This is a genomic window from Sphingobium sp., from assembly GCF_033795625.1.
Lineage (GTDB): Bacteria > Pseudomonadota > Alphaproteobacteria > Sphingomonadales > Sphingomonadaceae > Sphingobium.
Map to the genome: position 1 here is coordinate 1 of NZ_JARYGI010000020.1, position 56,533 is coordinate 56,533.

Sequence of the window (56,533 nt, forward strand, 5' to 3'; positions counted from 1 at the left end):
GGAGGCAAGACACGTCATGGCCGCGTCTCCAAGGCTGGGCAAAGCGACATTCGCCAGCTGCTTATCATGGGCGCAATGTCGCGATTGAACTGGATGGGCCGAAAATCGATCCCAGAAACATCGTGGCTAGCCCGCATGCTGGCGCGCAAGCCACGGCTGCTGGTGGCAATCGCGTTGGCCAACAAGATGGCCCGGATGATCTGGGCGATGTTGACGAAACAGGAAGATTATCGAACCCCGGCAACGGCAATCGCCGCCTGATAGAAAGGCTGCGCAAGGCCCAAGCTGGCAAGGGGGAGTGAGAAGGCGACGACCCGAATGGGCAAAATGATCGAACAGATCTGGATCAGGAAAACCAGTTAAGAGTCCCGAGCTTCGAGCTCGTGAATCAGATTTGGACCTGATCCGCGGATCACCATACCGGCCGGCGGCTTCTGGAAAACGCTGCAATCAAAGGCCTGACAGAAGACCGCGCTCGATCACCTGTTCAACGGTTCAGAAACTTCTTGCCTCACGGGCGGCAACCACAGAGGACTTTTAGGTTGGCCGTCTTGCGATTGTAGTGGGCGACCGGCTTTATGATCGATCGGAGTTCTTCGTCATCGAGCGCGAGAAGCTCCTGGAACGTCGAAACGCGCTTATACAACGGAACTGCCGCACTGACGACTCGCTTGGTGACTGTGACGGTCGACAGGCAGCCCGAAACCAGATGCCGGAACGGCGTTGCGGACAAACCATTGGACATCCAGGGATCATCCATTTCCTCGTAGGTCGGATAGGTGCGTGACAGGATGTCGTAGATCGCGGCGAGGCGGGACGGCGAAACGTGCTCGGTCATACTGCGGCAATCCTCTTCTGGTCGAGCATGGCAGTGAGCGTGTCCAGGCGGTCGGCTTCTATCGACGGCTTGTCCCAGCGTATCCGCGAGATGCGGGGAAAACGCATCGCCACACCCGACTTGTGGCGCTTCGATCGATTCAGGCCTTCGAAGGCGATCTCCAGAACGAGCCCCTGCTCCGCATTGGCGACAACCTCGCGTACCGGACCGAACTTCGATGCAGTGTTCTCACGAACGTATCGATCGAGCTGCCCCAGTTCCTCGTCGGTGAAACCGAAATAGGACTTGCCGACCGGGATCAGCGCGTCGCCGTCCGGACCAGTGTGCCAAACGCCGAAGGTGAAGTCGGAATAGAGCGACGATCGTTTCCCCGAACCGCGCTGCGCATACATCATCACGGCGTCCACGTTGAAGGGATCCCGCTTCCACTTGAACCACGGGCCGCGCGGTCGCCCCGACACATAGGCGGCATCGCGTCGTTTGAGCATCAAACCCTCGATCGCGGGTGCGTCGGTACCAGCTCCAGCAGCCTCGGGATCGGCACGAATGCGGGCGAGGTCGTCCCAGTCAGAAAATGGCACGAGGGGCGACAGCGAGATACGAGGGTCAGCCAGACGGGCAACGAAGGCTTCTAATCGCGCGCGCCGCGCCGTGAAGGGCAGCGGTCGCAGATCCTCGCCAGCCTCAGCAAGGAGATCGTAGGCGCGCAGGTGAATCGGATATTCCGCTACCATCTTCGACGAGACCGTCTTCCGGTTGAGACGCTGTTGGAGGACACCAAAGCTTTCCACCACACCGTCACGGACCACGAGCAACTCCCCGTCCACCGTTGCCGCTCCGAACCGGTCTGTCGCCATGCTGGCCATCAGATCGGGGAACGCCGCCGAGATGTCTTCCCCGGTCCGCGAGTAGAGCCGGGAAAGGCAGGGTTCGTTCCCGCATTGGCCTGATACCGCGTGAACGCGAATGCCATCCCACTTCCATTCCGCGGAAAACTCGGTCGGGTCCAGTGCCGCCGCATCGCGATCAAGGAACGGGTGAGCGAGCATCGGTGGCCGGAAGGGGGCCGGGTTCACCGATGTCAGCGCCGGGCCGACGTTTTCCAGCCACGCGAAAAGGGCGGTGAACGGTGGCGTGAGGCCATGCCATATCTCCTCGATATCGTTGACATCGCGATTGCCGACCTGCGCCAGCGCAGTCTTGGCGAGCCTGGCCGAGACGCCGATCCGCAACGATCCCGTGATGAGCTTGAGCAATGCCCAGCGGCCGATACGGTCGAGTGCGTCGAGCCATTGCGCCAACTGCGCCGGGAAGGCCGCGCGGCTGATCGTCTCCAGCGTCGTCACCACTTCCGAGAGGGACGGTGGACTGCCGCGCTCGGCGGGTTCGGGCCATAGCAAGGCGACGGTCTCGGAGAGGTCGCCGACAAATTCATGGCTGAGATTGAACAGCACCGGATCGACGCGTTCGCGCAGCAGCACCCGGACCAGCTTCGGAGTGGCATGTCGAAATCTTAGCGAACCGGTGAGGGCGGCAAGGGCGTACCCGCGATCCGGATCGGGCTCGGTCGCCAGATAGGTTGCAATGAGCCGGAGCTTCGCGTTGCGGGCCGGCTCGAACGAAAGGCGGTCTAGAAGAGTGGCGAAGGTCTTCATGCTGGACCTTCCACTTCAGGGCCGCCGTCTTCGTCGCCATAGCCGATGATGTCGAGCGGCCGCGCATCCAGCCCTTGCAGGGCCGCCCAGTGAACCAGCGCCTCCGTTTCGCCATGTGTGACCCATAACTCGCTCGCGCCAACGTCCAAAGCGGTGGCGCAGAGCGCTGGCCAGTCGGCATGGTCGGAGATGACGAGCGGAAGTTGTACCCCGACCTGACGCGCTCGCGCACGCACATTCATCCAGCCGGACGCCGTGGCGATCAAGGGATCAGGAAATTGCTCGGCCCATCCATTCTTTAAAGCGCCCGGCGTGCAGATCACGATTTCGCCTGCGAGCGCCTTCGGGCTGGCGTCCGCTATCGGGCGGATGTCGCCCAGGTCGATGCCGCGACGCCCGTAATAGGCCGCAAGCGGCGCAATCGACTCGTGATACCAGACTGGCCGATCGTACCCGGCAACCGCCAGCATGCGCATCACGCGCTGCGCCTTGCCAAGCGCATAGGCCCCCACGACATGCGTGCGTTCAGGAAACATCGCGCGTGATTCCAGCAGTCGAGCCAACTCATCGTCGGGATCGGGGAACGCGAAAACCGGCAGCCCGAAGGTGGCTTCGGTCACATAGGCATCGCAGGTGACCACCTCGAACGGAGTGCAGGTCGGATCGGCCGCGCGCTTGAAGTCCCCGGATACGATGGCTCGAAACCCGTCACGCTCGATCGCGATCTGCGCGGAACCCAGGATGTGCCCGGCCGGATGGAAGCTGACCCGGACATCGCCAACTATGATACGCGCCCCGTAGCGGATCGTCTGGCGATTCCGGCAGAAGGCGGGCCCGAGCCTCAGCTCCATGATATCCAGGGTTTCTTCGGTCGCCATGACTGTTTGATGTCTGCCGCGCGCGTGGTCGCTGTGCGCGTGGGTGACCAGGTTGCGTGGCACGCCTCTGGTCGCGTCAATGTGAAAGTCACCTGGCGGGCAGTAGAGACCGGCCGGGGTCAGGGTGAGGAGATCACTGGTTCGGGTCATGACAGGCGACCTCGGGAGACGCTGCGCGGGCGAGCGGCGCGCTTCGTGGGAATGGAGGCCGGCAACATCGCCGTCATGGCAATCCGTTCCGCAGCTTCGATCAGCATCTCATCTTCGTCCTGCTCGCCTTGCACCTGCTCCGGATTGATCGCGATCATGGCCGGCACGGAGAAGGGTGAGAGACGGTCGAGCGCACGGTGGATGATCCGGCTGTTGATGCGCGCCAGCATATCCATCAGCCGATTGCGGTCGATAAGCGTTCCGGCGACATCATCGTAAGCGCACCGAAGCAGAAGATGATCCGGCTGATACCGACGCAGGACGTCGTAGATCAGGTCCGTGGAGAACGTGACCTGACGCCCGGTCTTCACCAATCCCGGAAGCCGGCGATCGATCAGACCGGCAATCTCGGCACAATCCCGAAAGCTGCGCTTCACCATGAACGTGTCGGCCAGCCAATTCTCCAGGTCGTCGTCGAGGATGTCCGACTTGAGCAACTGGTCGAAATCGACATGGTCCAGCGACCGGCTCGCGGAGATGCAGATGGCATAGTCGCTGATCGTATAGCCGATCGGCGCGATGTTGAGCCGCGCCAGACGCCGCGTCAGCAGGACCGCCAGCGCGCCGTGCGCGAGCACGCCTTCGAAGGGATAGCATATGAGGAAGTGCCGATCCTCGTGCGCGAAAGTTTCGATCAGAAGTTCGTGTGGCGCGGGGATCGCCGATCGCTCCCGCTGCATTTCCAGCCATTCGCGGATGTAGGGGGGGAGCGGCGCGCTATCGGGCTTCTCGATCAGCTGTCGTACGCGTCGTGCGAGCGATGGAGAAATCGGCAGCCGCGTTCCACCCCAGGATGGGCGCTTTGGATTCGGGTCGGAAGCCAGCGTCACCATGGCATCCACCCCCTTGATGCCATTGAACTGCCAGACCCGGCCCGCAAACGAGAACGTATCGCCGACACTCAACTGCTCGAAATAGCTTTCATCCGCCTCACCGATCTTGCGACCGGTGCCGAGCGTCTTCTGTCCGGCGATCCTAACGCTTAATGTGCCGTCGGTGACGATTGCGCCGCTGTTCATCCGGTGCCGCTTTACCACGGCAGGGCCGGTCGCTGCCCAGCGGCCATCGGGTCCGGGCGCAATGCGCCGATATTGTTCGTAGGTGCGCAGCGCATATCCGCCCGTTGCCACGAAATCGACGACGGCTTCCCAGTCTTCCCAAGCCAAATTCCGGAACGGGGCCGCGCCCGTCACCTCATCGTACAGAGCCACCAGGTCGAACGGCTCTGAACAGGCAACACCCATGACGTGCTGCGCAAGAGCATCGAGTGCACCGCTGCGCATCGGTTCGTGATCCAGTTCGCCTTCAGCCACGGCGCCTTGTGCGGCGAAGCACTCCAGTACCTCGAATCTGTTCGCCGGTACGAGCAGTGCCTTGGATGGCTCGTCCATTCGGTGGTTCGAGCGACCGATCCGCTGGATCAGGCGGGAGGCACCCTTGGGCGCAGACAACTGGATGACGAGATCCACGTCACCCCAGTCGATTCCCATGTCCAGTGTCGATGTACAGATGACGGCGCGAAGTTCGCCGCGAACCATCGCTTCCTCGACCTTGCGGCGCTGTTCGACAGATAAGGAGCCGTGGTGGAGCGCGATCGGCAGGGATGCCTCATTCAGCTTCCACAGCTGCTCGAACGCGAATTCCGCCTGCCAGCGACTGTTGACGAAGATGAGTGCGGTTCTGGCCGTCTGGATCGCCGCGTAGACGTCGGGCAGGGCATAGCGCGCGTGATGGCCCGTCCAGGGCGCTTCCGTTTCAGGAACGAGGACGTCGACCTGCGGAGGGACTCCTCCATCCCCCAGGATCAGATCGACGGTGGCCCCATCCGCGCCAGGCGCCAGCCAATCGCGGAGGCGGTCGACATCCTTGATCGTTGCCGACAGCCCCACCCGGCGCGCAGCGGGGGCGAACGACTGGAGGCGTTGAAGGGCCAGGCACAGGAGATCTCCGCGCTTGGACGGGGCAAGCGCATGAATTTCGTCGAGCACGATGCAGCGGAGCGATGCAAACCAATTTCTTGCTCCATCCCAAGCACAGAACAGGGCAAGCTGCTCAGGAGTCGTCAGGAGAATGTCGGGAGGATGGGTCCGCTGTCGGTCCCGGCGCGCGGAACTGGTGTCGCCGGAGCGGCTAGCGATGGTAATGTCGAGACCTATATCGGCAACCGGCGTCTCGAGATTGCGCGCCACATCGACCGCCAGCGCCTTGAGCGGCGAAATGTAGAGGGTGTGAATGCCCCGAACTCGCCGTTCGGCTGGCCGATGGGCGAGGTCGATAAGGCTGGGAAGGAAGCCGGCTAGTGTCTTGCCACCGCCGGTCGGTGCGACGAGCAGGGCATGCCGGTTTTGACGTGCCGACGCGATCATGTCGAGTTGATGCCGACGGGGCGTCCAACCGCGGTCAGCGAACCAGCGTTCGAACTGCTCAGGCAGGCCGCTGCTGTCGAGCTGCACCATCGTCGTGACCTTTGTTCTGCTGGTTCAGTCCGCCGGCCCCGTGCTAGCAGAACAATAAATGTAGGATATCGTCCATTAATTGCAAGGATGATATCGTGCTTTGTTGCAAAGCCATTGGATTGGATTTAGTTGCGCGCCGATGGCTGAGCCTCCCTTCACCGATCGCCCCCGGAGAGGCCGGCCCCGGTCGGAAGATCGCGGCCTGGTGGATGAGCGTGTGCTCGACGCCGCAACGGCGCTGTTCCTGGAACAGGGTTTCGGGCGAACGACGCTGGACCAGGTTTCGGAACGATCGCGGACGGGAAAATCGACGCTTTACGGGCGCTATGCTAACAAGGAAGAGTTGTTCGCGGCTGTCGTGAAGCGGTCAATCGATGCAATGTTCGACGACCTGAAGGCGGCCCCAGTCCAAGGCAGCGTCGAAAGCAGACTGCGTCACATCGGTCACGAACTGGCCCGCGTGATGCTGGACGCGAGGTGCGTCGCGCTCATGCGGATCACTGCGGCAGAAGCCGGCAAGTTTCCGGCGTTGGCAACTCTCGGATATCAGATGAGCTTCGATGGTACAGCGCGCTTCGTCGCAGACGCGATCATCGGTCCGAACCGAACCACTTCGATTGCGAGCGTCTTGCCGACCGCCTGCCGCTTTGTCGAACTTGCACTCCAGCCGATCAGCTTTCAAGCAACCTTCGGCGTTGATCCTCAATTGCTGAAAGACCAAGTCAGCCGCCATATCGAAGAAGCGATTGTCCTCTTGACGGCGACCGGCCTGCTTAAAGGCTGAGGCTACGGGCTCGCGACGACAGCGCGACGCCTGCTTTTTGGCATTTGTCTCAGCCTGTGGAACAATGATCGCCCCGATGCGTCTTTAATGGACGATATCCTCCTTTATGGATGGAGGCGATCGCTCTACATCAATCAACTTCTCGTTAGCTACGCTACCGCTTCTCTCTGCTTGCACGTTGTGCAGGTTTCTTCGGTCTGCGCAGCTGTCGATGACAAACCGAGGACAGCTAATGTCAAAAGCAGCTTACATGGACTGGTACAAGGCAGGTTCCCACGCCGTTCGATCGGCTTGCGAGCAGGGCGTCGCGGCTGCATCGAAGGCGGAACGGTCCTTCAGCGACACTGACGCGAAGGCGCTGGCGGCTGATGGCAAAGCGCTGCTGGAGCAGCACGAGGCCGCGTTCGTCGGCTTCCTTAACGACATTGGCGAGCAACCGAACGGTTTTGTCGATCAGATCATGAAGGGCATCGGGGAGGGCGTCGCCTTGTCACTGGAGGCAGCCGAAGAGCCCCAGATCGTCGACGTTGCGCTGTTGACCGGCGAGCAGACGGGACTCCATTACTTCATTGCTGCCTATGGCGCACAAGGCGCGGCGGCCGAAGCGCTTGGGATGCCGGCTCACGCCGAACGGCTCAGGCAGATGATCGGCGAGTGCTACGCGCTCGACCGTCGCTACACCGAAGTCGCCAAGGCCAGCGTCAATCGAGCCGCTGCTGCCTGAACGCCTTCGTACAGGAGTTTGCCAGCTGAAGCTGTCGGTCCCGACGCTCGTCGGGCCGGCAGCTTGCTGCATCCAACGCCAGTTCGCGTGGTCAAGCCGAATTGAGGAAGTTGCCGACTATGCCACCCTTCCCGCCTGGAAAAAGACTACTCCTTTTGGCGGAAGATCTGCGCCTGGAAGACAATCTCGCATTTGCCATGGCGTCCAAATGCGCCGACGATGGTCTGGCTGTCGTTCGGATCGCGCCGGAAGCGCGCGGCCGGCCACGCCGGACGCCGCTAAGGCTGGAGCTGGAAGACGCTGCCGAGCGTCGCATAGGCAAGCAACTGGGCGCTCTAGGCATTGCGTTCGAGCTGGTGGGTCCCGAGAACATCATGTCGCTTGCGGCGACCTGTCGTCGATTGCAATGCACTTCCGTCATCCGAAATGCCGCCGACGGCATGGCGATCGAGAACGGCTATCGGATCGCGTGGGAGCAGGAACTGCAATCCGCGAACATTCCGTTTTTGACGGTCAATGGCGAGATGATCCGCCGCTTAGGTCCGGGTGGCGCAAAACCGGATCGCCCGTTCCTATCGGACGACCGGCTCGTCGAGTCCGACAAGTTGCCCGAAGATCATCCCATCCTGCTGCTCAGGGCTTTCTTGCAGGAGCTTCCGGAACGCAATTACCTTGCCGACATGTGGACACCGGGCCGGGACCGCGCCAGTTCCAGTCTGCTTTCTACTCATTTTGCCGCCGGAACGCTTTCGAGTGACCGTGCGATATGGGAAACGGTCAAGGCTGAACGGCTCTGGAAAGCCGCTAACCCTGATCGCTCACGTTCGACGGAGGGCGCATCCTTCCGGCATTTCCGCAGCAGGATCGGAATGAGAACGGGATTCATGACCTTATTCTCTCGGTACCAGGACAAGACGCCCCATATTGCCTTCAATGACGCGCAAGAGGGCCGGGTACGCGCGTGGCGAGAAGGGCGCACCGGCATTCCGATGCCGGACGCTGCAATGCGCGAACTTGCTACCACCGGATGGATCAATTTTCGCTTGCGTCAACTGGTCACCTCATATGGGGTCCAACTGCTTCAGCTTCCCGCCGCTGAGGTGGGCGGCGCGCTTGCGGAGATGTTCAACGACTATGAGCCTGGCATCACCTGGCTGCAAGTTGGCTTGAACGATGGCACTATCATGCAGGATCGCGGACCGAGAATTCTCAATCCAGTAAAGCAAGGGCACGACCTCGACCCATCCGAGACTTACATCAGGCATTGGCTGCCCGAACTGGAAACGGTTCCGGCCGGCTTTGGACATGAGCCGTGGCTGTGGCTCAAGAATCCGTTGCCTGCTCCGATGGTCGACCACAAGGCGGCCTACCGGGAGGCACGTCGCAGATGGGGCGGCAAAGACCAAGCTCTCGTGCCCCGCGGAGAGGTAACGCGCACTCACGGTCTTCCTAGCTCGGCAGGGGCCACGACGCCTATTGGTTAAGCGGACATCGGCCCATCGCCATCGGGACCGATTTTCGCGGCGCTTAGGACGAGCACGGCAGCGGCGCCCGCCGCGATCCACAGACCGCCGAGGCCTAGATACGGATGGACCAAGGCGCCTGCCACGCTGCCAGCAACCAGACCGAGCCAGAGCAGCAGGTAGGGCGCCCACGCCATCCGTTCCCCTCCGAGCAGCGCCGCCGTGATCCGCTGGCCGAGCTTGACTAGCGTGCCGGTCATATAGGTCAGGCCGATATGGACCTCGCCATCACTTTCGAAAATGGCATTCTCCGCACCCATCGCCAGACCGGCCGCAACGATAGCGGCGTGAGGAAATCCGGCAGAAGCGCAAGCGGCCGCCACCGTTAGGAGCATCGTGACCAGCGCGAGCACCGCCGGACGGCGATGAGGTCCAGCGATATGCCCAGTAAACGATCCGGCAATTACGCCTACCAGGAACGTGCCTATCAGCCCGATAGCTATGACCGCGACAGTCGAGCCTTGTGCGAGCCCGACGCCGAGCCGGGTAGAATTACCGCTCATGAAGGAGACGAAGAAGCCGCCCAGCGAGAGGAAGCCGATTGCATCGACATATCCCGCCAGGGCAGAAAGGCAGGTGGCCAGCGCACGGCTGCGTTTGTCATAGCGGTTCATTGTCGAACCATAGCGCGGCTGGACGACGGCGGCGAAAGAAACAAGGCGAGCCGGCAGTTCGTCTGGAAAACGCGGGCAAATTTTTGCAGCACAAGGATGGAGGCTTGGCGGCGCCATTCCACCACCGTGAGTCCTCCAAAGCTGTACCGCACCGGTGTTTAGGCGTGCATTGATTTGCGTCCAAAAAGCTGGGGCGGGCCGATTACCCGCCCCTAGCAATCTTACAAGCCGTCAAGGCCTTTGCTGACTAGGACGTTCACCGCCACGCGGCGGTTCTGCGCCTTGCCTTCTTCCGTATTGTTGTCCGCCAGCGGGTCCGCCTGGGACATGCCGGTTGGAGTCAGCATGCGATAAGGCTTCCAGCCACAGGCCTGCTGGAGGTAATTGACCACGCCACCCGCACGCTTCTCGCTAAGCGTCTGGTTGAATTCAGGGGTTCCCGTGGAATCGGTGTAGCCCACCACGAGCAGAAGGGCATTGTCCATGCTCTGTGCCGCGGTGGCTGTCGCACAGAGCTCGTTCTTGGCCTGCAACGACAGGGCTGCCTTGCCTGTGTCGAAGTTCACGTTGGTCGTGCTCTTGATGTTGTACTGGTCGATGTCGCCCATGCGACCACGCAGCGCCTCGGTGGCCGCGGTCTGTTCAGCAAAGCGCTGGTCAGTACCGTTGTGGATCATCGTGGCAGTCTTGAGATCCTTGCCGGTCAGCTTGAGGTGACTTGCCAGAAGGGTATCCCCCGACCGCAACGTCCTTACGGTCACCGGCAGGCCGTTGAGCAGCGAGGTCGCCGCAAGCTTGTCGCTGTTGAGACCGAAAAGCCCCTTGCTGGCGGTGATGCGCGTGGAATCATCGATAGTGATAATCGATTTCGTACCGTCGGCGGCGGTGACTTGCAGCCTGTTACCGCTGCGCGCGGAGATGATGCCCTCTATGTCGGGCCCTTTGGACATTTCGGACCGTTCCGGGGGGCTCGTGTCAGACACGTCGACCGAGAGCGGTGCCTCGGCTGGCTCCTGCGTTTGGGCTGACGCGCTGGCGAAGCTTCCGCCGGCCAGCGTGGCAACCAGGAAAAGAAGTTTGGGACTGTTAGAAATGAAACTCATTGGCTACTCCTTAAAAAGTCGATCAGTCAGGCGTGCGGATCGCAGCGTCGCGTGCGGCCGTCGGCGCCGATGGTGTCTTCGGTTGTCAGCACCCCTCCGTTTCCTCGCGTAAGCTGTGCAGCCTGATGCTGCTTTGACGCTTTGGATGTTCTGCGTGTTTCGATTTACCTGTCCGGCACATGAACGACAGATAATTAAGGTGGTATTGTCGGTAACTCGGGCACGAAGTGCTACAAACCGATGCAAAGCTCTGCAACCAAGCGAACCGCCACCCGAACGGCTCGATCTGGTCGGCAGCGTCTGAGGCACAAAAATGCTCACCAGCGGTGGCAATCTTACCTTCAACTTCCGGAACCCTTCAGCCTGCAACTGCAAAAAATCGGCCACATGCTTTAGACTTCCTTGAACGTCACAAGGGGCATGCTGAACCGTGCCAGCAGCGGACGGACATCATCATGTCAGCTATTTGACGCATGCGCCAGCGGACGCTACCGCCGCGGCGATGATCGCTCTGCTGTCCCCTGCAAAAACGCTCGATTTCGAACGCCCGCTGCCGCCGCTTGATGCTTCGAGACCGCATTTCGCAACAGAAGCGTGCAGCCTCGCACGATCGGCGGCGAACCTCACGCAGAAGCGGCTGTCGGAGCTGATGCACATTTCTCCGCGCCTCGCCAAGCTCAACGCCGATCGCTTTCGCGACTTCGCCTCTCTGCCTGAACGGCCGGCGCTATTCGCTTTTGCAGGTGACGTTTACACCGGCTTTGAGGTGGATACGTTGGACGCGGCGGGCGTGACGTTCGCGCAAGACCACGTGCGGATACTCTCTGGCCTTTACGGTCTGCTCAGACCGCTCGACGCCATTCGGCCCTACCGACTTGAGATGGGCACGCGCTGGGCGCCACGCCGCAAGTCTCTGACCGACTGGTGGGAAGACCGAATCGCGCAACTGCTACTTGGGCAGCTTGCGGAAGAGGGATCGGGCATCATTCTCAACCTCGCCAGCCAGGAATATTTCGCTGCCGTCAAAGGAAAGCTCGCGGGCGCGCGGGTGATCGACGTGGAGTTTCGCGAGCCTGGCCCGAACGGCCCGCGGTTCGTGAGCTTCAACGCCAAACGCGCACGTGGTATGATGGCGCGCTGGCTGTGCGAACATCACATCACTGATGTGGAGGCGATGCGTGGCTTCGACAGCGATGGATACCTTTTCGACCGGAAAGAAAGCGAGCCCGACCGCTGGCGGTTCACTCGCCAATGAACGCCGCAGGCAGAGCTTCCGCAGTTATCATCGGTGCTTCCGGTGGCATTGGCAGAGCTTTGGAAGCTGCTTTGGTCGAAGAGGGCGCATTCGAGGTCGTTCATGGCTTCGCGCGGTCACGGACCGGCGCGCTGCATATCGACTTGCTGGACGAGATGAGCATCGCCGCTGCCGCGGCGCATGTTGCGAAAGGTCCGGCGCCAACCTTGGTGATGGTCGCCACCGGCCTGCTACATTCCGGAGAATACGGCCCTGAAAAGGCGCTATGCGATCTGGACGCAGATTGGCTGGCCCAGCTTTACGCTGTTAATGCGATCGGACCCGCTCTCGTCGCCAAGCATTTCCTGCCGATCATGCCAAAGACGGGGCGCGTGGTGTTTGCTGCGCTGTCGGCACGCGTCGGATCGATCAGTGACAATCGATCAGGCGGCTGGCATGGCTATCGTGCGTCGAAGGCAGCGCTCAATATGCTGGTCCGCACCCTTGCCATTGAGGAACGCCGTCGTAATGACCGCGCCATTGTGGTGACACTTCATCCCGGCACGGTCGACACGGCCCTGTCTCGCCCGTTCCAAGGCAATGTTCAGGCGGGACGGCTGTTCAATGCAGATCGCGCTGCCTTACAGTTACTGGACGTTGTCGAGGGGTTGAAGGCCATCGATAGCGGTAAGCTGTTCGACTTCCAAGGCGAGGAAGTTCCCTTCTGAAGCCAGACGAGGATGCTGATGCCATATCGGACAACCTGCTCCTGGGACGCACAGGCCGACTGCTGAATGGCTGCAAGGATCGACACTCGCCGGTCCGTGTACGGACTCGGCGGGCGTCTTTCCATTCCCACATCAATGAACATTGGCCAGCAATACTTACTCAGGGTCAGCTATTGGCTCCTGGCCCTTCGCTTCCTTCTTCACTTCGCCCTTCGTCATGGTGGACGTAAGGACGTTGCCGGACGCCGTGAAGTTGGAAGCGGGCAGGGAAGCAACGCGGTCCCCCGTCCGCACCAGCACTCGATCAATCACTCCATCGGCACGCGTGCGGGTGGACTGGACGGTGCCGATCGCGTGACCGCTTGCGTCCTCGACGATCATGCCTGGGCTAATGGCGAACATGCCAGCACCATTGGCCGCGCCTGTTCCTGACGCCGTGCCCGAACCGCTTGCGTTCCCAGCGCCCGTTACAGAGGACGCAGTTGCGCCCAGTGCCGCACCGCGGGCCATCCCGGCTGCGTCGGCTGCGTCGGCTGCGCGATCGCGCGCGTTTGACGAAACGCCGCCAGCGCGGTCCCGTGCCGTACCGGCAGCGCCGGCTACAGCGTTACGCGTCGTGCCAACGGCACTTCGAACGTCGTCGGTGCCGAGGGTGTCGGCCGTGACGCTCCCGCTGCCTGACCCTGTTGCGTTGCCGCCCAGCGCGCCATCAACATTGCGGCCAAGCGCACTGCCGGAGCCGGTTGCTGATCCTGCGGCGCTGCCCGAGCCCGATCCGCCGGCCGACACGCGGCCCGAGCGCCTATCGACGCTGCGATCCAGCGATCCAGAACCCGAAAGATCGCCTCCAAGAGACCCGCTTCCCGTGCTCCGGCCGAGTCCGCCCAGCGTACCGCCAAGGCCGCCGCCCCCCATCAGCCCACCGCTTCCGCCGAGCAGTTGCGCGGACGCAGGAACAGTTGAGAGCATCAGTCCGAGCCCAAGCGCCGAAATCATATTGGCTTTCATGTCACATCTCCTTTGTCGAGGTCTGACAAGGAAACGGAGCGCGAGGTGGATTTAATCCCGTCGGGCGAAAGAGGCGTCGTAAGTACCTATAAATTATAATCTATTTCTGCACTTCCCGCAAATGAGGCCGCGTCCAAAGACGGTGTCGGGTCCTTTTGCGCCAAGATCAATCGCCTCGGCGTCGAGCGCGCTCAGCGGCTTGGGAACATTACGCAACTGATAGAGCCTTCCAGCGACTAGCGGCGCGGCAAAGGATGTGCCCCTTACGCGCATGACGCCCCCGGTTGCGCGGGCTGCGCGCATGTCCGCGCCGGGCGCCGCATAATCGAGATGCTTGGGTCGACCCGCCTCGATCAACACGCGATTGCGTCCATCTACGCCCGTCACGGCGATCACACCCAGGTAAGAGGCGGGGTAAGGGGGTGGTGCTGCGGGGCCATCGTTGCCCACTGCCGCAACGATGCGCATGCCGCGCGAGAGTGCCTGATCGACCGCTCGACCGAGCAACGGGTTGGCAGGACCTACCAGACTGACGGTCACGATAGACACCCGCCGGCTGGCCATCCAGCCGAGCGCCCGTGCAATCGCAAGTGCGCCGCCACCGGCTTTATCGTTGCCGTAGATGTCGGCGACCAGCAACGGCGCGCCCGGCGCCGAGCCTGTAGTTTCGCCCTTCCCGACGATCAGTGACGCGACCGCAGTACCGTGGCTGCTCGGCATGGGCGCACCCTTTGCAAAGCCGCGCTGCTCGATCCTTCCCGAAAGCACGGGATGCGCCGCCACGCCGCCGTCGATCAGGCCGATAGCCCCGATTCCTGCGGGGCCCGCACCAGCAAGTTTGCCATTATTTGCCGGAGTGAGGCCACTCGCGAAGTAGACCGTGTCTGCACTGACTTCCGCACCGGGCGCGAGCTTGCGGATGTGCTGCATCGCTTTGCTCAAGTCAGTGCCTGCTGGTAAGGTCACTCGCGCAAAGGCGATATCAAGTCCCTCGATGCTGTCCTGCTCGACTCCATAGCCCGCACTCCGGATAGCAGAAATCGCTTCATCGGGTGCGCCAGCGACGAGCACGATACCCCGCACGGACGGGTTGCCACGATCGTCGAACGCTATCGCTTCCCGATTCTGGCGCACAAAGGCGCTGAGGCGGTCGATCCGCGCCGCAGCCAAGTCCCGCGCCGCCTGCACTGGCGAGATCCGCTCCAGCGGAACGAGATCGGTGAGGCCATCGATGACGCCGCCGACACCCTGACGCAAGGCACTGCCAAGCCCCTGCTGTGCAGCGGCCCAGCCCGGCACAAGCAAGGCCAGCAGCAGGATCGGGAAATGGTGGCGGTGCATCGAATATCCTTAGGCTAGGCGAAAAAGCGGCGCTACACCGGCGATGCAGAAATAATTCTCCACATTGGGATGAAACGGCTGACGGCACACGTTTCATCCCTGACAATGATATTGGACGCATGCCGCAATGGCCTTTGAAGGCGAACTGCTTGCACTGGTGCCCCGCCTGCGCCGCTTTGCCGCGAGCCTGTCGCGCAATTCGGCCGATGGTGATGACCTGTGCCAGGCAGCGCTCGAGCGCGCTTTGAAATCGCGTGAGCAATGGCAGGAAGGCACGCGCCTGGATAGTTGGATGTACCGGATCATGCGCAACCTGTGGATTGATGAAGCCCGCGCGCGGCGACGCGCCGCCCAGACTTTTGCGCCGGAAGAAGCGGGAACAGGCATCGGCCATGCGGGCGACCGCGATATCGAGGACGCGATCGGCGTTTCCGACGTCGGGCGTGCGATGGCGAGGCTTCCCGCAGAACAACGGGAGGTCATCGCGCTGGTGCTGGTGGAGGGCCTTGCCTACAAGGAAGCGGCGGCCGTGCTCGACATTCCAATGGGAACGCTGACATCACGACTGGTGCGTGGTCGCACCGCCCTGCTTGAATTGATGGGAGAAGCGGCATGACCGCGATCAGCGAAGAAATGCTGCTGGCCTATGCCGACGGAGAACTGGATGAAGTGAGCAGGCGCCGGGTGGAAGCCTCCCTAGCGCGGGATCAAGCTCTCGCTGCCCGACTGGCAGCACATCGCAGTCTCACGGCCAAGCTGGTCGAGAGCTATGCGCCACTGGCAGAAGCGCCCGTGCCCGACCGGTTTGCAGCACTGCTGACCCAGCCTCAAAAAATCGCATCGAAACCATTCGCCCGCCGCCCGTTCGCGTGGTCTGGCCTTGCGATCGCCGCCAGTCTGGCGTTCGGCGTGTTTGTCGGTCAGGAACTGGGGAACAAGGCCGCACCTTTGAGCGTGCAGCGCGGTCAGCTCGTGGCGCAGGGGGCACTCAAGGAGGCGCTCGACACACAGCTCGCTTCAAACCAGCCCACGGATGCGGCGACACGGATCGGCCTGACTTTCCGTGCCAAGGATGGTCGTTGGTGTCGCAGTTTCGATGGGCGAGATGTCGCGGGCGTGGCATGCCGTGCGGGTACTGACTGGCGTCTGGAGCAAGTGCTTCCTGGCCGCGTCTCACAGGCTGAATTCCGTCAGGCATCGTCGGAAGACGAACGGATATCGGCGACAGTGGAAGCACTGATGGCCGATCAACCGGCTGATGCAAGGGCAGAAAAAATGGGACTGGACGACGACTGGAAGTAAATGCCTCCGGCGACCCAGAGCAAGCGATCGGCCGGCATCACGACGCCCCTTTCGCGGCTCGGGAAGCGGACGGTCCCATGGTGGAGGTCCAAAATTCACCGGCGGACGGTCACCCGGTTCATTTGGCCGCCCTTTCACGGGCCGCCAGCTGGCGGGCCGCGGTTGCCGCGGCATCGACCGGGGTTACTGTGCCGTCCCTGTCATCGTCCTGCTCGGCAAAGGCGCGAGCGCCTGAGGCGTCGTATTCGGCCTGCACTATCTTGGCGTTCTTGTCCTTGTCGAGAACACCAAAGCGGACATGGGCTTGACGGATCTGGCGCTGGCGCTCTTCGACCTTCTTTTCCTCGGTCAGTTCAGAGACAGCGAGTTGCTGTTCCAGCCTTCCGCTGTATTCCCCAACATACTCATCCTCCGAAAGCCAGCCGTCGTGGTTGGCGTCGGTGGTTTTGAAGCGGTCTGCGCGGACTGCGTCGAATTCGGCGCGCGCAACCTTGCCGTCATGATCGGTGTCATAATCGTGGATGAACGCGCTACCTTCATGCGGTGCAGCCAGTGCGGAGCCAGCGACGGTCAGCAGGACGAAAGTCAAAGCGTATTTCATGTTCTTCTCCAAGTGAGGCGCGCGCTGCGTCATGCTGCGTCGAAAGTGAGTGTGTAAGTGTAACTGCGATAGGGCGTCTCGGAGCCCGCGGGGGCGGCGCCGCGATGGCGCACAAGTATCAGGTAAGTGCCTGCATCTTGTGGTCTCACGCTGAACTTGCCGCTGCCGTCGCTTTTGACTTGGGCGGCAACTTTTCGTCCATCATACAGGCCCGCGCTGCGGAATAAGGTGATGTCGGTATCGGCGAGCGGCTTACCATCGAACAGCAGTAGGAAGGCGGCATCGGACCCCGCCGAAATGCCGTTGGGATGCGTGAGCGCCTGGATTTCCAGCGCCCGGCCGATGGGCCTTAAGGCTCCTGCCGTAGCCCGGCCGCGAGTCACATAAGCGTCTGCCAGCGTCATGCTCTGGACATCGACCTGCTGCGCGTTGGCCGGCGGCGCACCGTCTTCGCCGCGGATCTCCCACTTGTCGCCCAACTTGAACATCTTGCCCTTCCGCCCGGCGCGCTGGCCGGATGTGAGGCGATAGGTGCCATCGGCAGGGAGGCTCGCTTCGAACACCGTCAAGTCGCGCAGATGCGTGACTGGTCCGGTAGGCAGGTCATTCCCATCCGGACCGACGAGATGGAACGGTGCGTCGCGCATCGCGACCTCTGGCAGGAAGGCATCTTCGGCAAAGGCTGACTGGACAGTGATGTGATCGCTTTTACCAACATCGAAAACGGTCGGCAGCACATAGGGCATGTGCGCTTGAACAGCGGGTGCGCTGAACATCGCGAGCAGAACGGCGGCTGTATGAATCGGATGAAGTTTCACGAACGATCCCCTTGTTGTTACGCTCCCGTATAAAGCTATTGAGAATCACTTGCAATCTAATTTTTCGACGTTAGGTGCAGAGGCCTTCCGGGACAGTACGACCCATTTCTTTGCCAGGGGGCCACCGCGCTATGATCAAGACCAAGACTTTGATGCTGATTGGAACGGCATTGGTAGCATTGCCGACGTCGGCGCTGGCGCAGAACGATACCGGAAATAGCGAAGCCACGACGCGCATGGCGCTCGACCGGCTGATCATCTCTGCGGGCACAGAAAAGGTCGCAATCGACACGCCGCAAGCTGTGACTGCGATGGATCAGGAGGATATCGATCAAACCCAGGCGACGACGATCGGCGATCTGCTGGAGGGGATGCCGGGCGTCAATGTCCAGGGCGGCGTCGGCCAACTCGGTCAGGGCTTCAACATCCGCGGCATGGGCACGGCTATCGGCGATTCCGACAATCGTATCCTGATGACGGTCGACGGCGTCACCAAGTTCTATGAACAATATCGCATGGGCGCCTTCTTCAGCGAGCCTGAACTCTACAAGCGGGTCGAGGTGCTGCGCGGCCCGGCATCTTCGACGCTGTACGGTGCTGGAGCGCTCGCGGGAGTCATCAACTTCACCACCAAGGATGCGTCGGACTTCCTGAAAGACGGTGATCCTGTCGCGGTCCGCCTGAAGGCTGCGACGGAGACCAACGCGGAGGCGCGCACGCTGTCCGGCATCGTTGCGGTTCAGCCCATCGAAGGTGTCGAATTGCTCGGCAGCTATAATTATCGTCGCACCGACGATTACAAGAACGGCGATGGCGACACGGTGCCGGCATCGGCGACGGAGTCCGATAGCTGGCTGGTCAAGGGCCGGGTTGCGATCGGTGGCGACAAGAAGCATGCTATCTGGGCATCCTACCAAGACTGGATCAGCGACGCCCCCCAAGTTTATGATCAGGTTTCAGCGGCGACCGGCAGTTCGCTGATGCGCCGCCGCGTCCACGACAAGACAGCCGTGCTCGGTTACGTGAACGACTTCAACGGCAGCAAGCTGTTGAATGTCGAGGCGCAGGCCGCCTATTCGCTGTCGAAAGTCCACCAGACCGAGACGGCCTTCCTGGGGGCGCTTGCCTATTCCGACTTTTCCTATGAAAGCTGGCAAAGCAAGGTTCAGAACACCAGCGAATTTGACCTGGGCGGCGACTGGAAGACTTTCCTGATCGTCGGCGGCCAGTGGAGCAAGCAGCAGCGTCGCAATCCACGCGTCTCGCTGGCTGGGGTGGTTACGCCGGGCGCTGGCACCCATCCCGAAGGCGACATGACGAGATATGGCCTGTATGGCCAGCTCGAGATCGTCTGGTCCGACAAGCTGACCATCATGCCCGGCGCACGCGTCGACTGGACCAATTTGAAGCCCGGCGCAACGGTGGTCGGCGGCACGGTGCTGCGTGATCGCGTCAAGGACAGCGGCGTATCGCCCAAGCTGGCGGCCCTCTACAACCTTACCGACAATCTGGGCATCTTCGGATCTGTCGCGCGCACGGTTCGCATGCCCAATGTCGACGAAATCTTCACGCGCAGCGCGACACGGCCGAACAACTCCGATCTGCGCCCTGAAAAATCGGACAATTACGAAGTCGGCTTCACCCTGTCCTTCGACGATGCACTGGGCAAGGGTGATCGTTTCCGCGCCAAGACGACGCTGTTCCAGAATGACGTGAAGGACCTGATCGTCAATGTGGCGGCACCGACCGGCACGCCCTATTTCCAGAACATCAACCGTTCGCGCTTCAAAGGCGTGGAGGTGGAGGCTGAATATGGCACCGGCGGCTTCTTCGCGCGCGGCAATGCCTCCTTCATTGACGGCAGGAATAGGCTGACCGACGAATATCTGAATACCATTCCAGCCAATGACTATCGTCTGACCCTGGGCTATTCCGACGCCGCGACCGGCCTGTCGGGCGGCTGGACCGGCGAGTTCGCAGAACGGCAGGACAAGGTGACGACGGGCCCCTTCGCCTCAGTGGGGTCGGGTCTGCCGACGCCATGCTATACCGTCCATAATGTGTTCCTGGCTTTCAAACCGCAAAGCGGTCCCGCCGAGGGCTTTGAATTCCGGATCGCGATCGACAACATGTTCGACAAGCAATATCGCCGCCATCTTTCGTCGCTCGACGCCGAAGGGCAGAGCTTCAAATTCACTGTGGCCAACAGCTTCTAGAAGACATGGGCCGCGTCGCGCCTCGCTTTGGTGTCGGAGGACCGGCGGCAGCATCGCTGCTGATCAATGCGCTTCTCATCGCGGCCCTGTTCAATCTCGGGCTGGGCCGCGATGGTCGCCGAACGATCACGCCCTCGCTGACTGTCATGTCGCTGGCCTTGGCTAAGGGCGTGCAGGATGGTGACGAGGAAGCAGAGGCTGCGGCGCCAAGTGCGCCGACAACCACGGCGGCGTCTTCGGCTGAGTCCGTGCCCGATCAGCCCCGGCTACCAGCAGTAGAGCCAACAACGCCGCCAATGCTTACAGTCCCGTCCATCCTGCCGATGCCGGTTCAGGCGATGGCCGCCGTCACGCCCGGTTCCGCCACGACCCGATCTATGGCCTCCGCGCAGCAAACCGCGCCTGTTACAGCACCTGCTGTCTCAACCGTGCGGCGCGGCGCTGTCGACGGATTGGATGCAAAAGCGCCGCCCGGCGCAAGTCGCAGCTATGCGGCAAAGGTCCGCTCCTGGCTTTACGCGCACAAGATTTATCCCCGCCGTGCCCGCATGCGGCGCGAGGAGGGTGTGGTGCGGGTGCGCTTCGTCATCGACCGCACAGGCGTATTGATCGAAGGCGCGATAATTCACGGGTCGGGCCATGGAACGTTGGACGAAGAGGCGACTGCCATGATGTACCGGGCATCGCCTTTTCCCAGTGTGCCAAACGATGTGCCTGGTGAGAGGATCGAATTCACCGCGCCGATCGAGTTTGTGCTTCCGGCCTGATGCAGCAGTCGGGCGTATGCAGGCGTCAGAAGCTTCGGACGCATACCAAAGCCGGAGATATTCTGGCGAATTTCCAAGGCCTTGGCCGTCTAATGCTGCTGCTCCGATCCGACGACCGATTGATCGCCATCTTTACTCAAGAGCACAATTGCAATTGCGAGTCGTTCGCGTTATCCGACTACTCTCTTTTATTATGGGATTCACCGCATTCCGATGGCCACTTCCCCAACTCCACCTGGCCAACGCAAGAAGAGTCCCAAGGCTTTTTGGTTGAAGCAACTTCATACGTGGCACTGGGTGAGTTCGGCTATCAGCTTGATCGGTCTGCTTCTGTTCGCCTTGACCGGCATCACGCTCAACCACGCCGCCGATGTGGAGGGCACGCCCGTCAGCATCGAAAAGTCAGCTATGCTGCCTCGTCCCTTGCGCGCGCACGTCGCGCCGGACGACAAAGGCGACGTGAAGATGCCGCTGCCGCCACAGATCGCGGCTTGGGTGGAAAAGGAAATCGGGCAACGCGGACAGGGCGAAGCCGAATGGTCGGCGGGGGAAATCTACCTTGCCCTGCCACGCCCCGGCGGTGACGGGTGGATATCCATCGATCGGGCCAGCGGCAAAGTGACCAGCGAGGCTACCTCGCGCGGTTGGGTCAGCTATCTCAATGACCTGCACAAAGGCCGTAACGCAGGCACGGTGTGGAAATGGTTCATCGATATCTTCGCTGTCGCCTGCTTCCTGTTCGCAGTCACCGGCCTTCTCCTGCTGCAACTTCACGCGAAAAAGCGACCGTCCACATGGCCGCTCGTGGGGCTGGGCCTCGCGCTTCCGGCCTTTCTCGCCATCATCTTCATTCATTGAGAGGAAAGACATTCGATGCAGATCACCCATGGCCTTGTCATGACCGGCGTGGCGCTCGGCGCGACCTTCGCTCTGGCGGCTCCGGCTTCGGCGCAGACGATGAATGTCAGCGTGACGATCCCGCGCCTCACGGTTGCCGAATATCACCGCCCTTACGTCGCCATATGGCTGGAGAAGGAAGGGGCAGCCGCCCGGACCCTGTCGGTCTGGTATGATTATGACATGCGTAATGGCGAAGGCACGAAATGGCTGCGCGACGTTCGCCAGTGGTGGCGCGTGTCGGGCCGCTCGATGAGTTTTCCCGCCGATGGCGTCAGCGGCGCAACGCGCGCGCCAGGCGAGCAGAAGATCGCCCTCACTCCCGGCAAGGGACCCTTGGGCGCGATGTCGCCCGGCACCTACACGCTGGTCGTGGAAGCGGCACGCGAGGTTGGGGGACGCGAACTGGTTCGCCTGCCTTTCGCCTGGCCACCCAAGCCGGGCTCGATGGTGAAAGCGAAGGGCAGCACAGAACTGGGGGCGATTACCCTCGGCTTCGGCAAGTAAGGGACCAATTCATGAAAAAGACATATCTGATCGCAACCGCACTCGCGGCGCTCCTTCTCTCAGGCACGGCGCAGGCGCATCGGCAGTGGCTCCTGCCGTCGGCAACCACCTTATCGGGCAAGGATAGCTGGGTCACAGTCGATGCTGCCGTCTCCAACGATCTCTTCTACTTCGAACATTTTCCGATGCGGACGGACGGCATCTCCGTCACGCAGCCCGACGGGAGCGAAGGCAGGCTGGAAAACGCATCGACCGGCAAATATCGCTCCACCTTCGACGTCCATCTGACTCAGCCGGGCACCTATCGCATCGCATCGGCTTCGACAGGCGTGATGGGAAGCTATACGTTGAACGGCAAGCAGGAACGTCTGCCGCGCGGCACGACGAAGGCCAATCTGGCAGCTGCAGTTCCAGCCGGGGCTACCAATATTCAGACGACAGAAGCGTCCAACCGTAACGAGATCTTCGTGACGCTCGGTGCGCCTACCACAAGCATTTTCAAGCCTGTTGGCGCTGGAATTGAACTCGTTCCGATCACGCATCCTAACGACCTGGTGTCCGGTGAAGCCGCAACCTTCCAGTTCCTGCTGGATGGCAAGCCCGCCGCCGGGCTCAAGGTGACGGTCATCCCCGGGGGCATCCGGTATCGGGATGCGCTGGGGCAGATCGACCTGACCACGGACAAGGAAGGTAAGCTCGCCGTCACCTGGCCGCAGCCGGGAATGTACTGGCTGAACGCCAGCGTCGGGGGAGGGCGCGAAGGTGGGCCCGGTGATCCGGGCGCACAGGGTAGTCAGGCCGCCGGAGGCAACGGACCGCTGCAGCGCCGCGCATCCTACATCACTACGCTCGAAGTACTCGCGCCCTGAACGGCATTCGCATCGCCATTCCGCCCGGCCTGTCGCCCCAGGACATTGCCGGGCGGGATCGGCGGGCTGCAACTGTCCGATTGGGTGGACAGACCATGGGCACAAGCTGGTCCGCCAGCATCGTCGCGCCTCCTGAAGGCAGTGATCGTGCAATCCGCGTCGTGCTGGATAGCGTCATCGCCAGCATGAGCAATTGGGAAGCGGAGTCAGCCATCAGCCGCTTCAACCAGATGCCCGTGGGTCAGTGGATGGATCTGCCGGACGATCTTCTCTTCGTCCTCTCGGCCGGGCTGGATATTGCTGCGCGCTCCCGTGGTGCGTTCGATCCTGCCATCGGCCGCCTCGTCGACCATTGGGGTTTCGGCCCGCCTCCGTGGGGTCCTTCCTCCTCGCCCCGCCATGATGGTCAGTCCTGGCGCGCGATCGAAGTTGCTGAGAGGCGGGCCAGGCGCATGGCAGATGTCGCGCTCGATTTGTCCGGAATAGCGAAGGGCTATGCCGTCGATGCGGTGGCGGATCGGCTACGCGCCATGGGCTGCCGTCATTTCCTGATCGAGATAGGTGGTGAATTGCGCGGCGAAGGTGTTCGTCCCGACGGCCAGCCGTTCTGGGTGGATCTGGAAAGCCCTCCAGGCCTCGCGGCTCTGCCCGTCATGCGCATAGCGCTATGCGGACTCTCGGTTGCAACATCGGGTGATTATCGCCGCTTCCGCGAGGAGGACGGACGCCGACTGTCCCATAGCATAGACCCCGCCATCAACTCCCCGATCGACAACGGCGTGGCATCGGTATCGGTGCTGCATTCCAGTGCGATGCTGGCCGATGCCTGGGCCACTGCATTCGGTGTCCTGGGGCCGCTGGCTGGAATGCAGCTGGCTGCGCGCGAAGGATTGGCGGTATTGATGATCGTCCGCGAAGGCGATGGCGCACGGGAGTATATGACACCGGCATTGTCCGCCATGCTCGGCTGATGCGCCGCTGACAAGCGAACCACCGGGCGGATTCGGTTCGGTGAATACTGATCTCCAAGCACATCGATCATGCACAGCGAACTGGTCACGCTGCAGGGAAAATTCGTAGCACCAGGACTACGGGCAGAGGAGCCGGGGATGCTGTTCCCCGGCTCAGATATTTCAAACAGTCGCTGCTCGCGCTCTTGAGGTGTTGTGTCCGCCGTTACGGTACAGGACTTCGCGCACGCGTTCTGCGTCCAGTCCGGTATCGGCCACCGTCACCAGCACGCCGCCGTCCTTGAGTCGCCCGCCGTAATAGTCTGCGTCTTCCTTGCTGACGCCGTGCTTGGTCAGCACTTCGTTCAAGCTGCCGCCGATTGCCCCCAGGGCAGCGCCAATTCCCACGGCTTCTGGAACGGCGGAGGCAGCAATGGCGCCCGCGGCGGCGAGAGGACCTACGCCAGGGATCGCCAGAGCCGCGACGCCCAACCCGGCACCCAGCGCACCGCCGCCAAGGATTCCGCGGATCACGTTGCGGTGGTGCTCGTCCGTTATCTCCCCGTCGCCGGAGCGTGTGGTGGTGGTGCCGCCATGGTGAGCGATTATCGAGAGATCATTGTCAGTTAACCCTAGTGTCCGCAGCTCCGATACCGCCCGTTCAGCTTCGGAGTGCGTGTCGAAAAGTGCTGATGCCTGCGTCATGATTATGTCCTTCTCCATTGAGGCCGTGCTTTCGCAGCCGCCTTGAGAACCACGCAGGCACCCGTCCGTTCCCGAGAAAGCGCACTACCTTTCTAGGAGTGCCGCATAAACGCACGTCCTACTTTCACGCGCTTGAGCGGTTTGCCTGGGTCAGTCGCAAAAAAAGGCCGATGCTTTCGCACCGGCCCAGTGTTGTTCGCAGGAGGAACATCGTGTGGCGGGCGAGCCGTCCGTCGCGGCCCGCCCTGCCGAAGTCGTCAGTAGTTGTAGGCGCGTTCGCCGTGGCTGGAGAGGTCGAGACCTTCCTGCTCTGCGTCCGCCACCGGACGAAGACCGATGGTCTTGTCGATGATGAAGAAGAGAACCGCACTGCCTACGCCAGACCAGACCAGCGTCAGCAGCACTGCCTTGATCTGAGTCAGGACTTGCGCACCCATGTCATAGGTGCCGACGACTGCCGGGAACACCGTGTAGTCGAAGAAGCCCTGACCGCCCAAAGCCGGATCGGCGACGATGCCGGTGGCGATGGCGCCGACGATCCCGCCGATGCAGTGAACGCCGAACACGTCGAGGCTGTCGTCATAGCCGAGCTTCTGCTTCACCGAAGCGACGAAGAGATAGCAGATCGGCGACACGACGAAGCCGAGGACGATGGAGGTCATCGGCGCTGCGAAGCCTGAAGCCGGCGTGATGGCGACCAGACCCGCGACGGCACCCGTTACTGCACCGAGCAGCGAAGGCTTGCCGTGGTGGAACTGTTCGATCAGCGCCCACGATACTGCCGCGGCGGCAGTGGCGACGAAGGTGTTGATGAAGGCTACGGCCGTTACGCCGTTGGCTTCCAGGTTGGAACCGGCGTTGAAACCGAACCAGCCGACCCACAGCAGGCTTGCGCCGATCATGGTCATCGTCAGCGAGTGCGGAGCCATCGGTTCCTTCGGGTATCCGATGCGCTTGCCGATCATGATGCAGCCGACGAGCCCAGCGATACCGGCGTTGATGTGAACGACGGTGCCGCCCGCGAAGTCAAGCGCGCCCATGCCCCAGAGGAACCCGTAATCGGTTGGCGCATCAGCCAGGAAGTCCGGGCCAGCCCAGTACCAGACCATATGTGCGATCGGGAAATACACGACCGTCAGCCATGCGACCACGAACACCATCAGCGCCGAGAACTTCACGCGTTCGGCAAAGGCGCCGACGATGAGAGCCGGGGTGATGCATGCGAACGTCATCTGGAAGACGACGAAGACAAACTCGGGCAGGTACACGTTGTTGCTGAACGTCGCGGCATAGGTGCTGCCGGAAACGCCGATCAGGAACGCCTTGGAGAAGTTGCCAACGAACTCGTTATTGCTGGTGAAGGCAAGGCTGTAGCCCCAGCAGCACCAGACGAGCGCGGCCACGGAAACGATCATGAAAACCTGCATCAGTACTGACAGCATGTTCTTGGTGCGGACAAGGCCGCCATAGAACAGAGCCAGGGCGGGTATCGACATCATCAGCACGAGAACAGCGGAAACCAGCATCCAGGCAACGTCGCCTTTGTTTACCATGGTTGCCATCTGCTCGACCGTAGGAGCCTTGATCGGCCCCGCGGCAGCCTGCGCAAAGGCAGGCGCGGCAGCGAACAGGGAAGCGCCAATCGCACCCATCGCACCGCAAAGTTTCTTGGAAACAGTCATCATTCCCCCTTCCTTACAGCGCGGTGTCGCCGGTTTCGCCTGTGCGAATCCGGACGGCCTGCCCCACGTCGAGCACGAAAATCTTGCCATCGCCGATAGCGCCGCTGTTGGCGGCCTGTTGTGCGGCCTCCACCACGCGTGGCGCGAGGTCGTCGTCGCAAACGACCTCGATCTTGATCTTCGGAACCATGTTGGTCGAATATTCCGCGCCGCGGTAGATTTCGGTCTGGCCCTTTTGACGGCCAAAGCCCTTAACTTCGCTGACCGTCATGCCCGCAACGCCCAAGGCCGATAGAGCCTCCCTCACGTCGTCGAGCTTGAACGGCTTGATGATAGCCATGACAAGTTTCATGTCGCCCCCTTATTCTGGTGTGCGACATGAAGGTCAGCAAAAGCCGTGCCAGTTTCTTAAACAAGCATTAACGCGCGGTTTTGCCGTACTGTGCCAATCCACCACGCCATAAAATTGTGCAGAGTACGGCGGGTGCCCAAAATTTGGGCATAAACGGCGACGTTTGAAACCGTGAGGAGAGGGCCGCGCTAAGCGGCCGTTCCGCCGACGGTGAGCCCTTCCATCAGTAGCGTCGGCTGGCCAACCCCTGCGGGGACGCTCTGCCCCCCCTTGCCACACATGCCGATGCCTTCGTCCAGCGCCATGTCTGTGCCGATGCCCGTCACCTTCGTCAGCGCCGTAGGGCCGTCGCCGATCAGGGTCGCGCCTTTGATTGGGTCGCCCAGCTTGCCGTTAACGATGCGATAGGCCTCGGTGCAGGAGAAGACGAACTTGCCCGATACGATATCGACCTGGCCGCCGCCGAAGCTCTTGGCGAAGATGCCGTTCTTGACCCGGCTCAGCAACTCAGCCGGATCGTCGTTGCCACCACGCATGAAGGTGTTGGTCATGCGGGGCATCGGCGCATGGGCGTAGCTTTCGCGGCGGCCATTGCCGGTAGGTGCAACGCCCATCAGGCGAGCGTTGAGGCGATCCTGCATGTACCCACGCAGGATGCCATCCTCGATCAGGATGTTTTCCTGAGTGGGCGTGCCTTCGTCGTCGATGCTGAGCGACCCGCGACGATCGGCAAGACTGCCGTCGTCCACCACGGTCACACCGGGGGCCGCGACGCGCTGGCCGATGCGGCCGCTGAACGCCGAGGTGCCCTTGCGATTGAAATCGCCCTCCAAGCCGTGGCCGATGGCTTCGTGCAGGACGATGCCGGGCCAGCCGGGGCCGAGCAGCACCGTCATCTCGCCTGCGGGGGCGGCGACGGAGGCAAGGTTCACGCGGGCCTGCGCCAGCGCTTCGTCGATGGCGCGGTTCCAGATTTCGGGTGCCATTACCTTGTCGTAGAGATAGCGGCCACCCATGCCGTAAACGCCGGATTCGCGACGGCCGTTCTCTTCGAGAATGACGGAGACGTTGAGGCGCACCAGCGGGCGGATGTCGGTGGCGACAAAGCCATCGGCACGCACGACCTCGATTACGGACCAGCTTCCCGCGAGGCTGACGGACACCTGAGCAACGCGCGGATCGCGGGCACGGGCAGCGGCGTCGATCTCGGCGCAGAGTGCGACTTTCTCGGCGAAAGGCACGATCTCCATCGGGTTTACGTCGGTGTAGAGATGGCGATTAGTGCGCTGTGGCGGGGCAGCGGCCGGAGCGGTAGCGGGATCGAGGAGCGTCAGCGTCTCGGCAGCGCGGCGGATCGCAGCTTCGCTGATGTCGTTGGCGTGGGCAAAGCCGGTCATCTCGCCCGACACCCCGCGCAGGCCGAAACCGGCATCGGTGGAATAGTCGGCAGTCTTCAGCCGGCCATCATCGAAGCCGAAGCTCTCCGACGCACGATATTGCAAGTAAAGTTCGCCATCGTCGCACTTGCCGAGCGCCTGAGCGGTAAGGCGGCGGGCGCCCTCGGGATCGAGCAGGCCGTCGCGATAGAGGAAGCCGCGAGCGTCAGTGAATTGGGAGGTGATATCAGTCATGAAGGGGATATAGTGTCGCCCTTCGCCGGAAACCAACCTTATAATAGCGCTTGGATTATTTGCCTAAAGTACGCTCGCGCCCGATGGCACGTCCGGCAGCTTGCTCTGGTCCGCTCCGTCCGCAGGTCCGCCGATCAGCACGAAGCGCCGGTCGCAATAGCCGCAGTCGACATAGCCCTTTTCGTCGATCTCCAGATAGACGCGCGGATGGCCCAGCGCGGCGGGAATGTCGCCTGACCCGTCGCATGTTACGCGAGTCTTGGAAGTGCGGAGGGTTTCTGGCGGTGGGATCATGGACGAGCCTCTATCATCGCGCGTGGTGCGCCGCAATATAGCGCTTGCTCGACCTTCCGGTTCCTGCACGCTATGAGGCGCGGATGACCAACGCCTCCAAACCCGCCATCGTCATCGACAACCTCACCAAGGTCTACAAGGCCAGTTCGGGGGCAGGCAAGCTGGCGCTCGACCATGTATCGTTCGACGTGCCGCGCGGGCAGATATTCGGACTGCTGGGGCCGAACGGTGCAGGCAAGTCTACGCTGATCAACATCCTGTCGGGTATGGTGAACAAATCGGGCGGTCAGGCGCGCATTTGGGGATTCGACATCGACGCCAATCCCCGCAACGCGAAAAACTCCATCGGCATCGTGCCGCAGGAGATCGTATTCGATCCGTTCTTCACGCCGTTCGAGACTTTGGAGAACCAGGCCGGCTTCTATGGCGTGGCGAAGGATCAGCGCAAGACGATGGAGCTCCTGCGCGCTGTGCATCTGGAAGACAAGGCGAACGCCTATGCGCGAACGCTGTCGGGCGGCATGAAGCGGCGGCTGCTGGTCGCCAAGGCAATGGTGCATTCGCCGCCGATCCTGGTGCTGGACGAACCGACGGCAGGCGTCGACATCCAGCTGCGGCAACAGCTCTGGGCTTATGTGAAGCAGTTGAACGACCAAGGCGTCACGATCGTCCTGACGACGCATTATCTGGAGGAAGCCGAACAATTGTGCGATCGGATCGCGATCATCAACCACGGCCGCCTGATCGCGAACAAGCCCACTCGCGAACTGGTCGGCATGGCGCAGGAAAAGGTGGTGCAGGTGACGGTGGACCGCGACCTCACGCAGGCGCCGATGCATCCCCGCTTCGAGAAAGTGGAACTGACGAGCGAGCGGGTGCTCAGCATCACCTATGCCAAGGACAAGGCCAATGCGGGTGACGTGCTCAGCGCGGTGCAGGGGATGGGGCTGCAAATCGTGGACGTGGTGACGCGCGACCCGGACCTTGAGGACGTGTTCCTCAACCTGACGGCGGCGGCTGCGTAACGCCAGCCGCTCTATATTCCGTTCGGGCTGAGCTTGTCGAAGCCTTTGCCTGAGCGTAGTCGAAGGCAGCGCAACCTCACTCCGTTCGGCATAGCCCTTCGACAGGCTCAGGACGAACGGATCATACGCCAGGACGACGATGCCCACTCACCATTATGACGTCATCATCATCGGATCCGGCGCAGCGGGGCTGACGGCCGCCATCACGCTGGCGCAGGACAAGCGCGTGCTGGTGCTGGCCAAGGGCGCGCTCGACGGCGGATCGACCAATTGGGCGCAGGGCGGGATCGCGGCGGTGCTGGACGGCGGCGACAGCTTCGCGCAGCATGTCGAGGACACGATGATCGCCGGCGCGGGCCTCAACAATCGCGAGACGGTGGAGTTCGTGGTGGAGAACGCCCCCGCCGCGATCGAGCGACTGGCCGAGCTGGGCGTACCGTTCAACGCAGGTGATGGCTTCGGCGAGCGCTGGCACCTGACGCGCGAAGGAGGGCACAGCCACCGCCGGATCGTGCATGTCGACGATGCCACCGGCGCGGCCGTGCAATTGGCGCTGGTAAAGGCGGCGCAGGCCAATCCCAACATCACGCTTATGAGCGACATGGTGGCCATCGACCTCATCACCAGCCGCCACGGCGAGCGCTATTCCGGTGAAGGGCATGTGTGGGGCGTCTACGCCTTCAACAAAAAGACCAAGCATGTTGATACATTGCTGGGCCGCGCGACCATCTTGGCGACCGGCGGGGCGGGGCGGACGTACCTGTTCTCGACAGCGCCGCGTGGCGCGACGGGTGACGGGATCGCGATGGCGTGGCGGGCAGGCTGCCGCGTTTCCAACATGGAGATGAACCAGTTCCACCCGACCTGCCTCTACAATCTGGAGGTCAAGAACTTCCTGATCACCGAGGCGATGCGCGGCGAAGGCGGCAAGCTGAAGCTGCCCCCCGGCGTACCCGGCGGCGGTAAACGGTTCATGGACAGGCACGATCCGCGTGGAGAACTTGCGCCGCGCGATGTGGTGGCGCGCGCTATCGACCATGAAATCAAGCGCCTCGGCCTCGATTATGTCCACCTCGACATCAGCCATAAACCGCCGGAGTTCATCAAGGAACATTTCCCGACGATCTATGCGCGGCTGCTCGACCTCGACATCGACATCACCAAGGAGCCGATTCCCGTGGTTCCGGCGCAGCATTATACGTGCGGCGGCGTAGTGATCGACCTAGATGGCAAGACCGACTTGCCGGGGCTGTATGCGGCGGGCGAAGTGACGGAAAGCGGGCTGCATGGCGCAAATCGGCTGGCGTCCAATTCGCTGCTGGAATGCTTTGTATTCGGGGAAGCGGCGGCCAAGCATATCACTTCCCACTGGGATGAACTGCCTTCCCCACCGCCCATCCGGGCATGGGACGAGAGCCGCGTCACGGATTCCGACGAGGAAGTGATCGTCCAGCATAACTGGCGCGAAATTCGCCGGTTCATGTGGGACTATGTGGGCATCGTGCGCACCACCAAGCGGCTGGAGCGAGCGAAGCACCGCATCGATCTGCTGGCGCAGGAAGTGGACGACTATTACGGCAACTTCCGCGTGACGCCCGACCTGATCGAACTGCGTAACCTGCTTGAGGTGGCGCGGCTGATCGTCCGTTCGGCGCTGCACCGCAAGGAGAGCCGGGGGCTGCACTATATCCTCGATTATCCCGAGACGCTGCCGCAAGCGGTGGATACCGTGCTCGTCCCTTAAGGCTTCAGGAACGCCCTTAACGCAGCGGCAAATTTTGCCGGCTGATCGTTCATGATCATGTGGCCGCTCGGCGCGATCGGGATCAGGCTGGTCGATTTCGCGGCGGCATAGGCCGACCGATAGCGCTGCGTTTGGGCATGGCGCTGTTGCGCGTCGCCGCCCACGGCGTAGACGACCTGCATCGGCGCGCGCAGGGCGGGCAGGCGAGGCCCGAGGTCGATGTGGGCGAGTTCGCGCAGGGCCGTCGCGATGACGTCGGGGTCGCTGCCCTTCGCGCCGGGTTGCTGGGCGAGCATCTGCATGAACAATTGCCGTCCCGCCTTGGTTGCCGTGAAATATTGGCTCAGCTGGTCGGCGAAATAGCCCATGCCGCTGGCCGTGCCGCCTACCATGCTCGCCCCGTCCGGGAGCATGTCCACCACCATCACACGGCTGAGCGCAGGGGCGGGACTCATGGCCAGCATCATGGCGAGCGTGCCGCCCATCGAGTGACCTACCACCGCTGGGCGCACCAGCCTGGCCTGCGTGATGTAGGACGCCAGTTCCCCGACCAGTGGCGCGATGAGGGGGCCGCTCTTGTTGATGTCTGGCGCCAGTCCCGCAAAGCCGCGCACCTGCACGAGATGGTAGCGATAATCCGGCACTGCGGCTACCGCGCCGTTCCAGATGCCAGCGCCGCTGGCGAGGCCGGGGATCAGCAGCACGTCGGGCCCGCTTCCCCGCACCGTCACGCTGATCCTGCGGGAGGCGAACGGCGCGGCGATGGCGCGTGTGCCGCCAAGTGCCAGCGCTGCAAGTCCAGCGGCGAGGCAGAGTCTTCGGTCGAACAGGAGGGGTTCAGTCATCTGGAGCCTTTTAAGCAGCCGCCCTGAACGCACAATGACGCGTAACGTTGCGGCGTTCAGCTTCCTTACATCGCATTTGTGGAATCATTCGCCGCATCGGCCTTGCTTTGTCGCACGGTCGCCCTCGAAACTCAGAGAGTTGAAAATGCGGGGAAAAGACCGAAAAGTGCACATGAAGATCAAGCGTTGCGCTCCCGTGGGCAAGGGGGAGCGCGTGCGGCGACGTATCAGCCTCAGTCTTGTTATTGCTGCTCTTGGAGCATGTGTCGGAAGCGGAGAACCGCCAGCCGCGCGCGTCGCGGCGGCAGTGCCGCGCTATCCGGGGCCGGTCACGACTCCGCAGAAGCCGCGAGAGCCTGCCAAGCCCGTCGCCAATCCACCGATCGCCATTTCCGATTACAATCCCCGCAGCACGCCTTCCCCCGCGCTGGTAAGCATCATCCAGTCGCTGGGCCGCAACTTCAATGGCAAGGTGGGGATTGCCGTGCGCCGTGTCGACGCCGATTGGACCGTGGCTTGGAACGGCACCGCCCTGTTCCCGCAGCAAAGCGTATCGAAGCTGTGGGTGACGATGGCGATGCTGGACGCCGTCGATCGCGGCAAGATGAGCCTGTCCGATCCAGTAACGATCCACCGGCAGGACCTGACGCTGTTCAACCAGCCGCTCGCCGCGATGGTGGACGCCGATGGATTCACCACCACGGTCGCGGACCTGATGAAGCGGGCGATGGCGCAGAGCGACAACACCGCCAACGACATGCTTCTGCGCAAGGTCGGCGGTCCCGAAGCCGTGCGCGGTTTCCTGGCGCGGCGTTTCGTCAGTAACGTTCGCTTCGGCCCCGGCGAGCGCATTCTCCAGAGCACGACAGCGGGGCTGAGCTGGAATCCGAGTTATGCGCAGGGGCGCAACTTCTACGCGGCGCGCGCGGCCTTGCCGATGAGCGTGCGACAGCGGGCGCTGGACGCCTATCTTGCCGATCCGCCGGATGGGGCCGCGCCGAGTTCGGTCGTGGCCGCGCTGGCGAAGCTTAAGCGGGGGGAGATGCTCTCGCCGGCGTCTACCAGCCTGCTGCTAGACGTGATGCACAGCGCGAAGACCGGGCCACAGAGGATCAAGGGCGGCGTGCCGCCGGGCTGGAGCTACCTGCACAAGACAGGCACGGGGCAGGAGCTAGCGCCGCGGTCCACCGGGTTCAACGACATCGGCATCATGACGGCGCCCGATGGGACCAGCTATGCCGTGGCGGTGTTCATCGGCAGCACGACGGTCCCTATCCCCACGCGCTGGGAATTGATGCAGTCGGTGGCAAAAGCCGTCGCGGCGAATCACGACAAGCGGTGATCTGATCTTCACCTACTGGAGGGGATGGCAATTAGTCGCTATCCCCCCCGCATGTCTGAAAATCCGAATCCCAATCACCTCTATCTCGTCGATGGCAGCGGCTATATCTTCCGCGCCTATCACCAGCTTCCGCCGCTGACCAACAAGCATGGGCAGCCGGTGGGCGCAGTCTATGGCTATACGGCGATGCTGTGGAAGCTGGCGGCGGAGCTGGGCGCTGCCGAAGGTCCGACCCACATGGCGGTGATCCTGGACAAGGGATCGCACACCTTCCGCAACGATATGTACGACCAGTACAAGGCGCACCGTCCGCCGCCGCCGGAGGATCTGGTGCCGCAATTCCCGTTGATTCGTGATGCGACGCGCGCTTTCTCGCTGCCGTGCATCGAGCAGGCTGGGTTCGAGGCGGACGACATTATTGCGACCTATACGAAGCAGGCGGTCGCGGCCGGATGGCACGTCACCATCGTCTCGTCCGACAAGGACCTGATGCAGCTTATCCAGCCCGGCGTCGACATGTACGACACCATGAAGAACGAACGGCGCGGCCCCGAATATGTGTTGAGCAAATTCGGGGTGAAGCCCGAGCAGCTTGGCGACGTGCTCGCGTTGATGGGCGACAGCGTGGACAATGTGCCGGGCGTGCCCGGCATCGGGCCCAAGACGGCATCGAAGCTGATCACCGAATATGGCGACCTGGAAAGCGTGTTAGCGGCCGCACCGGCGATGAAGCCGTCGAAGATGCGCGACAATCTGGTCGAGCATAGCGAGATGGCGCGGCTGTCGCGGCGGCTGGTGGAACTGCACAGCACGATGGACTTGCCCGAGCCGCTGGAAGAACTGACGCTGAAGGGTATCCCCGACGAACCGCTGCGCGAATTCCTGGAGCATCATGGGTTCAAGGCGCTGTTGAACCGACTGGGTACGGGCGCAGCGGCAGTGGCGGTCGCGGCGGTATCGGCGGCGGCTACGGCGAGCGGGGCTCCGGCTGTGCCTGAAGTGGAGGCGCCGCCGCCGATCGACTGCTCCCTTTATGAGACTGTGGTGACGGTGGAGGCGCTGGACCGCTGGATGACGGAGGCGCATGCCGAGGGCGTGATCGCCATCGACACCGAGACGGACAGTCTGAACAGCGTCAGCGCCAAGCTGGTGGGGATCAGCCTCTCCACCGGGCCGAACCGCGCCTGCTACATTCCAGTGGGCCATGGCGGGACGGACATGTTTGCGGAGAAACCTGAGCAATTGCCGCTGGACGTCGCCCTCGGCAAGCTCAAGCCGCTGCTGGAAGACGACAGCGTGCTGAAGGTCGGGCAGAACCTGAAATATGACATGACCGTGCTGGCGCGGCGTGGGATCGTCATCACGCCGTTCGACGACACCATCGTCATGAGCTTCGACCTCGATGCGGGGCAGAGCCTTGCCGGGCATGGCATGGACGAAGGGGCGAAGACGCATCTTGGCCACACCTGCATCACCTTCAAGGACGTGGTGGGCAGCGGCAAATCGCAGATCAGCTTCGCCGAAGCGCCGCTGGACAAGGCGACTGCCTATGCGGGCGAAGATGCGGACGTGACATTGCGGCTTTGGAACATCTTCAAACCGCGCCTGCATCAGGAAGGTGCGACGCGCGTCTATGAACTGGTGGACCGCCCGCTGGTGCCGGTGATCGCGGGCATGGAGCGCGCCGGGATCAAGGTGGACCGCGAACATCTCTCCCGCCTGTCGGGCGAGTTTTCCGAGGGCATCGCGACGCTGGAGACAGAGATCCATGGGCTTGCCGGGCAGCCCTTCGCCATTGGAAGCACCCAGCAATTGGGCGCGATCCTGTTCGACAAGCTGGGTCTCAAAGGCGGCAAGAAGGGCAAGTCGGGCGCTTACTCGACCGACGTCACGATCCTGGAGAAGCTGAAGGCCGAAGGGTCGGAGATCTGCGGCAAGGTGCTGGACTGGCGGCAATTGTCGAAGCTCAAATCGACCTATACCGATGCCTTGCAGGCGCAGATCAACCCGGAGACGGGGCGGGTCCACACCAGCTACAGCTTAACCGGAGCACAAACCGGACGATTGTCTTCCACCGATCCAAACCTCCAGAACATCCCCATCCGTACCGAGACCGGGCGGCAGATCCGCCATGCCTTCGTCGCGGAGCCGGGCAATGTGATCCTGGCTGCCGACTACAGCCAGATCGAGCTGCGGCTGGCGGCGCATATGGCCGACGTGCCAGCCTTGCGGGAGGCCTTCGCGGCGGGCGAGGACATCCACAACCGCACCGCGCAGGAGCTGTTCGGGGACGTCAATCGCGATACGCGCGGGCGGGCGAAGACTATCAACTTCGCCATCCTGTATGGTATCAGCCGTTGGGGCCTGGCCGCGCGACTGGAGATCAGCGCTGACGAAGCGCAGGACATGATCAGCCGCTATTATGAGAGCTTCCCCGGCATCAGCGTCTACATCAACGAGACGCTGGAGAAGGTGCGGGCGACCGGCTACACCGAGACGCTGTTCGGACGGAAGACGTGGTTCCCGCGCATCAAGGCCCCGATCCAACATGAGCGGCAAGGCGCCGAACGCGCCGCAATCAACGCGCCGATCCAGGGCACCAGTGCCGACATCATCAAGCGTGCGATGGTGCGGATGGTGCCTGCGTTGGAAGCGGCGGGACTGCCGAACGTCAGGATGCTGCTACAGGTGCATGACGAACTTGTGTTCGAACTGCCTGAGGGAGATGTGGAAGCGGCAAGCTCCATCATCCGCGAAGTAATGGCGGGCGCGGCTGGGCCGATGGTGAAGCTGTCCGTACCGCTTGGCGTCGAGATCGGCACCGGCCCAAGCTGGGGCGCGGCGCATTAGTGTCGCTCAGCTACGCGGCCGGGCCTGCTGGTAGCTGCCGAGGACACGCACCCATTTGGTATGGAACTTCAGTTCCTCCAGCGCGCGGTCGATCGCGGGGGTACCTGGCATGCCCTCGATATCAGCGAAGAATTCCGTCATGGCGAAGCTGGCTCCGCGCTGATAGCTTTCCAGCTTGGTCATGTTGACGCCGTTGGTCGCGAAGCCGCCCAGCGCCTTGTAGAGCGAGGCAGCGACGTTGCGTACCTCGAACAGGAAGGTCGTCATGACCGGGCCATCGCCCTGCGGCATCTTGGGCTCTCGCGCCAGAATGACGAAGCGCGTCATATTATCGTCGCTGTCCTCGATATTTTCGGCAATCATCGTGAGGCCATAGGTTTCCGCCGCGATCGCGGGCGCGATGGCCCCGGCACCCGGCTCGCGGGTTTCCGCCACCAGGGCAGCGGCCCCCGCCGTGTCGGCATAGCTGACCGGCTGAATGCCCTTTGCACGCAGATAATGGCGGCACTGGCCCAGTGCCTGCGGATGGCTGATCGCACTGGTGACCGGCGCGTCGCCCGCCGCCATGAGGCAATGACGGATGCGAAGGAAGTACTCGTCGACGATGTGCAGACCCGATTCGGGCAGCAGGAAATGCATGTCCGCGACCCGGCCGTGCAGCGAGTTTTCGATCGGGATGATCGCCCGGTCTGCCTTGCCTTCGCGTACCGCGTCGATCGCATCCTCGAACGCGAAGCTGGGCAAGGGGATGCAGCCGGGCGCATAGCCAAGCGCAGCGAGGTGGGAGTTCGCGCCCGGTGCGCCCTGGAACGCTATGGCGCGCGCCGGATCGCGGGCGGCCTGCTGCGACAATTCGGCGACGATGCGCCGGGCGGGAAGGGGGAAAGCATCCATGAGCGGACGGCGCTTAGGGCGTTGCTGCGATCGACGCAAGCCGCGCTTGCGCGTTCGCGCTTGCGTCATTATGGCAGCCCGCATAACGGGCGCGGGATTCCCACTTACGCGCCAGAGCGGATCACTCGGAGGAAATCGTACGCATGGACGATCGTTTCAATACCATTGCCGGCTGGGCGTTGTTCGCGGGCATCGTCGCGCTCGGCGGATCGATTGTCAGCGGCAAGCTGTTTCATGCGGAACGTCCCGAAAAGATGGGCTATGCGATCGAAGGCGTCGAAGCCGAAGGCGGCGCTGGCGCGGATGCGGGTCCCGGCCTGAATACGCTGCTGGCCAGTGCAGACGTCGCTGCGGGTGAAAAGGTCTTCGGCAAGTGCGCCGCTTGCCACACCATCAATCAGGGCGGCGCCAACGGCATTGGTCCGAACCTTTATGCCACGGTTGGTGAGGGTGTCGCTGAAGGCAAGGGCGGATTCGCCTTTTCCGACGCGCTGAAGAAGAAGGGCGGCAATTGGACCTTCGATCAGCTCGATGCGTGGTTGAAGAGCCCGCGTGAATACGCGCCCGGTACGAAGATGACCTTTGCCGGGCTGGGTAATGGCGTCGATCGCGCCAATGTGATCGCCTATATGAACGCGCAGGGTTCCAATCTGCCGCTACCAGCCGCCGATGCGGCGCCTGCGGCTGCTGGCGGCGATAATGCGGCTGCCGGGGCGGATAACGCCGCCGGTGCAGCGGGTAACGCGGCTGGCGAAGCGGCCAACGCTGCAGCGCCCGCACCGACCAAGTAACAGGATGATCCCGCCGGGCTGACCGGCGGGAGTCCGTTTCTCAGTCGCAACCCATCAGGTTGTCGTCCTTGTAGAAACGGCAAACGGTCGACCAGGCGTCTTCGGCCGTCTCGACCCAGGTGAACAGCTCCAGGTCGCGATGTGCGATCACGCCTTCGTCCGCCAGTGCTTCGAAATCGACGACCTTGCTCCAGAATTCCTTGCCGAACAGCAGGATCGGGATTGGCTTCATCTTGCCGGTCTGCACGAGCGTCAGCAGCTCGAAAAATTCATCGAACGTACCGAACCCGCCCGGAAATACGGCAAGAGCGCGGGCGCGCAGCAGGAAGTGCATCTTGCGCAGCGCGAAATAGTGGAACTGGAACGATAGCTCCGGTGTGACGTAGATGTTGGGCGCCTGCTCATGCGGCAGCACGATGTTCATGCCGATCGATGGCGCGTCCATGTCGGCTGCGCCGCGATTGGCGGCTTCCATGATCGAGGGACCGCCGCCCGAGCAGACGACGAAATTCTGCTTCCCGTCCTCGCCTGCCGGGTAGCGTGCGGCAATATTCGCTAGACGGCGTGCCTCATCATAATATTTCGACTTGGCGGCCAGCCGTTCGGCTATGCGACGCTCCTCCTCGCTCGCGGCGGCTTCGATCCGCGCCTGTGCCTTCTCCGGCTCCGGGATCCGGGCGGAGCCGTAGAAGACGAAGGTGGATTCGATCTTCGCCTCGTTCATCAGCAATTCGGGTTTCAGAAGCTCAAGCTGAAACCGTACCGGGCGCAAATCGTCGCGCAGCAGGAAGTCGCGATCCTGGAAGGCCAGCGTGTAGGCGGCGCTGGTGGTCTGGGGGGTGTGCAGGTTCTTGGCGGCGTCCTTGACTTCCTGCTTGGCAGGGCGGAACTTGCGCTCTTCGATCTCTTTTTTTGTCATCGGCGGCCATTAGCCAGCGCCACCCGGCTTGCCAAGCGCGGCGACCCTAACCTAGCGACAAAAGCCGCCTCTTCCGCCCATGTCCAGGTGCAGATGGTCATGGTGCGCCGCATTGTAGTCGGGGCTCAAGACCGTGCGGAAGCGCTTGCAGGCGCTGGTGCGGATGATGCGGAGGAATTGTTGTTCGCGGCTGTCACCGCGCCATCCATTCGTGACCGACACGCGCCGCCCATCGGCGAGGACGAAGGCGGCCACATCCACGGCATTGCTGCGCCCATGTTCGGACAGGCGACCCGATCCAGCGATCGGTCGGCAGGAATAGGTACCGAACGTCTCGATCTTGATGAGTTCGCTCCCCAGCAACAGCCGCGCGGCCGGTTGTACGCCGTAACGCGCCCATGCGGAGAACTTGGCCGCGAGCGGGCATGTCATTGCGCCGAGATTGGTCGTCGGCACGCCGATGTCGAGCAGCTTGACGCTGCCGAAGGCGGAACATCCGCCGCCGAAGCTGCGATCCTCCAGCGGTGTGAACAGCACGCCAGACGCGCGGAGGTTCGCCATGCACTGCCTGATCTCGGGCGATTTCGATGTGGCGGCTTTTGGCGGAGGCGGACGGGATACGCGCACACTGCGCTTAGGCTCCGGTGTCCCGGCACAGGCGCTGATCGTGAGAACCAAGGCCAGCGCCATCCATCGCCTTGAAAAGCCCTGCCTCGCCCGGAACCCGCTCATGCGGACGCTTATAACAGGACATGCTTAACCCATGGCAACGGCTTTCCCGCTCCGCCTGCCGCACGATGGGCCGAGTGGAAGGCGCTTGACTAACGCCCCGGCCTCTATAGAGGGGCCGGCGGGCCACGCGGTCCCAACGCCGCGCGTGCTCTCTGTGAGGAGAGACTACATGACTGATGTTACCCGTCCCGCGACGGATGCGCTTGCGCATACGGATCACAAGCCTGCTAGCAAGCCTGCGCGTCCTTTCTTTTCTTCCGGCCCCTGCGCCAAGCCGCCCGGCTGGACCCCCGAAAAACTCGCCACGCAATCCTTGGGCCGTTCGCACCGCTCGAAGATCGGCAAGACGCGTCTCCAGTACAGCATCGACCTGATGCGCGAACTGCTGAACCTGCCTGAGACGCACCGTATCGGCATCGTGCCGGGGTCAGACACCGGCGCATTCGAGATGGCGATGTGGACGATGCTGGGCGCGCGTCCCGTGACGGCGATAGCTTGGGAAAGCTTCGGCGAAGGCTGGGTAACGGATGCGGTCAAGCAGTTGAAGCTCGACCCCACGGTGGTGCGCGCGGATTACGGACAGTTGCCCGATCTTGCTGCCGTCGATTTCTCGCATGACGTGCTGTTCGCCTGGAACGGTACAACCTCGGGCGTGCGCGTGCCGAATGCTGACTGGATTCCGGCCGACCGCGAGGGGCTGACCTTCGCCGACGCGACCAGCGCGGTTTTCGCATATGACATCGATTGGGCGAAGATCGACGTCGCCACTTTCTCCTGGCAGAAGGTGCTGGGCGGCGAGGGCGGCCATGGCGTGCTGATTCTCGGCCCCCGCGCCGTTGAACGGCTCGAGACCTACACGCCGGACTGGCCGCTGCCCAAGGTGTTCCGCCTGGTATCGAAGGGCAAGCTGACCGAAGGCGTGTTCAAGGGCGAGACGATCAACACTCCTTCCATGCTGGCGGTAGAAGACGCCATCTTCGCGCTGGAATGGGGCAAGTCGGTAGGCGGTGCCTCCGGGCTGATCGCGCGCAGCGACGCCAATGCCGCGGCGCTCGACAAGATCGTGGCCGAACGCGACTGGCTCGGGCATCTTGCCGCCGATCCGGCTTCGCGGTCGAAGACCAGCGTGTGCCTCACGGTCGAAGGCGCTGACGAAGCGTTTATCAAGAGCTTCGCCGGTCTGCTGGAGAAGGAAGGCGCGGCGTATGACATCGCGGGCTATCGCGATGCTCCGGCGGGCCTTCGCATCTGGTGCGGCGCGACGGTCGACACGGCCGATATCGAAGCACTCGGTCCCTGGCTCGATTGGGCCTACGCCCAAACCAAGGCCGCCTGAACTCCTCCTACCCCATCATGTCATCCCAGCGAAGGCTGTGATCTCAGGCCCCGAGGTCCAACCAAGCCGCTTGAGATCCTGATCTTCGTCAGGATGTCGAATAGCAGAAAGGCTATTTGCTATGCCTAAAGTCCTCATTTCCGACAAAATGGACCCCCGCGCCGCAGCGATCTTCCGCGACCGTGGCGTCGAAGTCGATGAAATCACCGGAAAGACTCCAGAAGAACTCAAAGCCATTATCGGCCAGTATGATGGCCTCGCCATTCGTTCCTCGACCAAGGTGACGAAGGAAATCCTCGACGCCGCGACGAACCTGAAGGTCATCGGGCGCGCTGGCATCGGCGTGGACAACGTCGATATTCCGGCTGCGTCGGCAAAGGGTGTGGTCGTCATGAACACGCCCTTCGGTAACTCGATCACCACTGCCGAACATGCCATTGCGTTAATGTTCGCCTTGGCTCGCCAACTGCCCGAAGCCGACGCTTCGACGCAGGCGGGCAAGTGGGAGAAGAACCGCTTCATGGGCGTCGAAGTCACTGGCAAGGTGCTCGGCCTGATCGGCGCTGGCAATATCGGCTCGATCGTCGCGGATCGCGCGCTGGGCCTCAAGATGAAGGTCGTTGCGTTCGACCCGTTCCTGACGCCCGAACGCGCCGTGGACATGGGCGTGGAGAAGGTGACGCTGGACGACCTGCTCGCCCGCGCCGACTTCATCACGCTGCACACGCCGCTGACCGACCAGACGCGCAACATCCTGTCGGCGGAAAACCTCGCCAAGACCAAGAAGGGCGTGCGGATCATCAATTGCGCGCGTGGCGGCCTGATCGACGAAGCGGCGCTGAAGGCGGGTCTCGACAGCGGCCACATCGGCGGCGCGGCGCTCGATGTCTTCGTGACCGAGCCTGCCAAGGAAAGCCCGCTGTTCGGCACCCCGAACTTCATCTCCACCCCGCATCTGGGCGCGTCGACCGATGAGGCGCAGGTCAATGTGGCGTTGCAGGTTGCCGACCAGTTGTCCGACTACCTGCTGGACGGCGGCGTCACCAATGCCCTCAACATGCCAAGCCTGTCGGCGGAAGAAGCGCCCAAGCTCAAGCCCTATATGGCGATTGCCGAAAAGCTGGGCAGCCTGCTCGGTCAGCTCGAAGGCGATCAGGTGAAGGGCGTTTCGGTCGAGGTCGAGGGCCATGCCGCCGAACTCAACCCGAAGCCGATCACGGCGGCGGTGCTGGCGGGCCTGATGCGCGCCTATTCCGACACGGTGAACATGGTCAACGCCCCTTATCTTGCCAAGGAGCGTGGTCTCGACGTGCGCGAAGTACGGCATGATCGCGAAGGCGCCTACCAGACCCTGGTGCGCGTGACGGTGCAGACGCCGACCGGCGAGCGCTCGGTCGCGGGCACCTTGTTCGGGCCGACGCAGCCGCGCCTTGTCGAACTGTTCGGGATCAAGGTGGAAGCCGATCTGGCCGGTACGATGCTCTATATCGTCAACCAGGACGCACCCGGCTTTATCGGTCGTCTGGGTTCGACGCTGGGGCAGGCGGATGTCAACATCGGCACGTTCAATCTCGGCCGGCGCAATCAGGGCGGTGAAGCGGTGCTGTTGCTGTCCGTCGACGGCACCGTGACCGAGCCGCTGCTTTGGGACATCTGCAAGCTGGCGGGCGTGAAGACGGTCAAGCTGCTGCGCTTCGCCTGAAATGGCTCGGGGCGGGTATAAAACTCCCGCCCCGAAGCTCTGGCCTCTTTCGTCAAACTCGCTAGAAGCCGGCGCATGACCTCTTCCGCATCCGTTCCGAACCAGGGTATATTGGGGCTGCTGCCCGAAGGCCTGTCCGACCGTCTGCCTCCGCAAGCGGAGGCATCGGCGCATCTGGCGCGCAACGTGCTCGATACGGTGGCGGCGCATGGCTATGCGCGCGTGATGCCGCCGGTCGCGGAGTTCGAGGAGACACTGACGCAACGGCTGAAATCGGCGCGGGCGCAGGATCTGTTGCGTGTGGTGGACCCGGTGTCGCAGCGCACGCTGGCAATGCGCCCGGACATGACGGCGCAGGTCGGGCGCATTGCCGCCACGCGTCTCGCCGCCGCCGCGCGTCCTCTGCGCTTGTCCTATGGCGGGCCGGTGCTGCGGCTGCGTGCGAACCAGCTTCGGCCTGAGCGCGAACGCTTGCAGGTCGGCGCGGAGCTGATCGGCACGGACAGCGTCGCCGCCGCCGTCGAGATCGTCAATGTCGCCATCGAGGCTTTGCAGGCGGCGGGCGTTGCAGGCATTACCATCGACTTCACGCTACCCGATTTGATCGACACGCTCGCTGCCGGTCCGATGCCGCTGAAAGATGCTGAGCGCGAGCAGGTTCGGGCAGAACTGGACGCGAAAGATGCCGGTGCGCTGGTGGCTCTAGGAGCGAGCGCGGCCGCCTATCTGCCGCTGATCGAAGCGGCCGGGCCATTCCATGCCGCGATGGAGAAGCTCGAAGGCATCGATGCGGCGACCGGCCAGGGAGCCATCGCCAGCCGCATCGCCGCGCTGCGCGCCATCGCGAAGCCGATCGGCTGGGATATTACGTTGACGCTCGACCCGACAGAGCGTCACGGCTTCGAATATCAAAGCTGGTTCGGCTTCTCGATCTTTGCCGACGGTTTCGTTGGCGAGATAGGGCGCGGCGGCGGCTATGCGATCCTGCGGGCGGACGGCAGTGAGGAACCGGCGGTGGGTTTCTCACTCTATCCCGATCCGCTGATCGATGCAGGCTTTGGGGCTGTGCCGGTGAAGCGCCTGTTTCTCCCCTTGGGGCACGACGCAGCGCTTGCGAAGGTGAAGCGGGCGGAAGGCTGGCGCACCGTTGCTGCCCTGTCGGATACTGACGATGGCGCGGCGCTGGGTTGCGGTCACTGGCTGGATGGATCGGACATCCGGCCCTATTAGGTCCGTTCGCGGCCCAGTATCTCCCGCGCCCTCGGTTCGAGCCGCTCGACCGCTGCGGCGTGGATGCCTGGCGCACAACATAAGATGCCGAATGCGGTCGGGTCTTTCCGGTTGAAGCCCAAAGGCCGTCCCAGCGCATCGCTGACCGCTGCGCCTGCCTCTTGAGCGATCAGTGCGGCGGCGGCGATGTCCCATTCATTGCCCCAGCGGATCGTCGCGAGCAGGTCCGCTTCGTCCGCCGCCACCATCGCCATGCGCAGCGCTATGCTGTTGGGCTTGGCGACGGCGGTGAGGTCGCGATCCACCTTGGGCAGGGTATCGGCAGGCACTCGCGCGCCGGGCAACCGGCTGCGTGTGCTTGCCGCAAGCGGCCGCCCGTTTCGAATGGCGCCGCCGCCCACCTGCGCGATCCACAGTTCGTTGCGAGCCGGTGCGGCCAGGATCCCGAAGCGTGGCAGCCCTGCCTCCACCAAGGCGACCGAGACCGCCCAGCCGGGCCGCCCGCGCAGATAATCGCGGGTTCCGTCGATGGGATCGACTACCCACACCCGATCCGTGCCCAGCCGATGCGCGGTATCCGCCGTTTCCTCCGACAGCCACCCGGCATCCGGGGCGAGATCGTGCAGCGCGCTTTTCAGCATCGCATTGACGTCCATGTCGGCCTGACAGACTATCTCGCCGGGAGTCTTCTCCCAGCGATGCACCTGCGTCTTGCCGCCCGCCCATAATGTCAGCGCGTGATCGGCGGCTTCGGCGACGACATCGATCGCCTGCCTGAATAAGCGATCCGTCATCGCGCCTTATCCGCCCGCCACCATCATTCCGTCGATGCGGATCGTTGGCACGTTCGTCGCATAGCGGAACACCAGATCGTTGGCAGGGACCAGATTGCGGAACATGTCTATCAGGTTACCGGCAATCGTGATTTCCGCAACCGCGCCGACGACCGCGCCGTTCTCGATCAGGAAGCCGGACGCGCCCCGGCTGTAGTCGCCCGTGACGCCATTGACGCCCATGCCAATGAGGTCAGTGACATAAAGCCCGCGCTTCACGTCCGCCATCAGGTCGCCCGGCGACGCATCGCCCGGTTCCATATGTACGTTGCTTGGTCCGGCACCCGGCGCACCGCCCGTGCCCCGGCTGGCATGGCCGGTAGGATCGAGCCCCAGTTGCCGGGCAGAGGCACTGTCCAGCAGCCAGCCGGTCAGCACACCCGCATCGATCAGCGCGCGGCGCTGCGTCGGCAGTCCCTCGCCGTCGAAAGGCCGCGAACGCAGGCCGCGATGAAGCAGCGGATCATCAATGATCGTGACGCTGCTGTCGAAAATCGCGGTGCCCAGCTTCTCCAGCAGGAAACTGGACCGGCGTGCAATAGAGGGGCCGACGATGGCGCCGACGAGATGCCCGATCAGGCTGGAGCCGACACGGGGATCGAAGATGACGGGCATCTGGCCACTGTCGATCTTGTTCGGATTGAGCCGCGCGACGGCGCGTTGCCCCGCCTTGATGCCGATGGTCTCCGCGCCATCGAGGTCGATGAGGTGCCGTACCGTATGGCTGGCGTGGTCGCGCTGCATGCCTGCGCCTTCGCCCGCAAGTACGCTGGCATAGGTCGAATGGCTGGTCGCGCCATAGCTGCCGGAAAAGCCGTGGCTCGTGGCAAGCGCGATCTGGCTGCGCCCGGACGAGGCACCACCGCCTTCGCTGTTGGTGACGCCGGGCACGGCTCGGGCGGCGTCTTCGGCCTCCAGAGCGCGCAGCTTCAAGGCCGCGGGATCGGGCTCGCCCTTGTCGCACAGATCGAGCGCAGCAGGCTTGCGGGTGAGCAGACGATCTTCGGGGGCGAGGCCCGCATAGGCATCCTCAGGCGCCTGCTGCGCCATGGCGATGCAACGTTCGACCAGAGTGCCAAGGCTCGCCGGACTGAAGTCGGACCCCGATACCGTCGCCGAGCGATGGCCAAGGAATACGCGCAGGCCGATCTCTTCCCCTTCGGACCGATCGACATCCTCCAGCGCGCCCAGACGCACCGATACATTGGTGGAGGCATTGCACACGTAGATGGCGTCGGCCGCGTCCGCGCCTGCCTTTCGCGCGGCATCCACCAGATTTTCCGCGCGCTTCTGCGCTTCGTCGAGACTGAGCATAAAGTGGAGAGGACTCATGAGGTTCGGGGAAGCCCTGCGCCTTAGCGGCATGGGGGCACAGGTGCAAATGTGGGGGGCGGGGCGCCGGTTGTGAAGGGCGGACGATATGTTCAACCCCGTCATGCCGCCGCGGGGTGACGGAGGAAGGGGAAGCTTGCCCCTCGCGCAACCTCCAGTGGCTCGCTATCCTTCACAGGCATAGCAGGGGATGTCATCATGGCCGACTGGAACAGGCGCAAATCACTGGACGCGCTGGTGGCGCGTGAGGAGGGGCAGCGGCTGGTGCCTACATTGTCCTGGCCACACCTGCTGGCGCTGGGCATCGGTGCGATCGTTGGGACGGGCATATTGACGCTGATCGGCGTCGGCGTGGATCGCGCCGGACCCGCCGTGCTGTTGTCCTTCGCGATTGCGGGCGCGATATGCGCCTGCGCCGCACTTGCCTATGCCGAGATGGCGACGATGATGCCCGCGGCGGGGAGCGCTTACACGTACAGCTATGCAGTGCTTGGCGAGTTGGTGGCGTGGGTGGTGGGCTGGTGCCTGATCCTCGAATATTCGCTGGTGGTGGCGACAGTGGCGGTCGGCTGGTCGGGCTATGCGACGCCGCTGCTGACTGCGGTAGGCTTTCCGGCCGCGTTGACCGCGAGCCCCGCATTGGGTGGCATCATCAACTTGCCCGCCATCTTCATCATCGGCGTAGTTGCAGTGCTGCTCAGCATCGGCACGCGGGAGAGCGCGCGGCTCAACACCGTGCTGGTCGCCATCAAGATCGTGACGCTCAGCCTGTTCGTGTTCTGCACATTGCCAGCCTTCGACGCCGCCAATCTGGAGCCGTTCATGCCCTTCGGCTTTGCCAAGCATATGGGACCGGATGGCGTAGAGCGCGGCGTCATGGCGGCGGCGGCGATCATCTTCTTCGCCTTCTATGGCTTCGACGCGATCTCAACGGCGGCGGAGGAAACGAAGAAGCCGGAGCGGGACCTTGCCATCGGCATCGTCGGATCGATGCTGGCCTGCACGGCGATCTATATCTTCGTGGCGGCCGCCGCGGTCGGCGCGCTGCCCTTCACGCGCTTCGCGGACAGCCCGGAGCCACTGGCGCTGATCCTGCGCGAATTGGGGCAGGGACAGGTCGCGCGAATCGTCGCTATCGCCGCCGTGATCGCGTTGCCGACCGTGTTGCTCGGCTTCCTCTACGGCCAGTCGCGCATCTTTCTGGTCATGGCGCGCGACGGCTTCCTGCCCATCGGTCTCGCGCGCATATCGAAGCGCGGGACGCCGATACGGATCACGATCCTGACGGCGATACTAGTGGCGGTGATAGCCGGGCTACTGCCCATCGACCAGATCGCGGCGCTGGCCAATGCGGGCACCCTGATTGCTTTCGCGGCGGTCGGCCTGTGCATGCTGGTGATGCGCCGCCGCGCGCCCGATCAGCGCCGCCCGTTTCGCGTGCCGCTGGCGTGGCTGGTGGGGCCCGGCGCGATATTGGGCTGCCTCTATCTGTTCACCAGCCTGCCGACGAAGACGCTACTCTATTGCCTGGCGTGGAACCTGGTGGGGCTGGTGCTGTACTTCGCATACGGGCGAAAGCGGAGCAATCTCGCGGTCGCCTAGCTACGATCCAGCCAGAACTTGAACAGATGGTAGGCGACCGCCATTTCCGGCGGCGCGATGAAGGGTGCGCCCGCTTCGCCAGCCATGGCCGCACGCACGCCATCGGCATCCACCCACATCGCATGTTCAAGCTCGGTTTCGTCGATGGTGAGCACGTCGTCCCTTGCCTGTGCGACGCAGGCGATCATCAGCGATGAGGGGAAGGGCCAGGGCTGGCTCATGGCGTAGCGCACATTGTCCACGACGATCCCGGCTTCTTCCCACAGTTCGCGGGCGACGGCTTCCTCGATGGTTTCGCCGGGTTCGATGAAGCCCGCTAGCGCCGAATAGCGGCCAGCGGGGAAGCGCGGTTGGCGGCCGACCAATATACGACCGTCATGTTCCGCCAGCATGATCGTCACCGGATCGACGCGGGGGAAGTGCTCTGCGCCGCAGCCGCCGGACTCGCTTTCGCTGCCGCTCGAAAGTCCCGCCCCACAGCGCCGTGCCCAGCCCGCCTTGATCGGCGCAGTAGGCGTGCCGCAATTGGCGCAGAAGCGATGCCGCGCATGCCAGTCGATGAGGCTGCGCGCCGTGCCGTAGAGCGCAAGCTGATCGGGAGCGAGGAGAGGGGCAACGCTCCAGACCTGCGGTGCGAACTGGCCTCCGTGGCCAAGCGACGGGTCCAGGCGGATGAACAATGGCCCGTCCTCGCCAATCCCGAGGAGGCAATAGGCCTCTGCGGCAGTACCCTGTGGCAAAGCTATGGTCGCCAGATTCGCGCCGTCGACCACGGGATCAAGGTCATCCAGCACCAGCATCCTGGAACGAGGGTCCGCAAAAGCCTGTGCGACCAGCGCGGGGTTGCTGCGGACGTGATCGGCACGATCCAGCGTTCCGCCGACGAAGCCGGGACGCTTCAAGATGGCACCACGCCTCTGGGAAGGAGGAAGAGTTTCGGCATCAGATATGATCCTCCTTCAACACGACATCGGCCACTTTGGCGAACAGCGTGGGTAGACCGGCTTCGCCGATCCTGTCGAGTGGCCACCATTCTCCTTCACCGACATTCAGGCTGTTCCCATTCACTTCGGCGCGATGCACGGTCAAAGACAACGCGAAATGCGTGAAGACATGGCCGACCGGCTCCGGCAGAGTCACCCATTGCGCGGATGTGGGCGGTAAAGTGGAGGGTGTGGCAGACCAGTTCGAGCCCGGCAAGCCGCGCATGCCGCCCAGCAGTCCCTTGGCAGGCCGCCGCTCCAGCCATACGCTGTCGCCTCGCGTCATCCACCACACGTGCCCCAGCCGCTGGGGCTTGGGCTTCTTCGCAGCTTTCAAGGGGAACGTGGCAGGATCGGCTGTGCGAAACGCAGCGCAACTCTCCCGCAGCGGGCAAATCCCGCAGGCGGGATTGCGCGACGTGCAGATCGTCGCGCCCATATCCATCATCGCCTGGGCAAAGTCGCCCGCCCTTGCATTCGGCGTGATCGTTTCGGCGAAAGCGCGGATCTCCGGCCGCGCTGCTGGCAAGGGCGTGGGAATCGCGAACAGCCGCGCCACGACACGCTCGACATTGGCATCCACGACGACCGCCCGCTGCCCAAAGGCGATGGCGGCGATCGCGGCGGCCGTGTAGGTGCCCACCCCGGGCAGCGTTCGTATCTCCACTTCACGTTCTGGAAATGCGCCGTTCCATTCGCGCATTACGGCGCGGGCGCAGGCGAGCAAGTTGCGTGCCCGCGCATAATAACCAAGCCCCGCCCACGCCGTCATCAACTCGGCATCGTCCGCCGCCGCAAGATCGGCGACGGTCGGCCAACGGGCCGTGAACCGATGGAAATAGGGAATGACTGCGGCCACTGTCGTCTGTTGCAGCATCACTTCGGACAGCCACACGCGGTAAGGATCGGTGGCGTTCGTTCCGGGAGGCGCTCGCCAGGGAAGCCGCCGCGCGTGCCGGTCATAATGCGCCAGCAGGCGATCGGCGATGGAAGGGCTCTCGACGGGCATGGCCGCGCTATGCCATTAAGCGATGCATGACGGAACGCCCTGATCCACCTTCGCCCAAACAAAAAGCGGTTCCGAAAAAGGCAGCCGCAAAACCGGCAGAGGAACGTCCGCGCATCAATGGTCCCCGCGCCATAGCCGACCTGATGCCCGACATCGGCCGGGCCGCTTTCCGTAAGTTCGGTTTCGTCCAGTCGAGCATCGTCACGCGTTGGGCCGATATCGTCGGCAAGCATTACGCCGATATCAGTACGCCCGACTCGATCCGCTTCCCGGTGGGGAAGAAAGCGGGCGGCACCTTGTCGCTCACGGTATCCAGCGGCCATGCGACGATGCTCCAGCATGTGTTGCCCGACATCATCGAGCGGGTGAACCGCTTCTTCGGCTATGCCGCCATCGCCAAGGTGGCGATGCGGCAGGGTCATGTCGAGCCGAAAGCGCCTCTCCGTTCGCCGCCGCCCAAGAACCTGCGTCCGGTTCCTATCGAACTAGGCGACTCGCTGCGGGACATCGGGGACCCCGAACTGCGTGCCGTGCTGGAGTCGCTCGCCCAGGGGCTTGCCAATTCCAGCGGTCTGCCCAAGATCAGCTAAGCTTCAGTAGAGATGCCATCCATGAAGAGACACGCCATCATCCTCTGCCTTGCCGCCTCGGTGCCGGCCACGGCGTTTGCCGCCAAGACAATCGACTGGACCACGCGCATCACGGTATCTCCTGCAGGGGGGCATGTGATGGGCAATCCCGCTGCTCCGGCAAAGGTCGTCGAATATATCAGCTATACCTGCAGCCATTGCGCGCATTTCGTCATGGAGGGCGCGCCGCAACTAAAAGAAGGCTGGGTGAAGACAGGCAAAGCGAGCGTGGAAGTCCGGAACGCCGTGCGCGATCGTTACGACCTGACGGCGGCGCTGCTTGCCCGTTGCGGCGGTCCATCGCGCTTCTATGGCAGTCACGCTGCCCTGTTTGCGAACCAGAGCGCGTGGATGCCACAGATCGAGGCTTATGAAGCAGCGAACAGCGCGCCTCCGGCAGGTAAGGCTCCCTCCGTGATCCTGCAGGACATCGGCAGGAAGACCGGGCTGTACACGCTGATGGCCAAGCGCGGCTTCACCCCCAAGCAACTGGATAGCTGTGTTGCCGATCCGGCTGCGATGAAGGTCGTGACCGGCATGACCAATGATGCATGGAAGAACGTCAAGATCAGCGGCACGCCGGGCTTCACGCTCAACGGCAAGCTTCTGACTGGCGTTTCAACCTGGGAAGCCCTGCGTGCGACATTGCCCGGCGGCTCCAACTGAATTAGATCGGCCGTCACGCTCCTTCACTGATGGAAAAACAACACATGAAATTTCCGACCGGTTTAGCCTCGATTGCAATCGCCTTCACCCTTGCGGCGTGCGGTGGGAAGGAAGGTGGCAATGCCAGCGCGCCGACCGGAGCGCCCGTGGCTGCCGTTGCGGCACCTGCGGGCACGACCTGGGCCGATACGGTGGCCGCCACGCCGGAGGGCGGGTTCCGCATGGGCAATCCTGATGCGGCAGTGAAGGTGACGGAGTTCGCGTCCTATACGTGCAGCCATTGCGCGGAATTCACGGCCAAGTCCGGAGAAGAAATCAGGAGCCTGGTCAACACCGGCAAGATGAGCTTCGAGTTGCGCAATTATGTGCGTGATCCCCTCGATATGACGCTGGCGTTGTTGGCGCGGTGCGGCGGGGCCGGGCCGTTCTTCCCGCTTTCGGACCAGTTCTTCGCGAATCAGGCCGCGATGTTCCAGAAGGTGCAGGGCATGGGCGACGCGCCGTATCAGGCGGCAATGACCGCACCGCCGGAGCAGCGCTTCAACATGCTGGCCAAAGACGCCGGATTGCTGGAGTTCGCGATGCAACTGGGTATCTCGGAAGATCAGGGCAAGCAGTGCCTGGCAAATACCGCAGAAGCTGAGAAGCTGGCGAAAGCAGTTCAGGACGCCACCACGAAATATCAGATTTCCGGCACGCCGACGCTGCTGTTGAATGGCTCGGTGGTGGAGAATGCCACGACTTGGGAAGCGTTGCGCGAGAAGCTGAAGGAAGCAGGGGTCTGATTGACACGCCGGGGGTCGTTCTCTTCTGACAGGCGCTGCACAGGCAGGGGCGGCCGGTGCAGATAAAGCGGCTGAAACTCAGCGGCTTCAAGAGCTTTGTCGACGCAACGGAATTGCGTATCGAGCCGGGGCTGACGGGGATTGTCGGCCCTAACGGCTGCGGCAAATCCAACCTTCTCGAAGCGATACGCTGGGTGATGGGCGAGTCGAGCGCAAAGTCCATGCGCGGCGGCGGTATGGAAGACGTGATCTTCGCCGGGACCGCTACGCGTCCGCAACGGGACTTCGCCGAGGTTTCGATGCTCACCATTCAGGAGCAGGGCGAGCTATTCCCCTCGGTCAATGTGGGTGCCGACGGTGAGTTGGAGGTCATCCGCCGGATCGAGCGGGGAGCAGGCAGTGCCTATCGCGCCAATGGCCGCGACGTTCGCGCCAAGGACGTTGGGCTGATATTCGCCGATGCGGCAACGGGTGCGCACAGCCCCGCGCTGGTCAGCCAAGGCAAAATCGCCGCCGTTATCGCCGCCCGCCCGCAGGAGCGCCGCGCGATGCTGGAGGAAGCGGCAGGCATTGCGGGACTGCATGTGCGCCGCCGCGATGCCGAGCAGAAGTTGCGCGCCGCCGAGGGGAATCTGGCGCGGCTCGACGACATATTGGGGGACATGGACGCCCGCGCCAATGCCTTGCGGCGTCAGGCACGTGCAGCCGAACGCTATACGCAGCTATCCGCCCAGATCCGCGTTGCCGAGGCGCGTACGATCTTCGGGCGCTGGCGCGAGGCGGCTGCTTTGGCCGAAACATCCAAGCGCGAGGCTCAGGCAGCCGATGCGGCCGTGACAGCGGCTCAGGAAGCGCAGATGGCGGCTGCGGCGCATGCCCGGCTGAGCGTCGATCTGTTGGCGCAAGCTCGCGTGGAGGCGCAGAATGCGCGGGATGCCGCGACGGAGGCGGGGCACCGGCTGGCGACGTTGAAAGCCGAGCGTGCCGCCGCCGCCCAGCGTCTCGCCGATCTGTCCGCCCAGATTGAGCGTCTGGAGGAGGATCGCGGACGCGAGGGGACGCTCGCCAATGATGCCGCCGAGGCGCTGGCGCGGCTTGCGACCGAAACCGCAATGCTGAAGGAGCGGATTGCGCAAACCACCGCTGCCGCTCCCGAGCGGGCGACACGGCTGGCGGAGGCGGAAACGGCGGCTCGCAATGCGGAGGTCGAGCTTGCCCGTGCCATGGCCAAGCAGGCAGCCGAGCAGGCGGAACTGCGAGTCGCCGAAGCTGCGCTCGTCGCGGCGCGTGCGCGGCTGGAGCGTACGGATCGCGACCTGCGCCGCGTGCAAGGCGAAGCGGCGGGCTTGCCCGAAGCGGAGCCCTTGGAACAGAAGCGTGCAGAGGCAGTGGAAGCCCGGCAGCGTGCGGAGGCCGACCGTGCATCGAGCGAAGCTGCGATAAACGAGGCGGAGAGAGCCAGAGATGCCGCCAGCATGGAGCGGGCCCAGGCGGAGTCGGCATTGTCCTCCGCGCGAGCGGCCTTGGCGGCCTTGGATAGCGAAGCGGCAGTACTGACAAAGGCGATCCAGCGTGGCTCAGGCAATGGCCGCGCGCTCGACCAGTTGCAGGCCGCGCCCGGCTATGAACATGCTCTCGCAGCCGCGCTGGGTGACGATCTGGAAGCATCGGTTGGCGGGGATGCGACGCGGCGCTGGGCAGGCGTGGCGGCACGTGTCGATGATCCGGCCCTGCCTGCCGGACTGGCCCGGCTGTCGGATCATGTCACCGCACCTGTCGAATTGAGAAGGCGCCTGTCGCAAATCGCTGTGTCCAAGAAGGACGAGGGGCAGGACCTTGCCGTGGGGCAGCGGCTGGTAACGATGGATGGCCGTTTGCGACGGTGGGACGGCTTTGTCGCTCTTGAAGGGGGAGCGGAGGCCGCGCAGCGCCTCATCCGCCTCAATCGCCTGTCAGCCATTGCAGAAGCGCGTCCTGCATTGGCCGAAAGCGTGGACGCGGCAAGGGCTTCGCTGGAGCAGGCGGAGGCTGCGGGGCGTGCCGCCAGTGCTTCCCTGACGCAAGCGCGGGCGATCATGAGCGACGCCGAACAGAGGCTGCGCCATGCGCTACGCACGATAGATGAGAATGCCGGGGCGCTGGAGAGATTGTCGGCACGACGTGCGGAACTGGACATCCGGCTGGGCGATGTGAGCCGGGACCACGAGACGGCTACCGGTGAGTATAAAGTGGCCGTAGATCATCGCGCAAAGATCCCCGATGGCACCGAGCTACGTGTGTTCGTAGAAGCCCTTTCGCGGGACAGTGAACGGGCGCGGACGGCCGTGAGCCACGTGCGGGCGGAACAGGCGATGGCCGAGCGAACCATCGCAGCCGACCGCGAACGCATGACGGCCGCAGACGCCGAAGCGCGCGGCTGGCGTTCGCGCGCGGGCGAGGCGGCCAAGCGCATCGCGGCCATGGCCGGACGTGCCGAGGCGATCCTTGCAGACCGCGCCAAGCTGATCGGCAAGCCCGAAGCACTGGACGAGTTGCTCGCTGCCTTGTCAGCCGATGCAGCGGTGTTGCATCAGAAGGCTACGGATGCGCAGGATGCGGAACGCACAGCCGACGCGGCTCTTCGCACAGCCGAGGCGCAGGCGCAGAAGATGTCGGAAGGCGTCGCGCAGGCTCGCGAGGCGCGGGCAGGCGCGGTGGCGCGGGCAGAGGCTGCGCAGGAAAAGCGGCTCGAAATGGGGGCCTTGTCGGGCGAGCGCTTCGAATGTCCGCCGCCCGTTCTGCCGGAGCGGCTTGGCTTTGACAGCAGCACTATCCGTGTGGCGCAAGCCGAACAGGCTGAGCAGGACCGGCTGACGGCGGATCGTGAGCGAATCGGCCCTGTCAATCTTGTCGCCGCACAGGAACTGGCGGAACTGGAGGCAGAGCAGGCACGAAGCCGCTCGGAAAGCGAGGAGCTGACGCAGGCGATCAATCGGCTGCGCGGCTCGATCGGCAGTCTCAATCGTGAAGGGCGGCAAAGGCTGCTTGCGGCATTCGAGGCTGTAGACGGGCATTTCCGGCGTCTTTTCACGACGCTCTTCAATGGCGGTCAGGCGCATCTGCAACTTATCGACAGCGATGATCCGTTGGAAGCCGGGCTTGAGATCATGGCGCAACCTCCCGGCAAGAAACTGACCGCGCTGACATTGCTGTCCGGTGGGGAGCAGGCGCTGACGGCAGTTGCGCTGATCTTCGGGCTGTTCCTGACCAATCCCGCACCGATCTGCGTGCTTGATGAAGTCGATGCGCCGCTGGACGACGCGAACGTCGAACGCTTCTGTGACCTGCTGGATCAGATGGTGGCGGATACCAAGACGCGCTATCTGATCGTCACGCACAACGCCGTGACCATGGCAAGAATGCACCGCCTGTTCGGTGTCACGATGATAGAGCAGGGTGTCAGTCGCCTGGTCTCCGTGGACCTTGGTGCGGCGGAGCAATTGCTGGCGGCGGAATGATCTAGGCGCTGCCCACAACGAGGCAGGCCAGGAACATCAGAAGTCCGGCGAAACGGTTGGAACGGAACTTGGCGAGCGAATCGATGCCGTCTTCCTTAAGTGTCGCGATCTGCCAGAATAGATGCACTGCCATCGGCAGCAGCGCGATGAGCGCCAGCAGTTGCGGGCGGATCTGCCAGATTGCTGCCGCCCAGAGCGCAACAGCCGCTGCATAGAACAGGGCGACACCGAACCGCACGCGCTTTCCCATTCGCAGCGCGCTGGACCGCACACCGATCAGCGCGTCATCTTCGCGGTCCTGCAACGCATAGATGGTGTCGTAGCCGATCACCCACGCAATGCACCCTGCGTAGAGAGTCAGCCCCGGCAGGGTCAGCGCGCCCGCAATCTCGCTCCAGCCGACGAGGGCGGCCCAGCTGAACACCAGCCCCAGCCACGCCTGCGGCCACCATGTGATTCGCTTCATGAAGGGATAGGCGGCAACCAGGCCGAGGCTGGCGAGCGCGACGACCTGTGCATACAGGCGCAATTGCAAAAGGACGATCAGGCCGATGAGGCTGAGGGTTACGAGCCATATCCATGCGGCCTTCAACGATATCGCGCCACTCGCCAATGGACGGAGCGCAGTACGCGCCACTTGCCGGTCGAGATCGCGGTCGACGATATCGTTATAGACACATCCGGCGCCCCGCATCGCGATGCTGCCGAGCAGGAACCACAGGATCATATCCCATCGCGTCACGCCGCCGCCCAGGGCTATCGCCCATGCGCCCGGCCAGAACAGCAGCCACCAGCCTATGGGCCTGTCGAATCGCGCCAGCAGCGCCAGCCCTCGTGCCGTGGCGGGCAAACGCGCGACGAGGCCGCGCGCTTCGCTGTCAGGGACGATTTGCTCTTGCAACATGCACTCCGTTCGGGCTGAGCTTGGCGAGCCCGGATTTTCTCTAAACCAGAATTGCCCTCCGACAAGCATGGGGCGAACGGAAGTTGGAATTTATGCCCGCTACGCCCGCCTGGCCCCCGCAAAGCGCACCGCGCCTTTTTGTCGAAACGTCATTGGGACAGGGTGCGACCGTAGCGTTGGACGGGAACCCCGCGCA

51 protein-coding genes and 1 pseudogene (1 of these 52 cut by a window edge) are annotated in these 56,533 nt (G+C 63.1%); 28 read left to right on the forward strand and 24 right to left on the reverse strand.

Translation table 11 applies throughout. The annotated features are described in order from the left end of the window. Positions 1-261: pseudogene (locus QHC67_RS11330) on the forward strand (IS110 family transposase); the annotation flags it as partial. Positions 262-511: 250 nt separating this feature from the next. Here QHC67_RS11330 and QHC67_RS11335 read toward each other — a convergent pair. Genes QHC67_RS11335 through QHC67_RS11350 form a run of 4 tightly spaced genes read right to left on the reverse strand, consistent with a single transcriptional unit; the run spans position 512 to position 6,037 of the window. Next, entirely contained in the window at positions 512-838 is a 327-nt protein-coding gene (locus QHC67_RS11335; RefSeq protein ID WP_319294381.1) for a hypothetical protein, read from the reverse strand. Beyond that, the gene (locus QHC67_RS11340; RefSeq protein ID WP_319294383.1) at positions 835-2,493 is read right to left on the reverse strand and encodes a cisplatin damage response ATP-dependent DNA ligase; all 1,659 of its coding nucleotides are present in this window, start codon (positions 2,491-2,493) and stop codon (positions 835-837) included. The genes QHC67_RS11335 and QHC67_RS11340 overlap by 4 nt, the downstream gene beginning before the upstream one ends. Next, entirely contained in the window at positions 2,490-3,521 is a 1,032-nt protein-coding gene (locus QHC67_RS11345) for a ligase-associated DNA damage response exonuclease (RefSeq protein ID WP_319294385.1), read from the reverse strand. Before QHC67_RS11345 ends, QHC67_RS11340 begins: the two co-directional genes overlap by 4 nt. Beyond that, a complete protein-coding gene (locus QHC67_RS11350) occupies positions 3,518-6,037 on the reverse strand; it encodes a ligase-associated DNA damage response DEXH box helicase (protein ID WP_319294387.1) in 2,520 nt (839 codons plus the stop codon). The genes QHC67_RS11345 and QHC67_RS11350 overlap by 4 nt, the downstream gene beginning before the upstream one ends. A 139-nt stretch (positions 6,038-6,176) precedes the next feature. On the opposite strand from QHC67_RS11350, the gene QHC67_RS11355 reads away from it, so the two are divergent. The 3 genes from QHC67_RS11355 (at position 6,177) to QHC67_RS11365 (ending at position 9,029) form a co-directional block, all read left to right on the forward strand. After that, positions 6,177-6,821 (forward strand): TetR/AcrR family transcriptional regulator, encoded by a 645-nt coding sequence (locus QHC67_RS11355; RefSeq protein WP_319294389.1) that lies wholly within the window; start codon positions 6,177-6,179, stop codon positions 6,819-6,821. A gap of 232 nt (positions 6,822-7,053) precedes the next feature. Further along, positions 7,054-7,545: a DUF892 family protein gene (locus QHC67_RS11360; RefSeq protein WP_319294391.1), complete on the forward strand. Its 492-nt coding sequence runs from the start codon at positions 7,054-7,056 to the stop codon at positions 7,543-7,545. 155 nt (positions 7,546-7,700) lie between these two features. Further along, the gene (locus tag QHC67_RS11365; protein ID WP_319294393.1) at positions 7,701-9,029 is read left to right on the forward strand and encodes an FAD-binding domain-containing protein; all 1,329 of its coding nucleotides are present in this window, start codon (positions 7,701-7,703) and stop codon (positions 9,027-9,029) included. Here the strand turns inward: QHC67_RS11365 and QHC67_RS11370 are convergent. Then, positions 9,026-9,682 (reverse strand): YoaK family protein, encoded by a 657-nt coding sequence (locus tag QHC67_RS11370; protein WP_319294395.1) that lies wholly within the window; start codon positions 9,680-9,682, stop codon positions 9,026-9,028. The genes QHC67_RS11365 and QHC67_RS11370 overlap by 4 nt on opposite strands. A 221-nt stretch (positions 9,683-9,903) precedes the next feature. Next, positions 9,904-10,785 carry an OmpA family protein gene (locus tag QHC67_RS11375; protein WP_319294397.1) on the reverse strand — a complete coding sequence of 294 codons (882 nt, stop codon included), beginning with the start codon at positions 10,783-10,785 and terminating at the stop codon, positions 9,904-9,906. A gap of 502 nt (positions 10,786-11,287) precedes the next feature. On the opposite strand from QHC67_RS11375, the gene yaaA reads away from it, so the two are divergent. Then, positions 11,288-12,040: a peroxide stress protein YaaA gene (gene yaaA / locus QHC67_RS11380; RefSeq protein ID WP_319294485.1), complete on the forward strand. Its 753-nt coding sequence runs from the start codon at positions 11,288-11,290 to the stop codon at positions 12,038-12,040. Further along, entirely contained in the window at positions 12,037-12,747 is a 711-nt protein-coding gene (locus QHC67_RS11385) for an SDR family NAD(P)-dependent oxidoreductase (protein ID WP_319294399.1), read from the forward strand. The genes yaaA and QHC67_RS11385 overlap by 4 nt, the downstream gene beginning before the upstream one ends. Before the next feature lie 156 nt (positions 12,748-12,903). Here the strand turns inward: QHC67_RS11385 and QHC67_RS11390 are convergent, their stop codons facing one another. Together QHC67_RS11390 and QHC67_RS11395 are read right to left on the reverse strand one after the other, a co-directional pair. Beyond that, positions 12,904-13,755, reverse strand: coding sequence for a hypothetical protein (locus tag QHC67_RS11390; protein ID WP_319294401.1), 852 nt, complete (start codon positions 13,753-13,755; stop codon positions 12,904-12,906). Positions 13,756-13,848: 93 nt separating this feature from the next. Then, positions 13,849-15,096, reverse strand: coding sequence for a S8 family serine peptidase (locus tag QHC67_RS11395; RefSeq protein WP_319294403.1), 1,248 nt, complete (start codon positions 15,094-15,096; stop codon positions 13,849-13,851). Between the two features lie 127 nt (positions 15,097-15,223). On the opposite strand from QHC67_RS11395, the gene QHC67_RS11400 reads away from it, so the two are divergent. Both QHC67_RS11400 and QHC67_RS11405 read left to right on the forward strand, forming a co-directional pair. After that, positions 15,224-15,712 carry an RNA polymerase sigma factor gene (locus QHC67_RS11400; RefSeq protein WP_319294405.1) on the forward strand — a complete coding sequence of 163 codons (489 nt, stop codon included), beginning with the start codon at positions 15,224-15,226 and terminating at the stop codon, positions 15,710-15,712. Continuing rightward, complete coding sequence (locus QHC67_RS11405; RefSeq protein WP_319294407.1) at positions 15,709-16,398, forward strand: anti-sigma factor; 690 nt, start codon at positions 15,709-15,711, stop codon at positions 16,396-16,398. Before QHC67_RS11400 ends, QHC67_RS11405 begins: the two co-directional genes overlap by 4 nt. Before the next feature lie 118 nt (positions 16,399-16,516). Here QHC67_RS11405 and QHC67_RS11410 read toward each other — a convergent pair whose 3' ends face one another. Then, positions 16,517-17,032, reverse strand: a complete 516-nt coding sequence (locus tag QHC67_RS11410) for a hypothetical protein (protein WP_319294409.1) — start codon at positions 17,030-17,032, stop codon at positions 16,517-16,519. Further along, positions 17,029-17,817 (reverse strand): DUF4198 domain-containing protein, encoded by a 789-nt coding sequence (locus tag QHC67_RS11415; protein WP_319294411.1) that lies wholly within the window; start codon positions 17,815-17,817, stop codon positions 17,029-17,031. Before QHC67_RS11415 ends, QHC67_RS11410 begins: the two co-directional genes overlap by 4 nt. Positions 17,818-17,948: 131 nt before the next feature. Here QHC67_RS11415 and QHC67_RS11420 point away from each other — a divergent pair, with 131 nt between their 5' ends. The 6 genes from QHC67_RS11420 to QHC67_RS11445 all read left to right on the forward strand — a co-directional run bounded on the left by QHC67_RS11420 (position 17,949) and on the right by QHC67_RS11445 (position 24,044). After that, complete coding sequence (locus QHC67_RS11420; protein ID WP_319294413.1) at positions 17,949-20,033, forward strand: TonB-dependent receptor domain-containing protein; 2,085 nt, start codon at positions 17,949-17,951, stop codon at positions 20,031-20,033. A gap of 5 nt (positions 20,034-20,038) precedes the next feature. Continuing rightward, the gene (locus QHC67_RS11425; RefSeq protein WP_319294415.1) at positions 20,039-20,800 is read left to right on the forward strand and encodes an energy transducer TonB; all 762 of its coding nucleotides are present in this window, start codon (positions 20,039-20,041) and stop codon (positions 20,798-20,800) included. A 213-nt stretch (positions 20,801-21,013) separates the two neighbouring features. Then, positions 21,014-21,658 (forward strand): PepSY-associated TM helix domain-containing protein, encoded by a 645-nt coding sequence (locus QHC67_RS11430; protein ID WP_319294416.1) that lies wholly within the window; start codon positions 21,014-21,016, stop codon positions 21,656-21,658. Between the two features lie 15 nt (positions 21,659-21,673). Beyond that, positions 21,674-22,204, forward strand: a complete 531-nt coding sequence (locus QHC67_RS11435; protein WP_319294417.1) for a DUF2271 domain-containing protein — start codon at positions 21,674-21,676, stop codon at positions 22,202-22,204. 11 nt (positions 22,205-22,215) lie between these two features. Continuing rightward, positions 22,216-23,073, forward strand: coding sequence for a DUF4198 domain-containing protein (locus QHC67_RS11440; protein WP_319294419.1), 858 nt, complete (start codon positions 22,216-22,218; stop codon positions 23,071-23,073). A gap of 95 nt (positions 23,074-23,168) precedes the next feature. After that, positions 23,169-24,044, forward strand: coding sequence for an FAD:protein FMN transferase (locus QHC67_RS11445; RefSeq protein ID WP_319294421.1), 876 nt, complete (start codon positions 23,169-23,171; stop codon positions 24,042-24,044). Positions 24,045-24,206: 162 nt separating this feature from the next. Here QHC67_RS11445 and QHC67_RS11450 read toward each other — a convergent pair whose 3' ends face one another. From QHC67_RS11450 to QHC67_RS11470, 5 genes are all read right to left on the reverse strand, one after another. Continuing rightward, the gene (locus QHC67_RS11450; RefSeq protein ID WP_319294423.1) at positions 24,207-24,728 is read right to left on the reverse strand and encodes a hypothetical protein; all 522 of its coding nucleotides are present in this window, start codon (positions 24,726-24,728) and stop codon (positions 24,207-24,209) included. Between the two features lie 257 nt (positions 24,729-24,985). Then, positions 24,986-26,410, reverse strand: coding sequence for an ammonium transporter (locus tag QHC67_RS11455; protein WP_319294487.1), 1,425 nt, complete (start codon positions 26,408-26,410; stop codon positions 24,986-24,988). Positions 26,411-26,423: 13 nt separating this feature from the next. After that, a complete protein-coding gene (locus QHC67_RS11460; protein ID WP_319294424.1) occupies positions 26,424-26,762 on the reverse strand; it encodes a P-II family nitrogen regulator in 339 nt (112 codons plus the stop codon). Between the two features lie 188 nt (positions 26,763-26,950). Next, the gene (tldD, locus tag QHC67_RS11465) at positions 26,951-28,393 is read right to left on the reverse strand and encodes a metalloprotease TldD (protein ID WP_319294426.1); all 1,443 of its coding nucleotides are present in this window, start codon (positions 28,391-28,393) and stop codon (positions 26,951-26,953) included. Between the two features lie 63 nt (positions 28,394-28,456). Further along, positions 28,457-28,687 (reverse strand): zinc-finger domain-containing protein, encoded by a 231-nt coding sequence (locus QHC67_RS11470; protein WP_319294428.1) that lies wholly within the window; start codon positions 28,685-28,687, stop codon positions 28,457-28,459. Positions 28,688-28,770: 83 nt separating this feature from the next. Here QHC67_RS11470 and QHC67_RS11475 point away from each other — a divergent pair, with 83 nt between their 5' ends. Next, on the forward strand, positions 28,771-29,712 hold the full coding sequence (locus QHC67_RS11475; protein WP_319294430.1) for an ABC transporter ATP-binding protein: 942 nt from the start codon (positions 28,771-28,773) through the stop codon (positions 29,710-29,712). 139 nt (positions 29,713-29,851) lie between these two features. Beyond that, a complete protein-coding gene (nadB, locus tag QHC67_RS11480) occupies positions 29,852-31,456 on the forward strand; it encodes an L-aspartate oxidase (RefSeq protein ID WP_319294432.1) in 1,605 nt (534 codons plus the stop codon). On the opposite strand, the gene QHC67_RS11485 is transcribed toward nadB, so the two are convergent. Further along, positions 31,453-32,301 carry an alpha/beta hydrolase gene (locus tag QHC67_RS11485; protein ID WP_319294434.1) on the reverse strand — a complete coding sequence of 283 codons (849 nt, stop codon included), beginning with the start codon at positions 32,299-32,301 and terminating at the stop codon, positions 31,453-31,455. The two genes, nadB and QHC67_RS11485, sit on opposite strands and share 4 nt — an antisense overlap. A gap of 172 nt (positions 32,302-32,473) precedes the next feature. On the opposite strand from QHC67_RS11485, the gene QHC67_RS11490 reads away from it, so the two are divergent. Then, complete coding sequence (locus QHC67_RS11490; RefSeq protein ID WP_319294436.1) at positions 32,474-33,643, forward strand: serine hydrolase; 1,170 nt, start codon at positions 32,474-32,476, stop codon at positions 33,641-33,643. A 51-nt stretch (positions 33,644-33,694) separates the two neighbouring features. Then, a complete protein-coding gene (gene polA, locus QHC67_RS11495; protein WP_319294438.1) occupies positions 33,695-36,493 on the forward strand; it encodes a DNA polymerase I in 2,799 nt (932 codons plus the stop codon). 6 nt (positions 36,494-36,499) lie between these two features. Here the strand turns inward: polA and QHC67_RS11500 are convergent, their stop codons facing one another. Beyond that, a complete protein-coding gene (locus QHC67_RS11500) occupies positions 36,500-37,387 on the reverse strand; it encodes a prephenate dehydratase (protein WP_319294440.1) in 888 nt (295 codons plus the stop codon). 143 nt (positions 37,388-37,530) lie between these two features. Between QHC67_RS11500 and QHC67_RS11505 the strand changes: the two genes are divergently transcribed. After that, positions 37,531-38,178 carry a cytochrome c family protein gene (locus QHC67_RS11505; RefSeq protein WP_319294442.1) on the forward strand — a complete coding sequence of 216 codons (648 nt, stop codon included), beginning with the start codon at positions 37,531-37,533 and terminating at the stop codon, positions 38,176-38,178. A gap of 40 nt (positions 38,179-38,218) precedes the next feature. Here QHC67_RS11505 and QHC67_RS11510 read toward each other — a convergent pair whose 3' ends face one another. Further along, positions 38,219-39,097 carry an LOG family protein gene (locus QHC67_RS11510; RefSeq protein ID WP_319294444.1) on the reverse strand — a complete coding sequence of 293 codons (879 nt, stop codon included), beginning with the start codon at positions 39,095-39,097 and terminating at the stop codon, positions 38,219-38,221. Positions 39,098-39,148: 51 nt separating this feature from the next. Continuing rightward, positions 39,149-39,829, reverse strand: a complete 681-nt coding sequence (locus QHC67_RS11515) for an extensin family protein (protein WP_413818528.1) — start codon at positions 39,827-39,829, stop codon at positions 39,149-39,151. A 169-nt stretch (positions 39,830-39,998) separates the two neighbouring features. Between QHC67_RS11515 and QHC67_RS11520 the strand changes: the two genes are divergently transcribed. The 3 genes from QHC67_RS11520 to QHC67_RS11530 all read left to right on the forward strand — a co-directional run bounded on the left by QHC67_RS11520 (position 39,999) and on the right by QHC67_RS11530 (position 44,097). Continuing rightward, positions 39,999-41,165 carry a phosphoserine transaminase gene (locus QHC67_RS11520; protein ID WP_319294448.1) on the forward strand — a complete coding sequence of 389 codons (1,167 nt, stop codon included), beginning with the start codon at positions 39,999-40,001 and terminating at the stop codon, positions 41,163-41,165. Positions 41,166-41,286: 121 nt separating this feature from the next. Beyond that, positions 41,287-42,867, forward strand: coding sequence for a phosphoglycerate dehydrogenase (gene serA / locus QHC67_RS11525; RefSeq protein WP_319294450.1), 1,581 nt, complete (start codon positions 41,287-41,289; stop codon positions 42,865-42,867). 75 nt (positions 42,868-42,942) lie between these two features. Continuing rightward, positions 42,943-44,097, forward strand: coding sequence for an ATP phosphoribosyltransferase regulatory subunit (locus tag QHC67_RS11530; protein ID WP_319294452.1), 1,155 nt, complete (start codon positions 42,943-42,945; stop codon positions 44,095-44,097). On the opposite strand, the gene QHC67_RS11535 is transcribed toward QHC67_RS11530, so the two are convergent. Together QHC67_RS11535 and QHC67_RS11540 are read right to left on the reverse strand one after the other, a co-directional pair. Then, a complete protein-coding gene (locus QHC67_RS11535) occupies positions 44,094-44,891 on the reverse strand; it encodes a 3'(2'),5'-bisphosphate nucleotidase CysQ (RefSeq protein WP_319294454.1) in 798 nt (265 codons plus the stop codon). The genes QHC67_RS11530 and QHC67_RS11535 overlap by 4 nt on opposite strands. Before the next feature lie 6 nt (positions 44,892-44,897). Further along, on the reverse strand, positions 44,898-46,244 hold the full coding sequence (locus QHC67_RS11540; protein ID WP_319294489.1) for a TldD/PmbA family protein: 1,347 nt from the start codon (positions 46,242-46,244) through the stop codon (positions 44,898-44,900). Positions 46,245-46,460: 216 nt separating this feature from the next. On the opposite strand from QHC67_RS11540, the gene QHC67_RS11545 reads away from it, so the two are divergent. Next, entirely contained in the window at positions 46,461-47,864 is a 1,404-nt protein-coding gene (locus QHC67_RS11545; RefSeq protein WP_319294456.1) for an amino acid permease, read from the forward strand. Here the strand turns inward: QHC67_RS11545 and nudC are convergent. Together nudC and mutY are read right to left on the reverse strand one after the other, a co-directional pair. Further along, complete coding sequence (gene nudC / locus QHC67_RS11550; protein WP_413818529.1) at positions 47,861-48,766, reverse strand: NAD(+) diphosphatase; 906 nt, start codon at positions 48,764-48,766, stop codon at positions 47,861-47,863. The genes QHC67_RS11545 and nudC overlap by 4 nt on opposite strands. Before the next feature lie 40 nt (positions 48,767-48,806). Then, positions 48,807-49,856 carry an A/G-specific adenine glycosylase gene (gene mutY, locus QHC67_RS11555; RefSeq protein ID WP_319294458.1) on the reverse strand — a complete coding sequence of 350 codons (1,050 nt, stop codon included), beginning with the start codon at positions 49,854-49,856 and terminating at the stop codon, positions 48,807-48,809. 26 nt (positions 49,857-49,882) lie between these two features. On the opposite strand from mutY, the gene QHC67_RS11560 reads away from it, so the two are divergent. From QHC67_RS11560 to smc, 4 genes are read left to right on the forward strand one after another with little or no spacing between them, the layout of a single operon-like run. Next, positions 49,883-50,446: a DUF721 domain-containing protein gene (locus QHC67_RS11560; RefSeq protein ID WP_319294460.1), complete on the forward strand. Its 564-nt coding sequence runs from the start codon at positions 49,883-49,885 to the stop codon at positions 50,444-50,446. Between the two features lie 21 nt (positions 50,447-50,467). After that, complete coding sequence (locus QHC67_RS11565) at positions 50,468-51,151, forward strand: thioredoxin domain-containing protein (protein ID WP_319294462.1); 684 nt, start codon at positions 50,468-50,470, stop codon at positions 51,149-51,151. A gap of 44 nt (positions 51,152-51,195) precedes the next feature. Further along, positions 51,196-51,936, forward strand: a complete 741-nt coding sequence (locus QHC67_RS11570; RefSeq protein ID WP_319294464.1) for a DsbA family protein — start codon at positions 51,196-51,198, stop codon at positions 51,934-51,936. A gap of 56 nt (positions 51,937-51,992) precedes the next feature. Continuing rightward, entirely contained in the window at positions 51,993-55,433 is a 3,441-nt protein-coding gene (gene smc, locus QHC67_RS11575; protein ID WP_319294466.1) for a chromosome segregation protein SMC, read from the forward strand. 1 nt (position 55,434) lies between these two features. Here the strand turns inward: smc and ubiA are convergent, their stop codons facing one another. Continuing rightward, positions 55,435-56,334, reverse strand: coding sequence for a 4-hydroxybenzoate octaprenyltransferase (gene ubiA / locus QHC67_RS11580; RefSeq protein ID WP_319294493.1), 900 nt, complete (start codon positions 56,332-56,334; stop codon positions 55,435-55,437). Between the two features lie 95 nt (positions 56,335-56,429). On the opposite strand from ubiA, the gene QHC67_RS11585 reads away from it, so the two are divergent. Beyond that, on the forward strand, positions 56,430-56,533 hold the 5' portion of the coding sequence (locus tag QHC67_RS11585) for a 16S rRNA (uracil(1498)-N(3))-methyltransferase (protein WP_319294468.1). Its footprint extends 649 nt past the window's final position; the window shows 104 of its 753 coding nt (coding positions 1-104); the start codon lies at positions 56,430-56,432; its stop codon lies beyond the right edge, outside the window.

What these genes read in the sequence shown, in the direction of transcription:
- QHC67_RS11545 (WP_319294456.1), top strand. Translation starts at nt 46,461, where the DNA reads ATGGCCGACTGGAACAGGCGCAAATCACTGGACGCGCTGGTGGCGCGT.
- nadB (WP_319294432.1), top strand. Translation starts at nt 29,852, where the DNA reads ATGCCCACTCACCATTATGACGTCATCATCATCGGATCCGGCGCAGCG.
- QHC67_RS11490 (WP_319294436.1), top strand. Translation starts at nt 32,474, where the DNA reads ATGAAGATCAAGCGTTGCGCTCCCGTGGGCAAGGGGGAGCGCGTGCGG.
- QHC67_RS11520 (WP_319294448.1), top strand. Translation starts at nt 39,999, where the DNA reads ATGACTGATGTTACCCGTCCCGCGACGGATGCGCTTGCGCATACGGAT.
- QHC67_RS11435 (WP_319294417.1), top strand. Translation starts at nt 21,674, where the DNA reads ATGCAGATCACCCATGGCCTTGTCATGACCGGCGTGGCGCTCGGCGCG.
- QHC67_RS11405 (WP_319294407.1), top strand. Translation starts at nt 15,709, where the DNA reads ATGACCGCGATCAGCGAAGAAATGCTGCTGGCCTATGCCGACGGAGAA.
- yaaA (WP_319294485.1), top strand. Translation starts at nt 11,288, where the DNA reads ATGATCGCTCTGCTGTCCCCTGCAAAAACGCTCGATTTCGAACGCCCG.
- QHC67_RS11475 (WP_319294430.1), top strand. Translation starts at nt 28,771, where the DNA reads ATGACCAACGCCTCCAAACCCGCCATCGTCATCGACAACCTCACCAAG.
- QHC67_RS11335 (WP_319294381.1), bottom strand. Translation starts at nt 838, where the DNA reads ATGACCGAGCACGTTTCGCCGTCCCGCCTCGCCGCGATCTACGACATC.
- QHC67_RS11420 (WP_319294413.1), top strand. Translation starts at nt 17,949, where the DNA reads ATGATCAAGACCAAGACTTTGATGCTGATTGGAACGGCATTGGTAGCA.
- QHC67_RS11570 (WP_319294464.1), top strand. Translation starts at nt 51,196, where the DNA reads ATGAAATTTCCGACCGGTTTAGCCTCGATTGCAATCGCCTTCACCCTT.
- QHC67_RS11385 (WP_319294399.1), top strand. Translation starts at nt 12,037, where the DNA reads ATGAACGCCGCAGGCAGAGCTTCCGCAGTTATCATCGGTGCTTCCGGT.
- QHC67_RS11540 (WP_319294489.1), bottom strand. Translation starts at nt 46,244, where the DNA reads ATGCTCAGTCTCGACGAAGCGCAGAAGCGCGCGGAAAATCTGGTGGAT.
- QHC67_RS11400 (WP_319294405.1), top strand. Translation starts at nt 15,224, where the DNA reads ATGGCCTTTGAAGGCGAACTGCTTGCACTGGTGCCCCGCCTGCGCCGC.
- QHC67_RS11565 (WP_319294462.1), top strand. Translation starts at nt 50,468, where the DNA reads ATGAAGAGACACGCCATCATCCTCTGCCTTGCCGCCTCGGTGCCGGCC.
- QHC67_RS11360 (WP_319294391.1), top strand. Translation starts at nt 7,054, where the DNA reads ATGTCAAAAGCAGCTTACATGGACTGGTACAAGGCAGGTTCCCACGCC.
- QHC67_RS11355 (WP_319294389.1), top strand. Translation starts at nt 6,177, where the DNA reads ATGGCTGAGCCTCCCTTCACCGATCGCCCCCGGAGAGGCCGGCCCCGG.
- serA (WP_319294450.1), top strand. Translation starts at nt 41,287, where the DNA reads ATGCCTAAAGTCCTCATTTCCGACAAAATGGACCCCCGCGCCGCAGCG.
- QHC67_RS11345 (WP_319294385.1), bottom strand. Translation starts at nt 3,521, where the DNA reads ATGACCCGAACCAGTGATCTCCTCACCCTGACCCCGGCCGGTCTCTAC.
- QHC67_RS11445 (WP_319294421.1), top strand. Translation starts at nt 23,169, where the DNA reads ATGGGCACAAGCTGGTCCGCCAGCATCGTCGCGCCTCCTGAAGGCAGT.
- QHC67_RS11370 (WP_319294395.1), bottom strand. Translation starts at nt 9,682, where the DNA reads ATGAACCGCTATGACAAACGCAGCCGTGCGCTGGCCACCTGCCTTTCT.
- mutY (WP_319294458.1), bottom strand. Translation starts at nt 49,856, where the DNA reads ATGCCCGTCGAGAGCCCTTCCATCGCCGATCGCCTGCTGGCGCATTAT.
- QHC67_RS11560 (WP_319294460.1), top strand. Translation starts at nt 49,883, where the DNA reads ATGACGGAACGCCCTGATCCACCTTCGCCCAAACAAAAAGCGGTTCCG.
- QHC67_RS11390 (WP_319294401.1), bottom strand. Translation starts at nt 13,755, where the DNA reads ATGAAAGCCAATATGATTTCGGCGCTTGGGCTCGGACTGATGCTCTCA.
- QHC67_RS11455 (WP_319294487.1), bottom strand. Translation starts at nt 26,410, where the DNA reads ATGACTGTTTCCAAGAAACTTTGCGGTGCGATGGGTGCGATTGGCGCT.
- QHC67_RS11485 (WP_319294434.1), bottom strand. Translation starts at nt 32,301, where the DNA reads ATGACTGAACCCCTCCTGTTCGACCGAAGACTCTGCCTCGCCGCTGGA.
- QHC67_RS11375 (WP_319294397.1), bottom strand. Translation starts at nt 10,785, where the DNA reads ATGAGTTTCATTTCTAACAGTCCCAAACTTCTTTTCCTGGTTGCCACG.
- polA (WP_319294438.1), top strand. Translation starts at nt 33,695, where the DNA reads ATGTCTGAAAATCCGAATCCCAATCACCTCTATCTCGTCGATGGCAGC.
- QHC67_RS11425 (WP_319294415.1), top strand. Translation starts at nt 20,039, where the DNA reads ATGGGCCGCGTCGCGCCTCGCTTTGGTGTCGGAGGACCGGCGGCAGCA.
- QHC67_RS11450 (WP_319294423.1), bottom strand. Translation starts at nt 24,728, where the DNA reads ATGACGCAGGCATCAGCACTTTTCGACACGCACTCCGAAGCTGAACGG.
- QHC67_RS11440 (WP_319294419.1), top strand. Translation starts at nt 22,216, where the DNA reads ATGAAAAAGACATATCTGATCGCAACCGCACTCGCGGCGCTCCTTCTC.
- tldD (WP_319294426.1), bottom strand. Translation starts at nt 28,393, where the DNA reads ATGACTGATATCACCTCCCAATTCACTGACGCTCGCGGCTTCCTCTAT.
- QHC67_RS11460 (WP_319294424.1), bottom strand. Translation starts at nt 26,762, where the DNA reads ATGAAACTTGTCATGGCTATCATCAAGCCGTTCAAGCTCGACGACGTG.
- QHC67_RS11395 (WP_319294403.1), bottom strand. Translation starts at nt 15,096, where the DNA reads ATGCACCGCCACCATTTCCCGATCCTGCTGCTGGCCTTGCTTGTGCCG.
- QHC67_RS11410 (WP_319294409.1), bottom strand. Translation starts at nt 17,032, where the DNA reads ATGACGCAGCGCGCGCCTCACTTGGAGAAGAACATGAAATACGCTTTG.
- QHC67_RS11505 (WP_319294442.1), top strand. Translation starts at nt 37,531, where the DNA reads ATGGACGATCGTTTCAATACCATTGCCGGCTGGGCGTTGTTCGCGGGC.
- QHC67_RS11430 (WP_319294416.1), top strand. Translation starts at nt 21,014, where the DNA reads ATGGCCACTTCCCCAACTCCACCTGGCCAACGCAAGAAGAGTCCCAAG.
- QHC67_RS11340 (WP_319294383.1), bottom strand. Translation starts at nt 2,493, where the DNA reads ATGAAGACCTTCGCCACTCTTCTAGACCGCCTTTCGTTCGAGCCGGCC.
- QHC67_RS11500 (WP_319294440.1), bottom strand. Translation starts at nt 37,387, where the DNA reads ATGGATGCTTTCCCCCTTCCCGCCCGGCGCATCGTCGCCGAATTGTCG.
- QHC67_RS11535 (WP_319294454.1), bottom strand. Translation starts at nt 44,891, where the DNA reads ATGACGGATCGCTTATTCAGGCAGGCGATCGATGTCGTCGCCGAAGCC.
- QHC67_RS11470 (WP_319294428.1), bottom strand. Translation starts at nt 28,687, where the DNA reads ATGATCCCACCGCCAGAAACCCTCCGCACTTCCAAGACTCGCGTAACA.
- QHC67_RS11350 (WP_319294387.1), bottom strand. Translation starts at nt 6,037, where the DNA reads ATGGTGCAGCTCGACAGCAGCGGCCTGCCTGAGCAGTTCGAACGCTGG.
- QHC67_RS11510 (WP_319294444.1), bottom strand. Translation starts at nt 39,097, where the DNA reads ATGACAAAAAAAGAGATCGAAGAGCGCAAGTTCCGCCCTGCCAAGCAG.
- QHC67_RS11530 (WP_319294452.1), top strand. Translation starts at nt 42,943, where the DNA reads ATGACCTCTTCCGCATCCGTTCCGAACCAGGGTATATTGGGGCTGCTG.
- QHC67_RS11515 (WP_413818528.1), bottom strand. Translation starts at nt 39,829, where the DNA reads ATGAGCGGGTTCCGGGCGAGGCAGGGCTTTTCAAGGCGATGGATGGCG.